Consider the following 55,677-nt stretch of genomic DNA (forward strand, 5'->3'; position numbering starts at 1 on the left):
GGCGCAGGCCGGGGTCCAGGTCTGCGCGCGGAATCTGGACCCCGGCCTGCGCCGGGGAACATGCATTGCCGCTAAGATAAGTTGTCCGATCATGCTTCCTCCCACGCCCTTGCTCGTCACCTCCATCGGTCCCGTGCTCGAAACATTGAGCATCGTGGGCACGTTCGTGTTCGCCGCGTCGGGTGCGCTGGCGGCGGCGCGGCTGCGGCAGACTTTGGTGACCTTCTCTTTCTTCGCACTGGTGACGGGCGTGGGCGGGGGCACGGTGCGCGACCTGCTGATCGGGGCGCCGGTCTTCTGGGTGGTGGATGCGGTGCCGGCGATCGCCTGCATGGGCGCGGCTTTGGTTGTGTGGTTCACGCCGCGCCGCTGGTGGAGCGACCGGGCGCTGGATTGGCTCGATGCGATTGGCCTCGCCGCCTTCGCCGTGTTCGGCGCGGCCAAGGCGATGAGTTTCGGCGTACCGCCCTTCGTCGCGGGGATGATGGGGGTCGTCACCGGCTGCGTCGGCGGCATCATGCGCGATTTGCTGGCGGGGGAGCCGTCCATCCTGTTGCGGCCGGAACTTTATGTGACGGCGGCGGCATTTGCGTCGGGGTTGTTCGTGGCGCTGCGCTGGGTCGGGCTGGACGTGCCGGTCGCGGGGGTCATCGCAGCGCTGCTGGGGTTCGGGCTGCGCGCGATGGCAATCTGGCGCGGGTTGGGGCTGCCAGTGTATCGGGGAGAGGGGGATTAGGGTTGAATTGGGTGGAAGCGGACGGATAGCTTCTTACCCCTCTCCCGTCTTCACGGGAGAGGGCAGCCGCTAAACGCCCGATCTTGCCTAATGCGCGTGATAGCCTAGAGCGCCGATAACGAATGAAAGGGACAATCATGGCCGCGCCAATTTCGACCGACGAGCGAAGCGAACATTTTGCTTTTTGCGTTCAGCTTTTCGGTGGCACCACCGCTTTTTCGCGGCGCCTTGGGATAGATGAGCGGGCCATCCGCCGCTTTATCAATGGGGAGCGCCCGATCAGCGATGGGCTTCTGGAAGATACGGCAAAGGCCTTGCGCCTGCTGATCGCCGAAGCGACCACGGCTGAGGCACAGATTGCCGCATCGTTGCGCGCGGGCTCACCCTTCATAGAGTGACGCAGCGCGCGTAACGCTGCCCCTCCGATGAACGTGAGGGCAGCGTCTGTTTCTAGTTTAGCGCCACAGGCCCGCCAGCATCGCCAGCATGCCGCGTTCTTCCGCAGCGCTCCGCGGTTTGGGTGCGCCATAGCCGCGACATTCGAGGCAATCGGCCCGCACGCCCGCGCCCATCACCAGCGCCTTGACGTCGGACACCGCCTGCATCGCCCAGCCGCGTTGCAGCCATGCCTGTCGCGCCAGCATGTCGCGGGGCGCGGTGGCGCTGCCCTGTTCGCGGTCGGCGAGCGACTGGACGAATTCGGCGAACTTGTCGGGCTGCTTCTCGATATAATAGGCTTTAGCCTTGGCCGGATCGAGCTTCGCGCGGCGGGCGGCTTCGGCGATGGCGTCTTCCAGACCGCCGAAGCGGTCGACCAGGCCGATCTGGCGGGCGGTGCCGCCGTCCCAGACGCGACCCTGCGCTATTGCGTCGATCGCTTCGGGCGATTTCTTGCGCGATTGGGCGACGAGGCCGACGAAGCGGCGGTATATATCCTCGACCCCCAATTGCATGATCTGGTCGAATTCCGGCGTGGTGCCGCCGGTGACGTCGGGCTGGCCGGACAGTGGCGTGGTGCGCACACCGTCGGTGGTGATGCCCATCTTCGCCAGCGTGCCCTCGAAACTGGGGATGATGCCGAAGACGCCGATCGAGCCGGTGATCGTGTCCGGCTCGGCGAAGATGACATCGCCCGGCGTCGATACCCAATAGCCGCCGCTGGCCGCGACATTGGCCATGGAGACGACCACGGGCAGTCCGGCGGACTTGGCTTGCAGGATGGCGCCGCGAATCTTCTCCGACGCCATGACCGACCCGCCCGGCGAATCGACGCGGACGACGAGAGCCTTGAGGCTCTTCTCGTCCAACGCGGTCAGCAGCAGGTCGGAAATCGTGTCACCAGCTGCCGTGCCGGGACCGGCTTCGCCATCGACGATGTCGCCCGCCACCGTCAGCACGCCGATCTGCCCGTCATTGGCGGGTTTGCGCGCTTTCACATAGGAAGCCAGGTCGATGGTGGCGAAATTGCCCGCCTTGTTGTTATCCGACGCTTCGCCGGCGATCTGCGCGACGCGCGCGCCGAAGGCGGACTGGTCGCCCAGCTTGTCGAGCAGGCCGGCGGCGAGCGCGGCTTTGGCGATGTCGCCATTGGTGGCGCGGGCGGCGGCGGCGGGATCAGCGGCATAGGCCGCGATCTTCGCCTTGGGCCGGGCCTTCGTCACGTCATCCTGCCAGCTTTGCCACAGGGCGCCTGCCAGCGCCTGATTGGCCTGCTTGGCTTCGGGCGATTGTTCGGTGCGGGTGAAGGGTTCGACGAAGCTCTTGTAGGTGCCGACGCGGTAGACATGGGTGTTGACGCCCAATTTGTCGATCAGCCCCTTATAATAGAGATTGGAGCCGCCCCGGCCGAGGATGGCGACGCCGCCCAGCGGGTCGCTCCACACTTCGCTGGCATGGGCGGCCAGTTGATAGCCGTCGTCGCTATACAGGGTGGCATAGGCCAGCACCGGCTTTTTCGCGGCGCGCACGGCGTCCAGCGCCTTGCCGACGCGGCTCATCGCCACCTGACCGCCGCCGACGAAACCGTCGAGGTTGAGGACCACGGCCTTGACCTTGGCATCGCTCTTTGCCGCGTCGAGTGCGGCGACGATGTCGGACAGGCGATATTCCTTCGCTTCCGAACCGGAGCCGCTGAGCAGGGCCATGGTGCTGGTTTCGGCGGGTTGCTCCACGATGCTGCCATCGAGGTCGAGCAGCAGCGCACCCGACGACACGGCCTTGCCCGGCTTGGGCGAGAAGGAGAGGGCGGCATAGAGCGCGCCGAAGAAGAGCAGCAGGAAGAGGAGGACGAGGCCGTCCTTGATCGCGACCAATATGCGCCAGGCGCCCTTCACAAATGCCAAGTTGCTGCTTCCTTTTCGTTGGTCCGTCCGTGGCTATCGCATCGGCGGATCGACTGCAATGTGGGCGTCGCGCGACCGCTCGCAAGGCTTGCGCGCATGATTTAGGGCGTTATGGGAAACGCATCATTCGCCGTTATCGTGCAGGAGACGCGCCCTATGCCCACTCTCGTCCTTATCCGCCATGGCCAGTCGACCTGGAATCTGGAAAACCGCTTCACCGGATGGTGGGACGTCGATGTGACCGAAAAGGGTGTCGAGGAAGCGCGCGCGGCCGGGCGCCTGCTGAAGGAAAAGGGGCTGGATTTCGACCAGTGCTATACGTCGGTCCAGAGTCGCGCGATCAAGACGCTGAATTTGGTGCTGGAAGAAATGGGCCGTCTGTGGCTGCCGGTCGAGAAGGACTGGCGCCTGAACGAGCGTCATTATGGCGGCCTGACGGGCCTCAACAAGGCGGAGACGGCGGCCAAGCATGGCGACGCGCAGGTCAAGATCTGGCGCCGCAGCTTCGACATTCCGCCGCCGGTGCTGGAAGCGGGCAGCGAATTCGATCTGGCGGCCGACCGCCGCTATGCCGGCATCCCCATCCCGTCGACCGAGTCCCTGAAGGACACCATCGCGCGCGTGCTGCCCTATTGGGAATCGACCATCGCGCCCGACCTGAAGGCCGGCAAGCGCGTCGTCATTTCCGCCCATGGCAATTCGCTGCGCGCGCTGGTGAAGCATCTGTCGAACATTCCCGACGATGAAATCACCGAACTGGAAATCCCGACCGGTCAGCCGATCGTCTATGAGTTGGCGGACGATCTGAGTGCGATCGAGCGCTATTATCTGTCGGAGCGCTAGAGACAGCGCCGTTCGGTTCGAGCAGTTTCGCGCTTGGTCGAGAAGCCTACGCTGAGAACATTGTTTCAGCCATGGTTCTCGACACGCTCGAACTGAACGGTGGATGTGCATTTATACGCAATGCGTGATTGCCCCCTGGCGGCCCGGCCGCTAAGGGGCTTGGCTTTCCGGGCGGGTGCCAAGGCCGCCCTGTCAGGGGAATAGGCTATGAGCGGGGCAGTGACAGTCGGCATCATCATGGGGTCGCGGTCCGATTGGGACACGATGCGCCATGCCGCCGAGACGCTCGAAGCGCTGGGCGTCGCCCATGAATGCAAGGTCGTGTCGGCCCATCGCACGCCGCAGCGCCTCTATGATTATGCCACCGGCGCGGTGGATCGCGGACTGAAAGTCATCATCGCCGGTGCCGGCGGCGCGGCGCATCTGCCGGGCATGGCGGCGTCCATGACCCGCCTGCCGGTGCTGGGCGTGCCGGTCGAATCCAAGGCGCTGAAGGGCATGGATTCGCTGCTGTCCATCGTCCAGATGCCGGGCGGTATTCCCGTCGCCACGCTGGCGATCGGCAAGCCCGGCGCGATCAATGCGGGCCTGCTGGCCGCCGCGATCCTGGCCACCAACGATCCTGAACTGGCCGACCGGTTGGACGCCTGGCGCAAGCGCCAGACCGATGCCGTCGCCGAAACCGTCGAAGACTGATAGAATTAGAGAGACATGACGACCATCGCGCCCGGTTCGACCATCGGTATTCTCGGCGGCGGCCAGCTTGGCCGGATGATCGCCATGGCGGCGGCGCAGCTGGGCTATCGCACCAGCATCTTCGCGCCGGAAGACAGCGGCCCGGCCGCCGACGTGTCGCCGCTCTGGACGCGGGGCGCCTATGAAGATGCGGTTGCGCTGGCCGCCTTTGCCGATGGCGTCGATGTCGTTACCTATGAATTCGAGAATATCGACCCGTCCGCTGTCGAGGTACTGGCCTCCCACGGGCTGGTGCGCCCGGGCGCACAGGCGCTGCGTGTGGCGCAGGATCGGCTGGCGGAGAAGCGTTTCGTCTGCGATCTGGGCGGCCTGACCGCGCCGTTCGCGCCGGTGGAAAGCCTGGACGATCTGGAAAGCGCGATCGAGCAGGTGGGCAGCCGCGCCATCCTGAAGACCAACCGCATGGGCTATGACGGCAAGGGGCAGGCGCGCCTGTCGGAGCCGGGCGACGCGGTGGGGGCGTGGAACGCCATCGGCCGGCAGAGCGCGATCCTGGAAGGGTTCGTGACGTTCGATCAGGAATTTTCCGTGATCCTGGTGCGCGGGGCTGACGGCGAAGTGCGCTTTTGGGATTCGGCGGCAAATGTGCATGTCGATGGCATATTGGCGACGTCGACCGTGCCGGCGGGGGCGCTGATCGAGGGGCAGGTGGGGCAGGCGCGCGCCATGGCCAAGCAGATCGCCGATGCGCTGGACTATGTCGGCGTGTTGACCTGCGAATTTTTCGCCAGTGCCGATGGGCCAGTGTTCAACGAAATGGCGCCGCGCGTGCATAATAGCGGCCACTGGACGATCGAGGGCGCGGTGACGAGCCAGTTCGAAAACCATGTCCGCGCCATTTGCGGCCTGCCGCTGGGCGACACGGCGCTGGCGGCGAGGGGCGTGGAGATGCGCAACCTGATCGGCGACGACGCGCATGAATGGCCGGCGATCTTGAGCGATCCGGCGAACCATCTGCATCTATATGGCAAGCATGAAGCGCGGCCCGGTCGCAAGATGGGGCATGTGACGCGGTTGAGCCTGTGAGTACTGCCTTTTCTGCACCTTTTGTCATTCCCGCCTTCGCGGAGATGACGAAGGGTTGGGAAGAATGAGCCGCGCCAAAATAACCCTGGTTCTTGCCCGCGCCGATAATGGCGTAATCGGCAAGGATGGTGACCTGCCCTGGCGCTTGCCGGCGGATTTGAAGCATTTCAAGGCGGTGACGCTGGGTCATCCGATGCTGATGGGGCGCAAGACGTTCGACAGCCTGCCGGGCTTGCTGCCCGATCGCCGCCATATCGTGCTGACCCGCGACCGGAACTGGCGCGCGGCAGGGGCGGAGGTGGCGCATGATGTCGATGCGGCGATCGCGCTGGCCGATGGGCCGACCATGATGGTGATCGGGGGGGCGGAGATATATCGGCTGTTTCTGAATCGCGCGGATCGGATCGAATTGACCGAGGTGCATATGGACGCGGAGGGGGATGCGAGCATCGCCTATCCCGATCCGGCGGACTGGCGGGAAAGCGCGCGGGTGGACCATCCGGCGGTGGATGGGCGACCGGCCTATAGTTTCGTGACGTTCGTGCGGCGATGACGATGGGGCTAGGGCATCGCATCCATTGCCACGCCCTGTCCGCCCCCCTATAGGCCGCGCCATGGAGCGGCTTTCTAGCAGCGCCCCGATCCCCGCGCATTTGCGTGGGAGCGTCATGGCGCTCGGTAATTTCGATGGCTTTCATGCCGGTCATCAGGCGGTGGTCGGACGCGCCATCGCGCGTGCGCGGGCCGAGGGACGGCCGGCGATCGTCGCGACCTTCGATCCGCATCCGATGCGGCTGTTCGAGCCCGATACGCCCAGTTTCCGTCTGACCACGCTGGACCAGCGGGAGGCGCTGTTCGCCCGCGCGGGGGCGGACGCGATGCTGGTGTTCGATTTTACCGCGGCATTGGCCGCGCTCGATCCCGCTGCCTATGTCCGGTTGCTGACCGATCAACTGGGCGTCAGCGCAGTGGTGACGGGTGAGGATTTCACCTTCGGCCGGGCGCGCAGCGGCACCATCGCCAGCTTTGCCGAACTGGGCCTGTCGGCCGAAGCGGTCGCGCCGGTGACGGACGCGGAGGGCGTGATTTCGTCCAGCCGTATCCGCACCGCCTTGCAAGAAGGCGATTGCGCCACCGCGACGCGGCTGCTCACCCGGCCTTTCGCGGTGAAGGGCATCGTCCAGCATGGCGACAAGCTGGGGCGGACGATCGGATTTCCAACGGCCAATATCGACATGGGCCCTTATTTGCGGCCCGCCTATGGCATTTATGCGGTGCGCGGGTTGCTGCCCGACGGGCGGGTGCTGGACGGCGCGGCCAATCTGGGCATCCGGCCCAGCTTCGATCCGCCCAAGGAATTGCTGGAGCCGCATTTCTTCGATTTTGCCGAAAGCCTGTATGAATTGGCGATCGAGGTGCAGCTGATCCACTATCTGCGGCCGGAGGCGAAATATGACGGGCTGGATCCGTTGATCGCACAGATTGCGGTGGACTGTGCCGACGCGCGGCAAATCCTTGCGGGAACGCCCCGGCTCGCTTAAGGCACGGCCCTGATTGATCCAACATCCGTTCGGTTCGAGCTTGTCGAGAACTGATCTTGAAGCCCCGTTCTCGACGGACGCTTCTCGGCTTCGCTCGAAGCTGCTCGAACCGAACGGATCTAGTATAAGCGCGCCCATGACCGACCAGCCCGATTACAAGTCCACCGTCTTCCTGCCCGTCACCGACTTTCCGATGAAGGCGGGCCTTGCGCAGAAGGAACCGGCGATCGCCGCGAAGTGGGCCGCGATGGACCTCTACGGCAAGCTGCGCGAAAAGCGCGCCGGGCGCGAACGCTTCATCCTGCATGACGGCCCGCCCTATGCCAATGGCGACATCCATATGGGCCATGCGATGAACAAGGTCTTGAAGGACATCATCGTCCGCAGCCAGTCGCTGCTGGGCAAGGATGCGCCTTATGTGCCCGGCTGGGATTGCCACGGCCTGCCGATCGAATGGAAGATCGAAGAGGAATATCGCAAGAAGAAGCTGAACAAGGATGAGGTGCCCGCCGCCGAATTCCGCGCCCAGTGCCGCGCCTATGCCGATAAATGGGTGGACGTGCAGAAGGAGCAGTTCAAGCGTCTGGGCGTGATGGGCGATTGGGCCGATCCGTACCTGACCATGAAGTTCGATGCCGAAGCGACGATCGTGGGCGAATTGCTGAAGTTCGCGGAAAGCGGCCAGCTCTATCGCGGCGCCAAGCCAGTGATGTGGTCCCCGGTGGAAAAGACCGCGCTGGCCGAAGCCGAGGTCGAATATGAGGATGTGACGTCGACGCAGATCGACGTGGCGTTCGAGATCGTCGAAGCGCCGAACGCGCCCGAACTGGTCGGCGCGCATGCGGTAATCTGGACCACGACGCCCTGGACGATCCCTGTTAACCAGGCGATCGCTTATGGGGAGGGCATCGAATATTTGCTCGTGACTGATGGGCAACGCAATTATGTTATTGCCGCGCTTTTGTTCACCGCATTTGCAACCCGGTTTGAAGTGGCGGCTGAAGCTGGCCTCAAATTGTGGCAGGTCACTAGTGCCAATGGCGATCCTGTAGTGATTGGTGGCACTGATCTGGCCGGCGCCATCGCCCGTCATCCGATGCACGCGCTGGGCGGCTTCTTTGCCAAGCCGCGTCCACTGCTGCCGGCCGATCATGTTACCACCGATGCGGGTACCGGCCTCGTCCATATGGCGCCCGACCATGGCGAGGAGGATTTCATCGCCTGCAAGAAGCTGGGCATCGACCCGGTCTTTGCCGTGAACGATGCGGGCTTCTATCGCGACGATTGGGACTGGCTGCCGGGGCAGGGCAGCGTAATCAACACCAAGTTCAACGGCGCCGAAGGCCCGATCTGCACCGACCTGCGCGCAGTCGGCGCGTTGCTGTCGGCCAGCGACTTCCGCCACAGCTATCCGCATAGCTGGCGGTCGAAGGCGCGGATCATCTATCGCTGCACCCCGCAATGGTTCATCCCGATGGACAAGCCGCAGGAAGGCGGCGTCGCGGACGTCGATGGCGGCGTGATGCCGACTGCTGTTGTCAGCGGCAATGGCCCCACGCTGCGCGAAATCGCTGTCGATGCGATCGAACATACCCGCTGGGTGCCGGAGCGCTCGACCAACCGCATTCGCTCGATGGTGGAAGGGCGCCCGGACTGGGTCATCAGCCGCCAGCGCGCCTGGGGCGTGCCGATCGCCCTCTATGTCCATCGCAAGAGCGGCCAATATCTGGTCGATCCGGCGGTCAATGCCCGCATCATCGACGCGTTCAAGGGCGCGGGTGCGGACGCATGGTTCGGCGCCGATCATCAGGCGCTGCTCGGCCCCGATTATGATCTCAACGACTATGAGGTCGTGAACGACATTCTGGACGTATGGTTCGACAGCGGCTCGACGCACAGCTTCGTGGTCGAAGGGCGTTATGGCGAGGGGACGCGCGCCGACCTCTATATCGAGGGGTCGGATCAGCATCGCGGCTGGTTCCAGTCCTCGCTGCTGGAAAGCTGCGGCACCCGCGGTCAGGCGCCCTATAAGGCGGTGCTGACCCATGGCTTCGCGCTGGACGGCACGGGCAAGAAAATGTCCAAGAGCCTCGGCAATGTCGTCGATCCGCTCAAGATCATGGCGGAGAGCGGCGCGGACATCTTGCGCGTCTGGGTCGCAAGCACCGACTATTTCGACGACGTGCGCATCGGCAAGGAAGTGCTGGCCGGTTCGTCCGACGCCTATCGCAAATTGCGTAATACGTTCCGCTACATGCTGGGCGCTCTTTCCGACTATGATGAGGAAAGCGAAGCGGTCAGCTATGCCGACATGCCGGAGCTGGAGCGCTATATGCTCCATCGTCTGGCGCAGCTGGACGCAGAGCTGCGCGCCGTCGTGGACAAGGCGACGAAGAGCGAGAATTGGCTGGAGTTCAGCCGCTATACCCGCGCGATCTTCGATTTCGCCAATAGCGACCTTAGCGCCTTCTTCTTCGATATTCGCAAGGATTGCCTCTATTGCGATGCGAAGTCGGACCCCAAGCGGCGGGCCTATCGCACGCTGCTGGACACGCTGTTCCATGCGCTGGTGCGCTATGTGGCGCCGATCATCCCCTTCACGGCGGAAGAAGTGTGGCAGAGCCGCTTCCCCAATGAGGAAGAGAGCGTCCATTTCCTGGAATGGCCGGAGATCGACACGCACTGGATCAACGGCGGTCTGGACGACAAATGGACGGAGCTGCGCAACCAGCGCGAGCAGGTAAACGAGGCGATCGAGCCGCTGCGCCGTGAGAAGATCGTGCGGTCCAGCCTGGACGCGGACGTCACCATGGGCGAATTGCTGCCGGTGGGCGACGTCGATTTTGCCGAAGTGGCGATCGTAGCGCGCGTGACCATGGGCGAAGGCGACGGCATCGTCGTGACGCCGAGCGAATGGCATAAATGCGGTCGCTGCTGGCGCAAGCTGCCCGAAGTGACCGAGGACGGTACGCTGTGCGACCGGTGTGACGAGGTGTTGAAGGCATGAGTGCCGTCAATCATCGTCCGCTGGGCCTGACCGTCGCGATCGTGACGCTGGCGCTGGATCAGTTGGTCAAATATAGCGTGACCTATCCACTGGCTCTGCAAAGCCGGTTGGAGGGCATTGATATATTGCCTTTCTTCCGTTTGCGCTGGCTGGAAAATCGCGGCGTTTCCATGGGCTTCTTTCACGCAGACACGGACGTGATGCGCTGGGCGCTGGTGGGCATGACCATCCTGATCGCCGGGTTCGTGGGCGTGTGGATGTGGCGTGAAAAGGCGCGGCAGGATGTCGCGGCGCTCGGCCTGGTGCTGGGTGGGGCGATCGGCAATATCGTGGACCGGATGCGGCTGGGCTATGTCGTCGATTATGCGGACCTGCATTTCGGCGAGTGGCGGCCTTTCCTGATTTTCAACCTGGCGGACGCCGCTATCACCATCGGCGTGTTGATCCTGCTTGCGCGGGCGTTGCTGCTGCGCGACAAGGGCGCAAAGACGGAGACTTTGAAGTAATGCGTAAACTGATCCTCGCCGCTGGTCTGGTATCCACCCTGTCCGCATGCGGCGGCGGCGGCGGGCTGTTCAATCGCCAGCGCCCCGACGAATTCGCCGTCTCGCGCCAGGCTCCGCTGGTGATCCCGCCCGACTTCGCGCTGGTGCCGCCGGCGCCGGGTACGCCGGCCGCCGCATCGGTCGATTCGAGCAAGGCCGCGATGGACGCCATGTTCGGCGGCCCCGCCGCGCGTAGCGCGAGCGAAAGCGCCACGCTGAACGCGGCCGGCCGTGGCAATGCCGCCGCCGGCATCCGTTCGTCGGCTGGCGATCCGGGCACCGAAGTGGTGGACAAGGGCGCCACCACCCGCGACATCATCGCCGCGCCGGAAGGCGACGGTCAGGATGCGCGCGCCGCGACGCCGCAGCAGTAATCATAGCGGCCGATAACTGATCTGTGCCTTGCCCGTCGCACGGACGGGCAGGTGCAGACCCTGACCATAGGCATGGATCTGGCCGATGTCGAACCGGTCGGCATGGGCGTGGATGACGAAGTCGCCTTCCCGTTTCTCGGCGATCGCGCGGCCGATCTTGCCTTTCAGTTCCTCTATATCCCTGGCGAAATTCTGGCCCAGCGCGCTGGCGATCAGGTTGGAGAAGCCGGGACTTTGCCCGATCGCCAACAATATCTCGCCGCTCAGCCCATCGCTATTGCCGGTGATGACCGGATCGACGAAGCCCACGCGGGCGGAGTTGGCCGCATTGACCGGGCGCGCCGCCAGCCAGATGCGGCCATGAACCTCCTTCTGTGAATCGACGGGCCGCGCGGCGATATCGACGCCCACGGCAATGCGTCCACCGGTCCCCCCATAACAGGTCACATTGGAAAAGCGCGCCGACACCGGGCCGATCCCCGGCAGGGCGAAGGGCCGAGACGCGCGTTTCGACAAGGCGCGCTGAATGACGGGTTGCAACTGACGATAATCGGCCGTCACCGGCAGGTAGAAGGACAGGCGGTTGCGCGCCGGCGCCTGCTCGAGCGGGGGCAGGGCCGTCGGCTTGGGCGCGGCCGGGCGATCGCCGACGAAAGTTTCCGTAATCGCTTCCATGCCCAGATCCAGCCGGATGGTGCGGCCGCGCATCGTATAGCCATTGTAGAAGATCTTCTGCGGGCTGACGCGCATCCAGACCGGCGGGTTCTCCTTGTTCAGCGCCAGCGTGGCGAAGGCCTGACGCCATAGTTTTTCCGCCTCGCCGCGCAGGTTCATCTTGCTCAGTTCGCGTGGGAGGTCGCGTTCCAGCTTGGCGACGATGGGGCGCAACTTCTGATCGGCTTCGTCGGTGAAGCGGATGCGCTGGCCCAGGAAATCGATGCCCGGCGGCGTGGTCCAGTCATAATGGAGCCGCACCCGTCCCTTGGGCGTCCAGTCGCGCGCCAGATCGACGGTGATGCGGGCCTGTACCATGGCCGATCCGGTGGCGGTTTCCCCTTTCAGCACGCCGCCCACGTCGCGCGCGCTGATGCTGGCATGGATGGGGAGGTCGGCGATAATATCCCGCCCTTCGCCGCGCAGGCTGACCGCGCCGCGCGTGACGGTGCCGACGATGGTGCAGCCGATGGGCGGCGTGACCTTCACCGCGCTGCCGAATATCCTGACCTTTTGCGGGGCGACGCAGCGCGGCTCGCGGCGGTTGATGGTCCACAATATGCGCGGCACCGCCTGCTCGATCGCTTCGCGCAGGGCGCTGGCGTCGGCATCGACCGGCACCGCGATCAGAGATTTTTCCTGCGGCGCCGGCACCGGATCGGTTGCGCGGGGCGGCGCGACGTCAGCGGGTTTTTGCTGGCATGCGGCGCAGAGAATGAGCGTAAGAAGGACAGGCGTGGTTTTATGCAAAGCCCGCAATGTCGCCTGATGATGCGCCGCCAACCGCTCCCTCCGCTCCTAATGGTCCGTGCCGTTCAACCTGATGACGGCACGGTTGATCCATTACGCTTGCGAAGGGAATTTGGTTCCTGAACGGTGCCAAGGCCCCGTCAGGCCCGCGCTTACGTGCCGACACTGTTGTGACGAAGCGCGGTCAGGACCGTGTCGACGATGGCGTCGGCGTCCAGCCGGGCATCGGCATATTGTTTTTCGGGCTTGTCCTGATCCTGGAAAATGTCGGGCAGGCGCATGGTGCGCAGCTTCAGGCCGTTGTCGATCAGGCCGAGGTCGCTGGCCAGCGTCAGCACATGAGCGCCAAGGCCGCCGATCGCGCCTTCCTCGATCGTGACGGCGACGTCGTGGCTGGTCAGCAGCTTGCGGATCAACGCTTCGTCCAGCGGCTTGGCGAAGCGCAGGTCGGCGACGGTGGTGGTAAGGCCCTTGGCCTCCAGCACTTCGGCGGCCTTGAGCGCTTCTTCAAGGCGGGTGCCGAGCGAGAGGATGGCGACCTGACGCCCTTCGCGCAACGTGCGGCCCTTGCCGATCGGTAGCGCTTCGGGGACGGTCGGCATGTCGACGCCGGTGCCGTTGCCGCGCGGGTAGCGCACGGCGATCGGGCCGCTGTCATGCACGGCGCAGGTGTGGACCATATGGACCAGTTCCGCTTCGTCCGCCGCCGCCATCACCACCATGTTAGGCAGGGTGGCGAGATAGGTTACGTCGAAGCTGCCGGCATGGGTGGACCCATCGGCGCCGACCAGGCCGGCGCGATCGATGGCGAAGCGGACGGGCAGATTCTGGATCGCGACATCATGCACGACCTGATCATAGGCGCGTTGCAGGAAGGTCGAGTAGATGGCGCAGAAGGGACGCATCCCCTCCGCCGCTAGGCCGGCCGCGAAGGTGACGGCATGCTGTTCCGCGATGCCGACGTCGAAGGTGCGGTCCGGGAAGGCGAGTTCGAACTTGTCGAGGCCGGTGCCCGACGGCATGGCGGCCGTGATGGCGCATACCTTGGGGTCGCGCTGCGCCTCTGCGATCAGCGCCTGGGCGAAGACATTGGTGTAGCTGGGCGGTCCGGGCGGGGCCTTTGCCTGCGTACCGGTGATGACGTCGAATTTCTGGACGCCATGATATTTGTCGGCGGCCGCTTCGGCCGGACCATAGCCCTTGCCCTTTTGCGTGACGACATGGACGAGGCACGGCCCTTCGGCGGCATCGCGGACATTTTCGAGGACCGGGATCAATTGGTCCAGATTATGACCGTCGACCGGGCCGACATAATAGAAGCCCAGTTCCTCGAACAGGGTGCCGCCCATGGCCATGCCGCGCGCGAATTCGTCCGTCTTGCGGGCGGCATTGTGGAGCGGGCGGGGCAGTTTGCGGGCGAGGCGCTTTGCAAGGTCGCGCAGGCCGAGAAATTCGCGGCTGGAGACGAGGCGGGCGAGATAGGCGGACAGGCCACCAACCGGCGGCGCGATCGACATGTCATTGTCGTTCAGGATCACGACCAGGCGATTGCCGGCCGCGCGGGCATTGTTCATCGCCTCATAGGCCATGCCCGCCGACATGGCACCGTCACCTATGACGGCGATGCCCTTGCCCGGACGATCCTGCATCTTGTTGGCGACGGCAAAGCCCAGCGCCGCACTGATGGAGGTGGAGCTGTGCGCCGCGCCGAACGGGTCGTACTCGCTCTCGGCCCGCTTGGTGAAGCCGGACAGGCCGCCACCCATGCGCAGCGTGCGGATGCGGTCGCGCCGCCCGGTCAATATCTTGTGCGGATAGCATTGATGGCCGACGTCCCACACCAGCTTGTCCTGCGGCGTGTCGAACACATAATGGATGGCCGTGGTCAGTTCGACCACGCCCAGACCCGAACCCAGATGGCCGCCGGTCACGCCGACGGCGGCGATCACTTCCTGCCGCAGCTCGTCCGCCAGCTGGCGCAGCTGTTCGGGCTTCAGGGTGCGCAGGTCCGACGGCCATATGACCTGGTCGAGGAGCGGGGTTTGCGGGCGATCATTCATGAAAGACATAGACTCCCGAGGCCCTAGCGCCGTTCCGGATCAAAGCAAAGGCCGCTAGGCCGTTCGATGGGTAGGGGCAATGCCCCATCAGGCTGCGCATTTCGCGCAAAGGCCCAGAATTTCTATCACCGGCCGTTCGGGATTGAAGCCTTCATGCTTCGCGACGGCCCGCACCTGGTTCGTCACCTTGTCGTCATCGACATGGGTGGCCTGCTTGCAGTTGCGGCACACCAGGAAGATGCAGTCATGATGACAGCCCGGATGCGCGTTGGCGATATAGGCGTTGGCGCTTTCGACACGCATGGCGATGTTGTTGGTCACGAACAGGTCGAGGATGCGGTACACGCTGTTGGGCGCGACCCGCTTGCCGCGCGCCTTCGACACGGTATCGGCGATGTCATAGGCCGATGCCGGGCGTTCCTCAGCCGCGAGCGCGTCGAAGATGGCGGCGCGCATCGGCGTCCATTGCTCATCCTGCGCCTCCAATGTGGTGCGGGCGGCGTCGGCGAGGTTGGTGCCGGTCGGTTCGTGATGATGATGATGGTGGTCGGCCATGGCGTCAATCTAGGCTGGAGGGCGCCCAGGAGCAAGGGCAGGGGCGAAGGCGGCGCGCAAAGGCTCAGCGCTGGGCGAAGGTCCAGGCGGCCCAGAGCCAGCCTGCGATCATCAGCGTGCCGCCGATCGGGGTGATAGCGCCCAGCCATTTGGGACCGCCCAGTGCCATGACATAGAGGCTGATCGCGAAGATGGCGGCGCCGGCGAGCAGCAAGGCCGCCGCGCCGCGCGTGACGCCGGTGATCGCCAACGCCGTAACGGCATGGATCAGCTGATAAAGGCCGCCGGTGCGCAGCCATTCGGCCGCTTTGGGATCGGCGACGCCATGGGCGCCAAATGCGCCGGCGCCGATGGCCAGCGCCGCCGACAGGCAAGCCAGTATCGCGATCATGCTTCTTCTCCATCCCCTCTGCTGAGCAGGCGCATGCCCTTGCCCGGCCGATACATCAAGTCCTTGGCCGCGAGCAGATTGCCATGTTCGGTCTGGAGCGCGAGCCGTTGGGCATCATTGGCGCGATATTGACGCTCGACCTCCTCGACCTCTCCGTCGGGGACGCCCAGCGCCTGCATCGCCTGCACGCCCATGCAGATGGCCGATTCATAGACTTCGCGGACGGTGCCGGCGAGGTTCATGTCGTGCAATTCCAGCAATTGCCGCCGGTCGAAGACGCGGACCATGAGCGCCGCCTGTGGGAAGGCCTCCGCGATCGGCTGGAGCGCGCGCGAATCGAGGGCGGGATCGTCGATGCAGAAGGCGATCAGGCGGGCCTCTTCGGCGCCGGCGCGGTGGAGCAGGTCCATGCGGGTGCCGTCGCCATAATAGACCTTCATGTCGAAGCGGCTCGACACCTCGATCTGGGCAGGCTTCTTGTCGATCAGGGTGACGCTGAAGCCATGGCCCATCAACATCTGCGCCACGGTCTGACCGAAACGGCCATAGCCCACGATGATGGCGGAGCCGCGCGGGGCATCCTCCGGCCCCGGTAGGTCGTCATGATCCTTGGGCTTGGCGAATTCGAAGCGGCGGGCGAACAGCATCAGGAAAGGCGTCGTCGCCATGGAGAAGGTGACGATGGCGCTGAACAGGCTGGCGGCCTGCGGCGCGATCAGCAGGGCGTTCTGCGCCTGGGCGAAAAGGACGAAGCCGAATTCGCCGCCCTGGCTGAGCAGCAGGCCCGCGCCAAGCGCCTGTTGCCAGGCCATGCCGAACAGGCGGGCAAGGCCTGTGATGATCGCCGCCTTGGTCGCGACGAGGATCGCGGCCATGGACAGGACGAACAGGGGATTGGCGGCGACCGTACGCAGGTCCAGCACCATGCCCACGGCCAGGAAGAAGAGGCCGAGCAGGATCGAGCGGAAAGGCTCGACGTCGGCTTCGATCTCATGCCGGTAGGGCGAATCGGCGAGCATGACGCCCGCAACGAAGGCGCCGAGCGCGGTCGAGAGGTGCAGGCTGTGCATCAGCGCGGCGGCGGCCAGCACGGTGAAGAGGCCGACGGCGACGAACAATTCACGCTCGCCCATGCGGCCGACGAGGCCGAGCAGTGGGCGTAGGATGAAGCGGCCGGCCAGGACGAGGCCGGCGATGGCGGCGACGGTATAGGCGGCCATCATCCATCCGGGCGGGCCGCCGGCATCGGCGGGATTGCGCGAAAGAGCGGCGACGATGGTGATGAGCGGGACGATCGAGAGATCCTGGAACAACAGGATCGAAAAGACCTTCTCACCAAAGGGCGAGTTGATGCGGCCGCTGGATTTGAGGCCCGGCAACACCTGCGCGGTGGAGGAGAGGGCCAGTGGCAGGCCGAGCGCGATCGCCGCGCCCCAGCTGAAGCCGGTCGAATAGAAGATGACGGCGGTCAGGACGCAGCCGCACAGCACCACCTGCGCCAGGCCGAGCGCGAAAATGTCGCGCTTCAGGCGCCAGAGGCGCGAAGGGTGGAGTTCCAGGCCGACGAGGAACAGCAGCAGGACGATGCCGATTTCGGCGATGGCGAGCTTCGATTCCGCGCCGCCGACAAGGCCAAGGCCCTGCGGCCCGACCAGCGCGCCGGCGACGAGATAGCCAAGGACCGCGCCCAGGCCGAAACGGCGGAAGAGCATGACGAAGAGGACGGCGGCGCCAAGCAGGATGACGCCTTCGGAGAGCAGCACGTCGGTGGCGCTGATGGGAGCATGGGCCTCCATCAGGCGTCTGCCTGCCGGGCGGCGTCGGCAATGGCTTCGAAGCCGAGGCGGATCGAGGCGTGACGGGCGGGATAGCCGCGCGCCGGGGCCAGCACGGCAAGGCCGGGCCAGAAGTCGAGATCTTCGCTCGTCCCCGCCAGATAGGCGGCGAGCTTGTCGCGGGCGTCGGCCAGTTCGTCTGCTGTCAGGCCGATCGCATGGCCGGCCATCAGGGCCGCCGATGCTTGTCCGAGCGCGCAGGCCTTTACGTCCAGCCCCATGTCGGACAGGCGGCCGCCTGTCATCTGCACATCCGCCGTCACCCGCGATCCGCAGGTGGGGGATCGCTTCTCCACGCTGGCCTGCGGGTCGGGCAGACGCTGGTGATGCGGGATGCTGGCCGCGAGCCGCAATATGTCCTTGTTATAGAGGGGGGCGTTCATGCCGACCATGTAGGGCAGGATGGAGGCGGGGTGAAGGCGGCGAATGACGATGTGAGAAAATAGACGGCATCGGTCCACTTTCTGGCCTGTAATAGCGCGGACCGATATAGGCGTTCCCCGGCGAAGGCCGGGGTCCAGCGCAGGGACCTGGAACTGGACCCCGGCCTTCGCCGGGGAACGCACCGTCGGTTCGGGCGGGGCATTATCCTTTTGCGATTAGCAGCCGAGCCATTGTCTCAACCTGCCACCCGGCCTATCGCCCACCCCATGAAGATATTGGTCGATGCCGATGCCTGCCCCGTGAAGGAGGAGATCTACAAGGTCGCCTGGCGGCATGAAATTCCTGTGACGATCGTGAGCAACAGCCCGATCCGCATTCCCGCGCACCCGCTGCTGGACCGGGTGGTGGTGAGCGACGGCTTCGATGCGGCGGACGATTGGATCGCCGAGCGGGCGGATGGCGGGTCGGTGTGCATCACTGCCGATATCTTGCTGGCGGACCGGTGCCTGAAGGCCGGCGCGGTGGTGATCGCGCCCAATGGCAAGCCGTTCACCCTGAGTTCGATCGGCGCGGCGGTGGCGACGCGGGCGATCATGGCGGACCTGCGCGCAGGGGCCGTGGGTGATCCGATCGGCGGGCCGCCGCCATTCGGCAAGGTCGATCGATCGCGCTTTCTTCAGGCGCTGGACGAGGCGCTGGTGCGTCTGAAGCGGGGGCGGTGATGGCCGAATATGATGCAATAATTCTTGGCGCAGGCGCCGCCGGGATGATGTGCGCAGCGACCGCCGGGCAGCGGGGCAAGCGCGTGCTGCTGGTCGATCATGCCGAAGCGGTGGGCAAGAAGATCCTGATTTCCGGTGGTGGGCGGTGCAATTTCACCAATGTCCACACCGCTGCCGATCGTTACCTTTCGGCCAATCCGCATTTCGCCAAGTCGGCGCTGGGACGCTACACGGCCCAGGATTTCATCGGGCTGGTCGATCGCTATGGCATCGCCTGGCATGAAAAGACGCTGGGGCAGCTATTTTGCGACGGGTCGGCAAAGCAGATCGTCGCGATGCTTTCGGAGGAATGCACCAAGGGCGACGTGACGCTGGCCTTGGGGCAGGCGGTTGCCGATGTCGACCATGGCGATGGCCTCTATCGGGTGACGATCGGCGGCACGGTGCATCGCGCGCCGGCGATGGTGCTGGCGACCGGCGGGCCGTCCATCCCCAAGATGGGGGCGACCGGCTTTGCCTATGATGTGGCGCGGCATTTCGGCCTCTCCATCGTGCAGCCCCGCCCGGCGCTGGTGCCCTTCACTTTGGGGCCGGAGGAGCAGTTGTTCCAGTCGCTCTCGGGCGTGTCGGCCGATGTCGAGGTGCGGTGGAACAAGACGCGCTTTCGCGAGGCGGCCTTGTTCACGCATCGCGGGCTGTCCGGGCCGGCGATGTTACAGATATCTTCCTATTGGCTGCATCGCACGGCCATTCAGGTGAATTTCCTGCCGGATCGGGCGGCGGACTGGTTGCTGGCCGAAAAGGCGGAGCGGCCGCGCACTAGTCTGCGTCGGGTGCTGGCGCAGGCGCTGACCGAGCGGTTGGCCGATGCGCTGCTGGAGCGGATCGAGGTGCAGGGGGAAATGGGTGCGCTGACCGACAAGGCGCTGCGGCAGGTGGGGACGCGGCTCAGCGATTGGGCGTTCGCGCCGTCGGGTACGGAAGGCTATGCCAAGGCCGAGGTGACGGTGGGCGGGATCGCCACCGCCGGCCTTTCGTCGCGCACGATGGAGGCGGCCAAGGTGCCGGGGCTCTATGCGATCGGCGAGGCGGTGGACGTCACCGGATGGCTGGGCGGCTATAATTTCCAATGGGCCTGGGCCAGTGGCGTAGCGGCCGGGCAGGCGGTTTGAAATTCAGCCCATGCGGGCCTGCAAAGCGAGCTTTTCTGCGCTCCGTGCTCACGTACTTGAAGTACGCTGCGCTCCGGTGCTCAAAAATCACGCTTTTAGCTAACGCTGGCCGTCGGCTCGGCTCCACCTGAACTGAATTTCAAAACCGCCCGGCCTTTGTTGTTTACCGCCCCGTCATGGCCCGTGCGTTGGCCAGGAAGGTGCGGCCGATGCGGATTTCGCCGCCGTCGGTGAGGGCCGCGAACCACACGCCGCTGCCGTCGTGGCGCAGGCGGGCGATATGGTCGCGGCGCACGATATGGCTGCGGTGCAGGCGGACGAATTGCTGCGGGTCCAGCCGTTCCTCCAGGCTGCTAATCGTCTGGTGCAGCAGATAGCTGTGGGCGCCGACATGCAGGCGCATATAGTCGCGTTCCGCTTCGATCCGGTCGATCTGGTCGGTGGCGATGCGGATCAGTTCGGACCGGTGCGGCACCCAGAATTCCTCCGCCCATTCAGGGCTGGGTTCGCTGGTGATGGCGGGCGCGTCGCTGTTGGACTGGTTGCGCAGCGCGGCTTCGACCCGGTCGACCGCGCGGGTCAGCCGGTCGTGGGCGACGGGCTTTAACATATAGTCGACGGCGGCCAGGTCGAACGCCTCGACCGCGAACCCCTCGAACGCGGTGACGAAGATGACGGCGGGGCGGATGCCCATGCGGCCGACGGCGCGGGCGACGCCGATCCCGTCGAGCAAGGGCATGGCGATATCGAGCAGCACGAGGTCGGGCTTCAACCCCTCTATCAGGCGGAGCGCGGCTTCGCCATCGGTGGCGGTGCCGACCAGCGCGATGCGTGGTTCGCGGGCGCAGAGCATCTGGAGCCGTTCGACGGCGAGCGGTTCGTCATCGACGATCATGGTGCGTATAGACATGCGCGTCAGCAACCCCGGCGGATGATGGGCAAGGTGAGTAGGACGGAGAAACCGTCCCCTTCGCGCGGACCATAAACGATGCGGCCCTGATCGCCAAAGCGGGCGGTCAGCCGGTCGCGCACATTGACCAGGCCGATGCCGCTGCCGGCGTCCGCGTCGCTGGGCGGATTGTCGCCATCGTCGGTCACGGCGATGTGGATGAGGTCGCCATCCTCCCGCGCGGTGATGGTGATGGTCACGGGACTAGAGGTGCGGGATACCCCATATTTGATCGCATTTTCGACCAGGGGCTGCAGGATGAGGCCGGGGACGCAGGCATTCATCAGCGCGGGTGGAATGTCGATCACCGTGCTCAGCCGGTCGGGGAAACGGACCGCCTCGATGTCCAGATAGAGTTTCTGGAGATGGACTTCCTCCTCCAGCGGGACGTCGTCGAGCGGGTCGCCGGTCAGGCTGGTGCGGTAGAAGTTGGAGAGCGACATGATCATCTGCTCGGCATCGTCCGGCTTATTGCGCATGACCAGGGTGGAAAGCGAGTTCAACGTGTTGAACAGGAAATGCGGGTTCACCTGATAGCGCAGGGATCGCAGCTCGGCCTGCTGCGCGGCGCGTTCCAGCCGGGCGGCGCGGCGTTCGGTGCGGTGCGCTTCGCTGGCGTAGGAGAGGGCGAGATAGAGGCCGGCCCAGGCGGCGAGGAAGAAATAGCGCGTCATCGCATCTTCGACGATGGAGATCAGCACATAGCCTTCCTCGATCGCCTTCTTCTTCATTTCCGCGTCGGGAAAGAGGCTGATCGGATCATAGACGTTGAAGATATAATAGTTGGCCGCCGCCATGGCGAGCGCGAAGGGCGCGGCGAGCGAGAAGGCGGCGACGAAGCGGACCGCCAGCGGCTTATAGTCGAACCGGCGCAGCGCCAGATAGAGGATCCAGGTGACGATGATGCCGATCACCGCCACGACCATGCGGCGGGCCGCCATTTCCCACTGCGCGTCGAAGCCGACGACGATGGCGCGCAGGGTCACGATGATGGTGTAGAAGAACCAGAAGCCCAGAATCGAATAGAGCGCGATCGACGGCGCAACGCCGCGATCGTCTTCGGGAAGATCAGTCATGATGCCTGTCTACGCCGGGGGGCGGCGAAAGTCTTTAGGCGCCCGTGTTGCTGGTCGAACTGGCGGCGGTGTTGGTCGAAGGGGCGGCGGGCGGAACCGCGCTGCCGGGCCGTCCGTTGATCCTGCGAAACCAGAGGAGAGAGACGATGACGGACAAGCAGAAGGATGTGCGTCCGAACAGCCGCGAAGAGGCGGGCGACGAGCGGGCAAGCGACGCGCAGGACCATGTGCTGCACCCCGATGAGAAGCGCGACGAGAGTCTGAAGGATTCGATGGACGCGTCCGACCCGCCATCGACCGCCAAGCCCGGTGACAAGGGCGATCCGGTGCCGTCTTCGGGCTTCAGCGCGGGCGAGGACCGATAGCTCCCTCCGAAACGATATGCTATCCTGACAGGCGGAAGAGCGACAAAGCGCCGCCCCCTTTTTTTGAGAGGAGTATGCCATCCATGCCGACATCCACCACCCCCGCCATCGAACGTATCGCCCGTGTGCTGGCCGGTCGTCAGTTGAGCCTGAACGGGGGCGGGCATGATCTGCATGCGGCCGGCGCGGTGGACGCCGCCTGGCCGGACCATGTGGACGATGCCTATGCCATTCTCCATACGTTGCGGGAACCGGACGCGCAGATGGCGCAGGCCGGCGATGTGGCCGTGTGGCGCGCGATGATCGGCGCCGTACTGGAGCGGCGGGCGGGCGCCTGAACCCGACGGGGTGGCTGGTCTTGGCTGCCCCTAACCGCTAAAGCGCGGCGGGCCGATGCTGAAGATCAAGATCCAGATTTATTGCGGCGACCAGATCGCCATGGGGCCGGGCAAGGCCGACCTGCTCGACGCAATTGCGGCCGAAGGGTCGATATCGGCAGCCGGGCGGAAGCTGGGCATGAGTTATCGGCGCTGCTGGCTGCTGGTCGATGTGATGAACCGTTGTTGGGCCGAACCGCTGGTCGCGACGTCGAGCGAGGGCGCGCAGTTGACCGAGAGTGGCGTTGCAATCCTGACGGCCTATCGCGGGTTGCAGGCGAACATGGACGGGATCAGCACGCAGGGTGCAGTAGCGCTGGAACGGCAGTTGCGAGACGTGCCGCTGGAGGCGCAAGTCGCTCCGTCGCATAGATAATCTTTCGGTAATGCCTGTTCGGCATGGAGAGCGGCGGAGGCTTTCCCATGTACGACATCCGATTCCGCCACGACATCAATCTGCTCGACATCGCCTGGCACGGCCAGTTCACCAGCGAGGGCGTCGCCGCCTATGCCCGTGAGGTGAAGGCGCGATTCGTGGCCGAAGGGTTCGTGCCCGGCTATCTGCTGCGGATGGACATGAGCGGCAGCGCAGTGCAGCCACAGGATGCGGTCGCGGCATTCCGCGAGCATCTGGGCGATGGGCTGTTCCCGCGCGCATCGCGGATCGCCATCGTCACCCCCAGCATCATCGCCACCATGCAGGTGCGGCGGGAAATGACGCAGGATTATATGCGGATCTTCGCGAACGCCGACGAGGCGCTGGCGTGGTTGCTGGGGCAAGGGTAGGCGCGCGCGAGCGCGAGTGATGCCGGGACGTGATGAACCGATCCATTGGCAGCGTTCCCCGGCGCAGGCCGGGGTCCAGTTGAGAGCTTGGAACTGGGCCCCGGCCTACGCCGGGGAACGGATTGTCTTCTCACATCAATGTTTTTTGATATGAGACAGCGAGTTGGGCAACGTAGAAGCAGGACATGTGTGATATTAGTTGGCTAACTAACCATATTGATGATCATGATATTCATGCCTTTCAACGGCCTGTCGCAGTCACGAAAGTTTCATGTTGCGCCGCAAAAAGAAATCTGGTCCGTTGTGAACAGCGGTGGAACAGGCGCTTAAGCCTTCGGTAACCATAGAGGGCGCATGTTCCATCCTACGACTTCAAGTCGGAGGGCATGAACATGGGTACGAGTGCAAGACCGGCGGATGGGGCGATCACCCTGGCGGAACTGCGTGAATTCGCGAGCTTCCCGTCTGCCACGCAACGCTATATTCGCCGATCGCTGGATATCGGGCTGCATCGCCGCGACGCGATGAAGCTGTGGTCCCGCGACATGGTGGAGGAAGCGTCGATCCGCGCGCAGGCGCGCATCTACGGGCGGCTGGACGAGATCAAGGCGCGCGTGCCCGATGACAGCGGCCTGGAACAGGTGGAGCCGTTCATGGCGCCGCTGGTGACCATTTCCGCCTTCGACCTGGGGCAGGATCGATTGAGCAGCTTTTCCGCCTATCGCTTCCTGTACGAACGGCTGCTGGGCGCGGGGTCGCGGCCCTGGTTGCCCGGCGCCTTCTGTGCCGCCGCCAGCCTGCCGCATCTGCATCCCGAAAAGCGGCGCGCGCTGCTTCAGTCGATCAGCGAAGCGGCGGCAACGGCGGTGGGCTGGTCCAACCGCGAACCGACCTTCTACCCCGAATGGGTGGAAAAGGTGGATCTGTCCAAGGCGAATTGAGCCGGACCATCATGGCTGAAAAGGCCGCGCGAAGTGGGGGCTTCGCGTGGCCTTTTTCATGGAGGGGTGGCGGTTAGTGGTTGGGGCGAGAGCGCCGGCCGATTGCGGATGCGGATTGCGGCGCCATCATCGTCGCGCAGGCGGCGGAAGCCGAGCGCCGCGATCAGGCCCATGATGCCGAGCAGCGCGAGGGCGGTGCGGATGTCGGTGGCGCCGGCCTGACCATCCTGGCGCAACAGCATGGCCAGTTGGACCAACAGCGTGGCGATGCTGACGCCCAGGCTTTGCGCCAGTTCCTGCGACATGCTGGCAAAGCCGCTGGCCCGCGCCATGGCGGCGTCCGGTATGTCAGCAAAGGCGAGCGTGCCGAGGCTGGTATATTGGAGCGAGCGCGAGACGCCGCCCAGGAACAGCGCGGCGACCAGCAGCCAGAGCGGCGATCCGGCATCGAACAGCGCGTAGCTGCCGGCGAAAAAGGCCGAGACGACGGCATTGGCGATCATCACCCGGCGAAAGCCGTAGCGGTGGAGCAGCGTGCCGGCGACTGCCTTCATCGCGAGTGCACCAGCCGCGCTGGTGAAGAGGATGAGGCCGCTGGCAAGCGGGCCGAGGCCGAGCGAGAGTTGCAGCAGCAGCGCGAGCAGCACCGGCAGGCCCGCGACGGTCGAACGCCAGATGGTGCCATGCTGCATCACGATCCGGAAGCTGCGGATGCGCAGCAGGCCGAGGTCGAGCAGCGGATGCGCCGCGCGGCGGGCGTGCAGGACGGCAAGGGGGAGGGCGGCGAGGCTGGCGGCGGCGAGCAGGATGACGATGCGCGGCGGGATCGACCCGCCGATCCCGGCGAGCGCCAGCGTGCCGCAGGACAGGCCGATGCCCAGCAGGAGGAAGCCGCGCAGGTCGAACGGGCCGGGCGGCGAGGCGGGCAGCGCCGGGATATGGCGCAGCGTGGCGGCGATGCCGATCAGGCCGAGCGGCAGGTTGATGAAGAAGATCCAGTGCCAGGAGGCGATTTCGACGATCAGCCCGCCGAGCGGCGCGCCCAGCACCGGGCCGATCAGGGCCGGCGCGGTGTAGAGGGATATGGCGCGGACATAATCGTGGCGCGGCACGGCGCGCAGCAGGACGACGCGCCCCACCGGCGCCATCAGCGCGCCGCCCATGCCCTGAAGGATGCGCGCCGCGACCAGTTGCGGCAGGGAGGTGGCAAGGCCGCAGAGCAGCGAGGCGAGCATGAACAGGGCGATGGCCCAGCAGAAGGTGGTGCGGGCGCCGAAGCGATCGCCGATCCAGCCGCTGGCGGGAATGAACACCGCGATGCTGAGCAGATAGGCGCTGACCGCCAGGTTCATGCGCAGCACGTCGGTGCCGAGCGAATGGGCCATTGCGGGCAGGGCGACGGTGATCGCGGTGCCGTCTATCCCCTGCATCAGAAGCGCGGAACCGATGATGAGCGGCGCGGCGGGGGACAGGCGTGGAAGAGGCGCGGCGATCGTACCGCTGCTGAGCATGTCCAAAGGCTTTTTCCCGAAAGAGACAGGTCCGCCTGTCGCTGCCGGAGGGCGGTTCTGGCAAGGCGATGCTTATTGAAATTTCTGGACGATGGATGGCCCGCGCAAATAGGCGGCACGAGTCGCGGGGCTCTCGGCCGCGATCGTTGAGCGCGGCGCATATAAGCTATGAAAAATTCTCATTGGTCGGCCGACGCGCCGCATTTACACTGCGATCCCATGGTGTGACCGGTCGGAAATATAGGGCGGCCCGCCGGTAATATGCCCTGCGCCTCTTGGCAAAAGGGTGCGCGACATGGACCATCATCGCCCGACAACCGATCATCATGGAGGCCAGTTCATGACCATCGAAACTAGGCTCAATGCCCTGAAGTCGCGGATTTCCGCGATATTGAACGACGATCTTCGCTATGCCCTGGCGGAACGTATCCGCGAATTGGGCTATATCGACCTGCGCGACTTCTTCCAGGCGCGGCCGGTGCTGGCGCATGTGCACGCGCTGGAACGGATGCTGCTGGTGGCGCGCGCCTGAACGGAAGGGGCTGCCGGTCATGCCGGCAGCCCCGCCCATCAGTTCAAATATCCTGATTTCCTATCGCGCATCGTCATCCTGAACCAAGTTCAGCATGACGCGCTCCTGTAGACCGGCGGGGTCAAAAGGCCGGTAGCACCGCGCCCTTGTAGCGGTCCGCGATGAAGGCCTTTACGTCGTCGCTGTGCAGCGCGGCGATCAGCTTCTGGACGCGGGCGTCCTTTTCGCTGCCGGGCTTGCCGACCACGAAATTGACATAGGGCGACTGGCCATCCTCGATCGCCAGCGCGTCGCGGGTGGGGTTGAGCTTCGCGTCCAGCGCATAATTGGTGTTGATGAGCGCCAGGTCGACCTCCCCCAAAGTGCGGGGCAGGGTGGCCGCTTCCAGTTCGCGCAGGACGATCTTCTTTGGATTGGCGGTGATGTCGCGGACCGAGGCGAGCGGATTGGCCGGCTCTTTCAGCTGAATGAGGCCCGTCTTCTGAAGCAGCAGCAGGGCGCGGCCGCCATTGCTGGCGTCATTGGGGATGGCGACGGTGGCGCCGGCGGGCAGCTGGTCCAGGCTCTTCCACTTGCGCGAATAGGCGCCCAGCGGTTCGATATGGATGCCGGCGATCTTTTGCAGGTCGGCATGCTGTGCCTTGTTGAATTCGTCCAGATAGGGGCCGGTCTGGAAATAATTGACCAGGATCTGCCCCTGCGCAACCTGCTGATTGGGCTGCACATAATCGTTGAAGACGCGGACATCGAGCTTCACGCCCTGCTTTTCCAGCGCGGGGCGGACATGGTCCAGGATTTCCGCATGGGGCACGGCGGTGGCGGCGACGGTCAGCGTGTCGCCATCGGCGGTGCCGGTCTTGCCGCCACACGCCGCAAGCAGCAGGGCGGGGGCGAGGAGGAGGAGCGAGCGACGGTTCATGGGATATCCCCCTTAACGATGGTCGACCCGGCGGGCGAGCCAGTCGCCGGACCATTGGATCAGTTGTACGAGCAGGACGAGCAGGGCGACGGTGACGAGCATGACGTCGGCCTGAAAGCGTTGATAGCCGTAGCGGATGGCCAGATCGCCCAGGCCACCCGCGCCCACGACGCCCGCCATGGCGGTGAAGGAGACGAGGGCGATGGCGGTGACGGTGGCGCCGGATATGAGGCCGGGCAGCGCTTCGGGCAGCAAGACTTTGCCGATGATCTGAAGCCGCGTGGCGCCCATGGCCTGCGCCGCCTCGATCGTGCTGCGCGGAATGTCGCGCAGCGCTGTTTCGACGAGGCGCGCGTAGAAAGGCGCGGCGCCCGCGACCAGCGGCGGGATGGCGCCGGCAACGCCCAGCGACGTGCCCATCATCGCCAGGGTCAGCGGGATCATGACGATGAGCAGGATGACGAAGGGGATGGAGCGCAGGATATTGACGATGACGCCGAGCAGGCGGTTGGCGATCAGGCTTCGCCCGATCTGGCCGCGCGCGGTGAGGAAGAGCAGCACGCCGAGCGGAATGCCCAGGATGAGCGTCAGCAGCAGCGATCCGCCCAGCATCAGCAGCGTGTCGAACGTCGCCTGACCGATATCGGGCCAGGAGATATTCTGGAAGAAACCGTCCTGCATCAGCGATCCTCCCCCAGCAAGGCGAGGGTCGCCTGTTCACGCGAGGCGGCGAAGACGGTATCGACCGGCCCGAATTCGACCAGGCGGCCATGGTCGAGTACGGCGACATGGTCGCAGATGGCGCGGACGACCTCCATCTCATGGGTGATCAGGATGATGGTCAGGCCCATGTCGCGGTTGAGATCGGCCAGCAGCGCCAGCACGGATCGGGTGGTTTCCGGGTCGAGCGCGCTGGTCGCTTCGTCGCAGAGCAATATGTCGGGGCGGGTGGCGAGCGCGCGGGCGATGCCGACACGCTGACGCTGGCCGCCCGATAGGCTGGCGGGATAAGCCTGCGCCTTGGCCGCGATGCCGACATGGTCGAGCAGCTGCGCCACGCGGGCGTCGCGATCGGCCCTGGGCATGCCGGCCAGTTCCAGCGGTAGGGCGACATTGCCGGCGATGGTGCGGTTGGCGAGCAGGCCGAAAGATTGGAAGATCATCCCGATCCGCTGCCGCAGCGCGCGCAGGCCCGCCGGTTTCAGCGTGGCGATGGACGTGCCGTCGATCAGCACTTCGCCGGACGTCGGCCGCTCCAGCCCGTTGATGAGGCGCAGCAGGGTCGATTTGCCCGCGCCCGACCGGCCGATGATGCCGAACACCGACCCGCGCGGAATGACGAGGTCGATGTCGCTGAGCGCTGCGGTTCCGTCCGGGAAGCGCTTCGATATGGATTTGAGTTCGATCATGGAGAGGGGCTTGAGTTCAGCTCGGCTGGCGGATGATGGGGTGGGGGGCTTCGACGATGCTGCCGGCCGGCACGTCGCTGCGCAGCCACAGATTGCCGCCGATACGCGATCCCGCGCCAATCGTCACCCGTCCAATGATGCTGGCATTGGCATGGACGATCACATCGTCGCCCAGGATGGGATGGCGCGGCACGTCGTGGCGGCCCTCTACATCGGGATCGCCGCCCAGCGTCACGCCCTGATAGAGACGTACCCGGTCGCCGATGATGGTTGTTTCGCCGATGACGACGCCGGTGCCATGGTCGATGAAGAAGCTGCGGCCGATGGTCGCGCCGGGATGAATGTCGATGCCGGTGCGTTCATGCGCGATTTCCGCGATCACCCGCGCGACGATCGGCGCGCCGAGGCGATAGAGGAGATGGGCGATGCGGTGATGGATGACGGCGGTGAGGGAAGGGTAGGCGAGCAGCACTTCATCGACGCTGCGTGCGGCCGGATCGGCGGCATAGCCTGCCTCCACATCGCTATCGAGCAGGCGGCGGATATCGGGCAGGCGCGCCGCGAAGATGCCGATCGCCCGCTCGACATTCAGCGCGATCGCTTTCTGGTCGCTGTCGGGCGCGTCATAGCCCAGTTCCAGCCGGATCTGCGCGGCCAGTTGCGACAAGGTCGATTCGAGCGAGGCGCCGACATAATTATTTTCATTCTGCGCGGTGAGTTCGGGCGGGCCGAAGCGCAGGGGGAAGAGGGCGATGGCCAGTTCGTTGCTGATCCGCTTCAACGATTGGCGCGAGGGGAAATAGACGCCCTGTTCGGCATGACGGGCATGGCCCGCGCGCCAGTCCAGCCGCGCCTGATGCAGCGCGTCGACCACCAGGTCGATCTGTTGCGGAAACTGGATGCCGTCGGCGGGCAGGGAAGAGCTGGTCATGAAACGTCTCGGATGATGATGCACTGCGGCCGGTTATATCAATTGAAATGGTAGTGAATGGAGCGCTTTTATCCATGGGGCCGGAAAGCTGGGGTTTCAGGCGGGGCATGTTTCAGGTGGAGGGTTGGGGCGGGAAGCGGACCGAGATGCGGGTGCCGGGCGCGGCGTTGGATATGCTGACATGCGCGCCCATGCGCTGGGCGGCCGACTGCACGATGGCAAGGCCAAGGCCGGTGCCGTCCGGTCCGGTCTGCCCCGCCGCGCGGAAGAAGCGTTCGAACACGCGGGATCGGTTTTCCGGCGCGATGCCGGGGCCGTCATCCTGCACCGACAGCGTGATGTCGCTATCGCTGCGCGCCAGTGCGACCGTGACCGCGCCGCCGCGCCGATTGTAGCGGATGCCATTGTCGATCAGGTTGGCGAGGATTTCGAAGATCAGCGTCCGGTGCGCCTGAACGGGGTAGCTGGCGCCATCCTGCGCGTCGAGATTGAGTTCGACATCGGCCGCGATCGCCTGGTTGATGAGGCGGCCGATCACGGCCTGGCTCACTTCCTTGAGGTCGACCGCTTCGAGCGGGGGCGACACGCCGCCTTCCTCCGCGCGGGCGAGGGCGAGCAATTGCGTCACCAGCCGTTCCAGGCGCTGCACTGCATCGGCAATCTCGTCCAGCGCCTCATGCGAGCCGCGCCGCGCGAGTTCCACCTGCACCCGCAGCACGGACAAGGGCGTGCGCATCTGGTGTGAGGCGTCGGCGGTGAAGCGGCGCATGCCGCCGGTCGCGGTGTCGAGCTGCGCCAGCATATGGTCGAAGGCGATGGCGAGCGGTTGCAGCTCGTTGGGCAGCGGCCCGGCGTCGAGCGGGGAGAAATCCGCGCGGACGTTGCCGTCGCGCGCCTCCACGGTGCGGCGCAGCCGGGCGAGCGGGCGCAGGCTCCAGCCCAGCGCCGGGCGCAACAGCAGCACGGCGACGCCGACCAGCGCGACTTCGCCCAGCAGCAGGGCGATGGTCAGTTGCCCGGCCAGCGTCTTGCGATTGTCCAATGTTTCGGCGACCTGGATGACGACCGGCTGGGCGATGCGGGGGAGCATCCGCTTCACCTCCGCGATGCGGATGCCCTGATCGCGATAGCGGGCGAAGCGGAAGCGGGGCTGGTCGACGGTCATGGTCGCCGGATCGGGCGCGGGCAGATCGGCATAGCCGGTCAGCAATGCGCCGCCCACCGCGATGCGGTAATAGACATTGTCGCGTTCGCTATTTTCCAACATGCCAAAGGCGGCGGGCGGCAGGTCCAGCGTCACTTCGCCCCGTTCCACCTGTACCGTTTCGGCGATGGCGCCCAGCGCGCCGCCCAGCACGCGGTCGTTGGTGCGGCGCACGACGTCGGAAATCAGCGTTGCGCCACCCACGCCGATGATCGCCGCCGCGCCGAGCAACGGCCCCAGCATCGCGGCGAGCAGCCGGGTGCGCAGCGCGATCGCCTGAGACTTACCCGGCATCGAGCATGTAACCCACGCCGCGCACGGTGCGGATGCCGGGGCCATCGGGCGCCAGCTTGCCGCGCAGGCGCGTCACATGCACTTCGATGGCGTTGCCGCCGACCGGCTCGTCGAAGCCGAAGACTTCGCCGATCAGCAGTTCGCGCGGCACCACCTGCCCGGCACGGGTGGCCAGCGCCTCCAGCACGGCCAGTTCGCGGCGGCGCAGGTCGAGGGCGCGGCCCGCCACCTCCACGGTGCCGGTGGAGCGATTGATGGTGAGGGTGCCGACGACCAGTTCCGGAGTCGGATCGCCGCCGCGCCGCCGCCCCAGCGCACGCACCCGTGCCTCCAATTCCTCCGGGTCGAAGGGTTTGCGCAGATAATCGTCGGCGCCCAGGTCCAGCCCGCGCACCCGATCGTCCAGCGCGTCGCGCGCGGTCAGCATCAGGACCGCGACCTTCTCCCCCCGGCGGCGCAGTTCGGCCAGGACGGCAAAACCGTCCATGTCGGGCAGGCCGACGTCCAGGATGACCAGCGCATAGGGTTCGCTGCCCACGACGGACAGCGCATCTTCCCCGGTCGCGACATGATCCACGGCATGGCCCCCCGCACGGAGCAGGGCGGAAATGCTGCGCGCCAGTGCGGCGTCGTCCTCGATCATCAAAATCCGAATGGGGCACCCGATGCTGAAAGGTTGATGACAGCTTGGCTTCGTAACTGAGCCTCACATCTTATCCGGCGATAGAAACGGAAGGCGAGGAGCAGGGTTCGTGCGACGGGTTATTCAGATTGTTTCCCTCTTGGCAAGTCTGGCGGTGCCGACGGCCGTAGCGGTGGCGGAACGGCCGGCAGGCTATCCGCGATCCTATGACCAGTTGATCGCCGACGCGCAGGCGGAACGGCAGGTCGTCGTCTACGCCAATGCCGATACGTCGGAAATGGCGCCGGTCATCCTGGGGTTTCAGCGCCGCTATCCGGGCGTGACGGTGCGCTATGCCGACCTTGGCTCCAACGAGATGTATCGCCGTTTCGTTACGGAATCGCGGGGGCGCAAGCCATCGGCCGATCTGGTCTGGTCGTCGGCGATGGACCAGCAGGTCAAGCTGATCAACGACGGGTTCGCGCAAAGCTATACCAGTCCCGAAAAGCCCGCTCTGCCCGCATCGGCGGTGTGGAAGAATATGGGGTTCGGCGTCACCGCCGAACCGATCGCCTATGTCTACAACAAGAAGGCGATCCCCAATCCGCCGCGCACCCGCGCCGCGCTGGAAGCGATGCTGCGCAAGGATCGCCGCGCGCTGACGGGCAAGGTCGCGACCTTCGATCCCGCGCGCTCGAACACCGGCTATCTGTATCTGACGCAGGATTTCGCGATCACCGGCGATACACGATCGCTGGTGGAAGCCATGGCGGCAACGCGGCCGGTGCTGTCGATCACCACCGAGCCGATGTTGCGCGGCGTGGCGGAGGGCAAGCTGTCCATCGCCTATAATGTCATCGGCTCCTATGCGGTGGAGCGGGCGCGACGCGACCCGCGCATCGGTGTCATCTTCCCGCAGGATTATACGATCGTGATGTCGCGCATCGCCTTCATCGCGCGGGAGGCGCGGCATCCCGCCGCCGCCAAATTGTTCCTCGATTTCTTGCTGTCGCGCCAGGGCCAGTCCCTGCTCGCGCAGCATAGCCTCTGGCCGGTCCGCACCGACATACGCGGTCGCCGCCTTCCTGCGGCTCATGCGCGTCCGGTGCGCGTCGGCCCGCAGCTTCTCGCCAATCTCGATCGCCTGAAACAGCAGCGCTTCCTGCGCGACTGGAACGCGATCCTCGCTTCTGGAGCCCAATAATGACGTCCCTGATGTTGCGCGGCAGTTGCGCCGCGCTGGCGCTGATCGCCGCCACCCCTGCGCTGGCCCAGACGCCGAGTGCCGAAGAACTGGCCGCGCTGGTCAAGGCGCAGGCCGCCGAAATCGCGTCGCTCAAGGCGCGGCTCGACAAGATCGAAGGGCAGGCGGTCGCGCAGGCGGCAGCGCCCGGACCCGCACCGCAAGTCGCGCAGCAGCAGGCCACGCCGCCGCTGGTCGTCACGCCCTTCGCGCCGCAGATCGTGCCGCCCGGTCCCGCCGATATCGACGTCGGCCAGGCCCGCGCCATCGCGCGGGAAGTCGGCGTCAAGACCGAGTGGGGGGCGGGCCTGCCCGTGTTCCGATCGGCCGACGGCGTCTTCACCTACAAGCCGCGCGGCCGCATCCTGGTCGACGTCAGCTCGACCATGGGGTCCGATTATAAGGGCCGCAACACGACCACGACGGGCATGCGCGCGCTGCGCCTGGGCCTGGAAGGCGGGGTCGGGCCGCATTTCTTCTACCAGTTCGAGAGCGATTTTTCGGAAAATGAAGTCGATATCGTCACCGCCTTTCTGGGCTGGCGCAATCGGCTGAGCGGCAAGGTCGATTATGACATTCGCGTCGGCCATCTGTTCAATGACCGCGCGTTCGAAGGCAGCACCGGGTCCGATTCCACGCCCTTCCTGGAACGCAGCACGGTATCGACCGCGATCATCCCGCAGCGCGGCTTCTACGGCATCGGCATCATGGGCCGCATGTTCGGTCCCAACTGGCATGCGTCGGTCAGCGTGACCGGCGACCGGATCGATGGGCAGCAGGCGACGAACGACAGCCGCACCGCTTCCTTCCGCGCGCATTGGAACCCGATCAAGACCGACCGAGCGCTGCTGCATGTCGGCGCATGGGGCTTTGACGAGGCGCTGTCGGCCGCCGCGACGTCGCTGACGCGCAGCACGGTGATCGGCGGGCGCTTCAACGGCGCGGTGCGGGTGTCGACCGGCGAATTGCTGGGCGGGCGTTCCACCACCGGCTATGGCGCGGAACTGGGCGGCTATAGCGGCAGCCTGTGGGTCATGGGCGAAGCGGGCCGCCGCGTCGCGCGCCTGACCGGCGACCGCCCGAATTTCGAGAGCAAGGCGTGGAGCGTATCGACCGGCTTCTTCCTGACCGGTGAATTGCCGCCTTACAACCCGCGCCTCGGCAGCTTTGGCCAGCCCAATGTGCTGCGCCCCACCTTCGACGGTGGACCGGGCGCGATCGAACTGACCGCGCGTTACGAAAATCTGGATTATACCGATCTGGTTCTGGGCGGCGACGGCTGGGCCGCGACGGTCGGCGTGAACTGGTATCTCAACAGCTTCACCCGGCTTCAGCTGAACGGCATCCACTGGCGCACCGACAATCGTGCCGGCGCCTTCACCGGCAGCGACGACGGCCAGACCGTCAGCGCGCGTGTCGGCGTGACTTTCTGATCCTTCTTCTCCTCGCCTCTTCAAGGATGCAGCGATGAATCTTGCCCTGCTCGGCTTCCTGATGGTCGCCACCTTCATGACGCTGATCATGACCAAAAAGATGACGCCGCTGGTGGCGTTGATCGTCATCCCGTCCCTGTTCGGCGTCATCGCCGGGCAGGCCGCGGGCCTGGGCGACATGATGATCGACGGCATCAAGAATCTGGCGCCGACCGGCGTGATGCTGCTGTTCGCCATCCTGTTCTTTTCGACCATGACGGACACGGGATTGTTCGATCCGCTGGTCGGCCGGCTGGTGAAGCTGGTCCATGGCGATCCGCTGCTGATCCTGCTGGGATCGGTGGTGCTGTGTGCGGTCGTCAGCCTGGATGGCGATGGATCGACCACCTACATCATCACCTGTGCCGCGCTGCTGCCGCTATACAAGCGCTTCGACATGAAGCGCATCTACCTGGTCTGCCTGTTGATGGTGACGAGCGGGATCATGAACCTGACGCCATGGGGCGGCCCGACCGCGCGCGCGGCCAGTGCGCTCAAGCTCGATCCCGCCACCCTGTTCCTGCCGCTTATCCCCGGCATGATCGCGGGCCTCGCCTTCCTGCTGGGGCTGGCCTTCTGGTTCGGGATCAAGGAGCGTCGGCGGCTGGGCCATGTCCACCTGCCGCAGCGTGAAGCGGTGGATGTCGCCGACCTTGGCGTGTCGCAATATCCCGAGGCGCGTCGTCCACATCTGCGTCTGTTCAACGCCGCGCTGGTGATAGTGCTGCTGGGCCTGCTGGTGTGGGGAATTCTGCCCCTGTCGGTCCTGATGATGATCGCCTTCGCCATTGCGATGATCGTCAACTATCCGGGCGTCGCCCAGCAGAAGGAGCGGATTGCCGCCCATGCCGGCAATGTCCTGTCGGTCGTGTCGCTGATCTTCGCCGCGGGTATCTTCACCGGCATATTGGGCGGCACCGGCATGGTGGAGGCGATGAGCAAGGAAGTGGTGGGCTTCATCCCGCCCGCATTGGGGCCGTATATGGCGCCGATCACGGCTTTGCTGTCGATGCCCTTCACCTTCTTCATTTCCAACGACGCCTTTTACTTCGGCATGTTGCCGATCCTGGCGGAGGCCGGGGCCCATTATGGCGTCGATCCGATGGCGATCGCCCGTGCGTCGCTGATGGGCCAGCCGGTCCATCTGCTCAGCCCGCTGGTGCCGTCCACCTATCTGCTCGTCAGCCTGGCAGGGATCGACCTGGCCGATCATCAGCGCTTCACCTTGCTGCCGGCGGCCGCCGTCTGCATCGTCATGACGCTGGTCGGCATGATCGCGCTGGCTTTCCCCTTCGTTGCCTGACGGGTCGCAACCGGTCAAACACCGGGCAACGCAGGCCGCCCTCCGCTTCCTGGCAGCGATCGCTGTCGGGGCAGCGGGGGGCGCACTGTTTCTGGAGATCGGCGCGCCTTTGCCTTGGGTGCTGGGGTCCATGGCCGCCTGTGCCATTGCCAGCGTCATCGGCTTGCCGATACAGGCCTCATCCGCCACGCGCCGGCCTATGGCGGCGGTGATCGGCGTGGTGCTGGGCAGCAGTTTCGGCCCGCATCTGTTGCCGCAGGCGCGCGAGTGGATCATTCCGCTTGTCGCGCTGCCCTTCTTCCTTGCGACGGCCGCGCTGCTGTGCGTGACCTATTTCCGCAAGGTCGCCAAATTCGATCCCGCCACCGCCTATTTCGCCGGCATGCCCGGCGGCATCGCCGAAATGGTGGTGATGGGGGCGGAGCGCGGCGCCGACGAGCGGACCATCGGCCTGATCCATGGTGCGCGCATCTTTCTGGTCGTCTTCATCCTGCCATTCCTGATCCGGCTGGATCATGCGCCGGTCGCCATTGCGCCAGCCGCGGAGGTGACGGGCGGGGTGGCGGACTGGTCGCTGCTATTATGGGCGGTCGGCTGCGTGGTTGTGGGTCTGTTGATCGGCAGGCTGCTGCGCCTGCCGGCCTGGCATCTGGTCGGGCCGCTGGCGGTGAGCGCGGCCGTGCATATGAGCGGGCTGGCCGATTTCCGCATTCCTGGCTGGGCGCTGGCGGCCGCGCAGGTGGGGTTGGGCGCCACTATCGGTTGCCGCTTCGTCGGACTGACGCTGAAGACTTTGCTGCGCACCGTGGCGCTGGCGGCGGGATCGACGCTGATCCTGCTGGCGGTGACATTTGCCTGGGCGGCGGGGATCGGCGCGCTGACCGGGCTGGACCCGGTGTTGCTGACGCTGGCCTATTCGCCCGGTGGCCTGGCCGAAATGAGCATGGTGGCGCTCAGTCTGGCGTTGGAGCCGGGCGTGGTCATCGTCCATCACCTGACCCGTGTGGTGCTGGTCCTGATCGGGGCGCCACTCGGGTTCAGGTCTATGGATATTAGAACAAAGTCATGAGGCCCGTCGCCGGGTCGATCACGCCTTCGTAGATCATCTTGCCAGCGACATAGAGGATCACCACCAGGCCAAAATAGGCGATGGCACGATAGCGTTCGATCACGCGGGCCAGCAGGTTCGCCGCCACGCCCATCAGCGCGACTGACAGGATCAGGCCGACGACCAGGATGCCCGGATGCTCGCGCGCGGCGCCGGCGACGGCCAGCACATTGTCCAGGCTCATGGACACGTCGGCGATGGCCACGGCCCAGGCGGCTTGCGCGAAGCCCTTGGGTGCGGCCTTGCCGGCGATATCGTCGGCATCTTCGGCTTCGCCGCCCGAACGCAGTTCGCGCCACATCTTCCACGCGACCCAGACCAGCAGCAGGCCACCGGCAAAGACGAGGCCGACCAGCTGCATCAGCTGCGTGACGAGCAGGGCGAAGGCGATGCGCAGCACCAAGGCGGCGATCACGCCGATCGCGATCACCTTGCGGCGCGAGGCGGGGGGCAGGCCGGCGGCCAGCGCGCCGACGACGATCGCATTGTCCGCCGCCAGCATGATGTCGATCAGCACGACCTGACCGAAGGCGGCCAGAGCGGCGGGGGAACCGATATTGGAAAAATCGGCCACGATATGGGTCCAGATGTCGTTCATAAATCCTCTCACGGGCGACGGCCGGGGGCGTCGGTTTGACGACTGCTTTCAAGCGAAACAGCGTGGATCGCCACAGGAGGGCGACCGGCGGCGCATAGGATAGGAAGCTGTCACCCACCTTTCAGCCCGAACGACACGGATAAGACAGTTATTTGATAGTGACTTGCAATAGCTAATCTGTATAGGAGGCGCCCTTCAACAGGGAGGTCCAATTGAACCGTATAAATCCGTCCGCCACCAGCCTGTCCATATTGGCTTTTGCGACCCTGACTATGTCGAGCGCCGCCATGGCGGCCGATGCCGCCTATGACGATAGCGGCGATCGCGCCGACATCATCGTGCTGGGCAAAAGCTATGGGCAGGAAGTCGGCAAGACGGTCACGCCGCTGAAGGATGTGCCCAACACCGTCGCCGTCATCGACCGCGAGCAGATCGAGGCGCAGAATCTCTTCACGCTGGAAGATGCGCTGACCGCGACCAACGGCATCACCGTCAACGGGGTCGGCAGCGAAGGCGCGACCTTCTATTCGCGCGGCTTTGCCATCAACAATTATCTGGTCGATGGCACGCCGACGCGGGCCTATGATTCCCCCGCCGTCATTCCGGACCTGTTCTTCTACGAACGGCTGGAAGTGTTGCGCGGCCCGGCGGGCCTGTTCAGCGGATCGGGCAATCCGGCCGGCAGCATCAATCTGGTGCGCAAGCGGCCGTTGGACACGTTCAAATTGCAGGGGTCGGTCGGGTACGGCAGCTACAAGAACAAGCGCGGCGAAATCGACGTGTCCGCGCCGCTGGCCCAGGGCGTCGCCGTCCGCTTCGGCGCGATGGTGCAGGATCAGGATCAGTTTTACGACATCGCCCATCGCAACCGCGTCGGCGCGTTCGGCGTGGGCAAGATCGACATTGGTGATCGCACCACCTTCACCGTGGGCGGCACGTGGGAGCGGTTCAAGCCGTCGATCCAGACCGGCCTGCCCGGCCTGATCGGCGGGGCGGACGGCAGCGACGGGCAGTTGCTGGACGTGCCGCGCTCCACCTATGTCGGCGCGGACTGGAACCGCTTCCGGTCGGAAAGCTGGTCGGCCTTTGCCGAGTTGACCCACAAGATCAGCGACCGATGGACGCTGCGGGCGACGGGGCTTTACACCGAAGTCGATCGTATCGACGTCTACAGCTATATCGGCAGCGCGCCGGTGACGGAAACGAACGGGGTGACGTCGCACATCGCCTATCGCGGCGACAATACTTATAGCACCCGGTCCTTCGACTTTAACGGCGTGGGCAGCTTCCCGCTGTTCGGGCGCGACCAGACGCTGATTTTGGGCATGGATTATCAGGCCAGTTCCGCGCGGACCTATTACACGCGCCTCAGCCGCTATGCGCAGATCGACGTCTATAATCCCGTCTCGCCGGCCGAGCCGCCGCTCGACCCCTATGGCGATTTGCCGGCCTATAATGGTCCCTATGGTCCGGTGAAGCAGGTCTATGGCGCCAGCGATACGCAGGTGGAGCAATATGGCATGTATGGCCAGATGCGGATCAGCCCGATCGCGGGCCTTTCGCTGGTCGGCGGCGGTCGCATGACATGGTGGTCGACGGATTCGCAGACGCTGTTGCCCAACAGGCTGGCGCCGACCGGATACAGTATGGACGCCCAGTTCACGCCCTATGGCGGCATCGTGTGGGATGTGACGTCCAACTGGAACATCTATGGCAGCTATGCCGACAGCTTCACGCCGCAGACTTCGACCATGCCGCGTTCCGACGGCGGGCGGATCGAGCCGCTGATCGGCGATCAATATGAGGGCGGCACGAAGCTGTCGCTGTTCCAGGACAAGCTGCTGCTGTCGCTGGCAGCCTATCAGATCACCCAGTCGAACCGGCTGTTCAACGACCCTGACCTGCCCGACGTGGTGCTTCAGATCGGCAAGGTGCGCTCGCGCGGGATCGAGTTCGATGCGGGCGGGGAAATCACGCCCGGCTGGCGGATCAATGGCGGATACAGTTATAATAAGAACCAATATCTGCGCGATACCAATGCGCTGTATGAAGGGATTTCGGTCGTGCCGGTCATCCCGAAACATTCGGCCAAGGTCTTTACCAACTATGCGCCGACGGGCGGCCTGCTGGACGGGTTCAGCATCGGTGGCGGCCTGACCTGGCTCAGCTCCACTTTCGGCGGCAATGCGGCGATATGGAATGCGGACGGAACGCTGCGCACCCGATCGACCATCGTGCGGCAGGGCGCCTATGTCATCGCGGACCTGCGCGCCGGCTATAAGGTGAACGAACGGCTGTCTCTTTCGCTGAACGTCAACAATCTGTTCGACCGTAGCTATTATGCGCGGATATCATCGACCGGGCGCGGCAATTTCTATGGCAGCCCGCGCACCATATTCGCGACGCTGCGCTTCGCCTACCCATAAAGACGGGCGGTCGGTCGGGCCGGCTTTTCCGGCTGAGCGTCGGCATGGCGGCAAATGTCGTCAGTTTGTAAAACTCGCGGCCTACTCGCGCGCTCTCTATACCGGAGTGTGCGTTGAGTTGGCTGCGTGACATAGATCGTTGGTTCATGGCCGAAGTGCTGCCCCATGCGGCGGCCTATCGTGCCAGGGCTGCGCATTTCTGCGGCCGGGCGGATGCGGACGATCTGGTGCAGGAAGCCTATGCGCGCGTGCTGGGCACGGCCGATTATCGGGCGATCGCCGCACCGCGCAGCTTCGTGCTGACGATCGTGCACAATCTTGCGCTGGAGCGTTTGCGGCGGGCGAATGTGGTGCGGATCGACTTCCTGGCGTCCATGGAGGTGCTGGACGTGGCCGACGGCGCGCCGGATGCCTTTGCGGTGGCGGCTGGCCGGTCCGACCTGCAACAGATGTTGCAGTTGATGAACAGCTTGCCACCCCAATGCGCCCGCGTCCTGCACATGCGGAAAATCCAGGGGATGCCGCCTGCCGCCATATCGGAAGCGCTTTCAATATCCATCTCGACCGTGGAAAAACATGTCGCTAAGGGTCTTGCCCTCATCACAAAGGCCCGGCGCGACAATGAAGCCCAGGTGGAGGATTTTTGTCCGGCAGTCATGACATCTCTCAGCCATGCGCTGACCTGACCGACGTGGCCGCCGGCTGGCTGGCCGCGCTCGATGCAGGATCGGCCGACATGGCCGCGTTCGAGGCATGGCGGGATGCGGATGTTCGGCATGCGATCGCCTTTGCCGAAGTGGCGGCGAGTTGGCGCGACATGGACAGCCTGCGTCTGGTGCAAGGCGACATGGCCGCGCCCGAAAAAGCGCCCGAACCGGCACGACCCGACCGGCGGCATGTCATCCGCGCTGCGGCCGGCGTGGCCGCGGTGATGGCGGCCGGCGGTGGCTTTGCCTATCGCGCCTATGCGCGCGACACGGCCAGTACGGACCTGGGCGAACGACGCACGGTCGCGGTGCGCGATGGCCTGGCGGTAGACCTCAACACCGACAGTCGCATCCATTGGAAGACGGGGGAAACGACCCGCATCTGGCTGGAACGCGGGGAAGTGGCGATCCGTCTGGCGTCCGCGCAGAAGGTCGATTTGCAGACGCCGGGCGGCGCGTTCCAGTTGATGCCCGGTATCTACAATGCGCGGCTGCGTGATGCGAGTTGCGAACTGGCGGTCGTGAAGGGCAGCATAACCGGGATCGGCGCAACCCCGATCGGCGCGGGCGCGATCGTGCTGGCAACGGCCGGCCGGATCGCGTCGCGCGCGGGCGAGGATGCGGATCTGGATCGGGTGACGGCGTGGCAGCGGGACATATTGGTGCTGAACGGCGAAAGCCTGGACTATGCCCTGTCGGAGATAAACCGCTATCTGCCCAACAAGATCGTGATCGGCGATCCGGCGCTGTCGCGCATCCGGTTGGGCGGCACCTTTGCCACGACGAACCCGGATGAATTTCTTCAGGCGCTGCATACATCCTTCGGCGTTCGCGCCACGCCCAATGCCGGCGGCGGTATCATTTTGACCCGCACCTGATTTTTTTGCAGCGGCAATGGCGGATCGTCGCCGCTCATCCATCCATGCCCCGACACCTTATCCAAGCGGGGACATTCATGCTGAAGTTACTGACGACGACCGCCATCGTGGCGGCCGCGATGCCGGCTGCCGCCTATGCCCAGGGGCAGCAGGCGCGCGTGAATTTCGAGATCAAGGCCGGCGATACCGCCACCGCCCTCAACCAGTTCGCCGATCAGGCGCATGTCCATGTCGTCTTTCCCTATGACGCGATCGCCAATCGCCGGGTAGCCGGATTGCGTGGGAGCTTCACCCGTAGCGAGGGGCTGCGCCGCCTGATCGCGGGACAGGGGCTGGTGATCGCCAGCGAGACGGCCGGCATGATTTCGCTCAAGGCCGCGCCGGTCGCGCCGGATGCCCCGGCCAAGGCCATCGCGGACAACAGCCCGCAAACCGACATCGTGGTCCTGGGGCAGGGCGAATCCCGCCAGGTCCAGACCGTCGCGCCCAAGGCGATGGGCAAGGCGACCGCCGGTTCGTCGCCGCTGCGGGCGCTCAGCCGCCTGCCGGGCGTGAATTTCGATTCTTCCGATGCGCATGGCACCTATGAGGCCGCGACCCAGTTGTCGATCCGCGGCTTTCTGTCCGATCAGATGGGCTATACGCTGGACGGCGTGCCGCTCGGCAACATGCAGTATCGCAACAATAACGGCCTTTCGATCAACCGCGCGCTGCTGACCGAGAATAACGGCCCCGCCACCCTGTCGCAGGGCAGCGGCGCGCTGGGCACCGCGTCCACCAGCAATATCGGCGGCACGGTCGACTTTTCCTCCATCGATCCGACCAGAGAGTTCGGCATCGACCTGGAGCAAAGCTACGGTAGCGAGGATAGCTGGCGCAGTTTCGTGCGGGTGAACAGCGGCGAACTGCCCTGGGGCGGGCGGCTGGCATTATCCTATGCGCATGACCGACAGGGTAAATGGCGTGGATGGGGCAAGCAGGAGCAGGACCAGATCAACGCCAAATATGTGCAGCCGATCGGCGACAGCGTGACATCGACCAGCTTCCTCAACCTGATCGACCGGCGCGAGGATGACTATAACGACGTCTCGCTCGCCAAGCTGAAGGCCTATGGCTGGGACTTCGACAATGTCCCGACATTCCCGCTGGCCGAACAACTGGCGCTGATCGTGCAGAATGGCGGCACCCCGCCGGCCCCCTATGTGAATGCCGACGACAGCGTCTATCAGGGTGGCGGCGTACGGCGCGACCTTCTGGCCTATGAGAAGCTGGAATATCGCATCTCGCCGCGCCTGTCGGGCTTCACCACCGGCTATATGCACCTCGACAAGGGCATCGGTACCTGGGCCGATCCCTATGATCCGACCCCGGCTGCTTTCGGGGGATCGCCGGTGTCCGTGTCGGCGCTGCGCTATGACATCGATCGCAAGGGCGTGGTGTCGCGACTGACATTCGAAGCGGGCGATCACAAGATCGAAGGCGGGATCTGGTACGAACGCAATGTCTTCAATCAAGGCTCCTATCTCTACGGGCTGAAGGCCGGCGTCACGCCCGAACAGTTTCAGCAATTTTACGACGATCCGTTCAAGACGACCTTCCGCAACCGCTATGTCACCAACACGCTTCAGCTGGATATTGGCGACACATGGCAGGCGACCAGCCATCTGCGCCTGAACGCCGGGGTCAAGGGCGTCGTATCCACGAACAAGGCGCACAGCATCGTCAGCACAAAGCCGATCGACGGTTCGATCCAGGCGAAGAACTGGTTCCTGCCGACGGCCGGCATCCTCTACACGCTGGACGGCGGCAGCGAATTTTTCGCCGGCTACACGCGCAACATGGCCGCGTTCGTGGCGTCCACGTCGAGCGGCCCTTTCTCCAGCAGTTCGCAGGCCGGGTTCGATTATATCCGCGACGACCTGAAGCCGGAAATGACCAATACGTTCGAGGCAGGCTATCGCTTCCACACCCGCAACCTGCAACTGTCGCTGGCCGGCTATTATGTGAAGTTCACCAATCGACTGCTGGCTTCGTCGATCAGCGCCACGGTCGTCGGCAACCAGAATGTGTTGCAGAATGTCGGCAGCGTGTCGTCGCGCGGCGTGGAAGCGGCGGCGAACTGGAAGTTTGCGCCCTTCTGGTCGCTCTATGGCAGTTGGGCCTTTAATGACGCGACCTATGACGATGACGTGCAGCCGCTGGGCGGCGCGATCATCGCGACCAAGGGCAAGCAGGTCGTCGCGTCGCCCAAACATGTCGGCAATGTCGAAATCAATTATGACGACGGCAAGCTGTGGGGGCAGGCGACGGCGCATTATCGCAGCAAGCGCTATTACAGCTATCTGAACGACGCGCCCTTGCCGGGCGCCGTCAACGTCAATCTTTCGGGTGGCTATCGGTTCAGCGAGAGGCTGGACGTCCAGCTCAACGTGATGAACCTGTTCGACAAGCGCTATATCGCCTCGACAGGTACGGCCGGGTTCGTGACGTCCGACCCGAACGGCACCTACACGACATTGCAGTCGGCCGCGCCCCGGCAGGTGTTCGGCACCGTGCGCGTGCATTTCTGAAATCGGTAGAACCCTGGTCCCGGCGCGCGTCGGGACCAGGGTTCGCCATAAGCGAGACAGGGCCTGTCATGGATCGTCGCACTTTACTCAAGGCCGCCATCGGCGCGCCGTTTGTCGCCTCCGCCGTAACGGCGGCCGCCGTCGACAGACCATTGGACAGAGACGGGTTCAGCTTCGCCTTCATCAGCGACTGCCATATCCGGCCGGAGCTGAATGCGGACAAGGGATGCGCCGCCTGTTTCGAGCAGATTTCGGCATCCGACCATGATTTCGTCATCAATGGCGGCGATCATATCGAAGATGCGCTGGAAGCCAGCCGTGCGCGGGCGACGATGCTGATGGACTTGTATCAGCGCACCGAACGCCGTCATCTGCGCAAGCCCGTGCATCATGTGCTGGGCAATCATGATTGTCTGGGCTTGTTCGCCAAGAGCGGGATCGATCCGTCAGCGCCCGATTATGGCAAGCAATTCTACATGGATCGGTTCGGGCCGCGCTATTATGCGTTCGATCACAAGGGGGTGCACTTCGTCGTCCTCGATTCCGTCGGGCTGACGGACGATCGCAATTATGAAGGTCGGGTCGATGCCGCGCAGCTGGCATGGCTGAAGGCCGACCTTTCCGCCCAGCCCAAGGGTGTGCGCATCATCGTCGTGACCCACATTCCGCTGATCACGGCGATGCAATGTTATGAACCGGAATCCTGGCTGAATACGCTGCACAACTGGACCTTCGTGGCCAATGGCCGGGACGTGCTGCGCATCCTGCGCGAGCATGACGTGCTGGCCGTGCTTCAGGGGCATAGCCATGTGTTCGAGCAGATCGAGCTGAACGGCATCCGCTTCATCAGCACCGGGGCCGTCGCCGGCGCGGACTGGCGCGGCAGCTTCCTGGGCACGCTGGAAGGCTATAGCGAAATCTTCATATCCGGCCGGAGCGTGGAGGCGCGATACCGCACCTATGGCTTTGCCGCCGTAGACAGGGAAGACGTGCCGATATGAGCATTTCTGGCGCGAGGCCGGCTGCACGCCGGGCCGTCATCTATTTGCGCCGGTAGCGGAAATACCAGACTTCGTGGCCGATGCGGCGGGCCTTGGCTTCGTAGCGGGTTTCGGGCCAGCCGCCGGGGCGGGTCTGGAAATCCTTGGCTTCGCTGGCCAGCCAGTCGAAATCGGGATGGCCGTTCATCACCATCAGCGCCCAGCGCAGATAGACCGGATGGTCGGTGCCGAAGCGGAATTCGCCGCCGGGCTTGAGTTTGCGCGCGATCATCGCGACCGGGCCGGGGTTCATCATCCGGCGCTTGGCATGGCGCGCCTTGGGCCATGGGTCGGGATGGAGGAGATAGACGAAGCTCAAGGAGCCGTCGGGGATGCGGGCAAGCACGTCGAGCGCATCGCCCATGTGGAGGCGGACGTTGCCGAGCGCGCCATCGCGAATATGGCCGAGCGCCTGTACTACGCCGTTGAGGAAAGGTTCGCAGCCGATAAAGCCATGATCGGGCAGCATGTCGGCGCGATAGGCCATATGCTCGCCGCCGCCGAAGCCGATTTCGAAATGGAGGGGGCGGTCGTATCCGAACAGGTCTGCGGCGGTCACTTCGCCTTCCGCCGGGACCGACACGGCGGGCAGGAGGGTGTCGACCAGTTCCTGCTGGCCCTTGCGGAGTTTTGGTCCCGACTGCCGGCCGTAGAGGCGGTTGAGGGTCGTGGGATCGCCGGATTTATGCGCTGTCATGGGCAGCGCCGATAGCGGGGCGGAGCCGTGGGGGCAAGCGGGCAGCGGGTCCTAGTTCGTCTTCATGGCGTCGGGCGATATGTTGATGCGGCTACCACCCTTGCCATCGAGGATGGTTGAGGAAAGGGGCGCTTCATTTTGAACAATCTCGATCGCCTGGTCGGGCGGCGGAATGATGGCGTAGCTGGGATATTGTACCCACCGGTCGAGCTTCTTCACGGTGACGGACCATGGCGCAGGCGTGGCGGCCTTGTCCTTTTCAGTCGCCAGCAGGCCGATCAGGGCATCCTGCGCGACGTCCAGTAGCACGCCGGAATCGCCAAGCGGGATGATGTAGCCGACATTGTCGCCTTCGCCCTGATAGATGGGCAGGCGCCCGCCGATCCGATCGGGATGGACGCATAGGGCGGGAGCCGTTGGTGCCTTGCCCTCCTTGCGGGCCTTTTGCCGGCTTTCGGTCGCCATACTGCCCATCATCGCACCAAGGAGCGTGGCGGCGTTGTCCTGCATGATCTTGCTGGCGCGGGGGCCAAAGCGGCTTGGCTGAGCGCAGGGTAACAGCGTGGTGGCGGCTGACAGAGGCGGAAGTGTCCTGGGCCAGCCGATCTGCTGGATAAGCCGATCCATCGCGGCGTCGAGTTGGACAACGTCATGGACAGGGGAGGTCATGCGCAGCTTCACCACCCAGTCGCCCAGTGCGATCAGGGCGACGCCGCTGCTGCGACCGATCTGGGTGATGGTGAAACTCTGGCGCAGGCCGGCGGCAACGCTGGCGCCGGGGATGGTGAAGGCCGTAGGATCGCCCTGCGGCGTGACCGTGCCGAACTTGTCGTTGGTGGCGATCATGGTCGCCGCGACATCGAACCAGAGCCCAGTCGAAGGCTCTGCGGCATGATAGATGTAGATATTGACGTGGGTGTGGCCGATCGGGTCGTCATAGGCGACCGAGACGTCGAGCAGGCCGCCTTCGCTGAGATCCTGCACCTCGCTGCGGGCAAAGCCGTCGATCGCGCTGGGGAAGGCAATGGCGCTGGGCTTATGGGTCCAGGGCTTATTCGCCTTGGTCGCGATCCCGATCGGCGCGGCAGGTTGCGCTGCGGCGGGCCTGGCGAGGACGAATGCTGTCAGTGCGAGGGCCAGAGCCAATGATGTGATACGCATGAACTGCCCCCTCCCGAAACCCTACGGTGCAGCAGGGTAACGGGAAGGGGCGGAATGACAAGAGGTTGGCGACGATGTTTGAGGAGAAGCATCGCCGGATTTCGACGGGCATTGGCTGGAAGCCGCCCACCGCCGCATCCTTCGTCAGGTCATTTGCACTTGATGAAACGACCCTTCGCATCCTTGCAGGGCGCCTTTTTGACGGGCGGCTTGGGTGCGCATTTGACGAATTTGCCCTTCGCGTCCTTGCATGGCGCGGCAGATGCAGGAGCAACATTGCCGACCATCAGGGAAAGGCCGAGGAGAGCTATGGCAACCGTCTTTGTCATGATGTGCCTCTTTGGGGAGAGGAGGGTGTCGGGTTTGACAGGGGTTGCAAACCCGACTTGGCTTTTATGCGCCCGACAGGAGCGGTTGCCTAATGAACTTTTCGTCATTTTCCGGACAGGTGGGCATGAGAAAGGGCGCCGAAGGCTGATGCGCTGGCGCCCTTTAATGATGGTGCGATGTGCCCACCCCGCTGCGACTAACGCGCTGCGCGCATAAGTCTCGCTACCCCTCCCGTAAACGGGAGGGGAGCAGGTCAAGCCAGCGCGGCCTTGAGCTGATCGACCAGATCGGTCTTTTCCCAGGGGAAATAATCGCCGTCGGGGGTGCGGCCGAAATGGCCGTAGGCGGCGGTCTTCTGGTAGATCGGCTTGTTGAGGCCCAGATGCGTGCGGATGCCCTTGGGCGTCAGGCGCACGAGGGTCGGCAGGACGGCTTCGATCGCCGAAGCCTCGACGGTGCCGGTGCCGTGCAGATCGACATAGAGCGAGAGCGGCTCGGCGACGCCGATGGCGTAGCTCAGCTGGATCGTGCAGCGGCGGGCGAGGCCGGCGGCGACGATGTTCTTCGCCAGATAGCGGGTGATGTAGGCCGCCGAGCGATCGACCTTCGTGGGATCCTTGCCCGAGAAGGCGCCGCCGCCATGGGGCGATGCGCCGCCATAGGTGTCGACGATGATCTTGCGGCCGGTGAGGCCGGCGTCGCCGTCAGGGCCGCCGATTTCGAACAGGCCGGTCGGGTTGACGTAGATGCTTTCGTCGCCGGGCAGCCAGCCTTCGGGCAGGATGTCGGCCATCACGCCCTTGACATAGGCGCGCAGTTCGGCGCGGCTGTCGTCATTGTCCATGCCGGCGGCATGCTGGGTCGAAACGACGAGGGCGGTCGCGCGGACCGGCTTTTCATCGATATATTCGAGCGTCACCTGGCTCTTGGCGTCAGGCTCCAGGAAGGGCACGACCTTGTTGTGGCGGTCGTCCGCCATGCGTTCCAGGATCTTGTGGCTGTAATAGAGGGTGGCGGGCATGAGGTCGGGGGTTTCGTCCGACGCATAGCCGAACATGATGCCCTGATCGCCGGCGCCTTCATCCTTGTTGCCGCTTTCATCGACGCCTTGGGCGATGTGGGCGGACTGGCCGTGCAGGTTGTTTTCGAAGCGGAAGGTTTCCCAATGGAAGCCGTCCTGCTCATAGCCGATACGCTTGACCGTTTCGCGGACGGTGGCTTCGATTTCTTCCTGCGCGCCCGGTGCCCAGGCGCCGTTTTCGTAGACGCCCTTGCAGCGGATTTCGCCGGCGAGGACGACGAGCTGGGTCGTGGTCAGCGTTTCGCAGGCGATGCGGGCTTCGGGGTCTTTCGACAGGAAGAGATCGACGATCGAGTCGGAAATCTGGTCAGCGACCTTGTCGGGATGGCCTTCGGATACGGATTCCGAGGTGAAGAGAAATTGATTGCGCATATGACTCCCGTAAGGTGCTTGGGCAGGTTGCGATATAAAGAAATGTTTATGTGGCTATTAGCTTTTGGCTCTGCGGAGCGCAAGAGCCGCGCCCAAGAGCATAAGCATCAGCAGGCCGGGCGCCCAATTGCCCAGCCGCGCGAAGAGCGTGGGGGGGAGCGCGGGGGGCAGGCCGGCATCCAGGAAACCGGCGCGATTGAGGCCGAGCGCGTGGACCACATGGCCGCGCGCATCGACGATCGCGGAGACGCCGGTGGGGGTGGAACGGATGATGGGCACGCCTTCCTCCAGCGCGCGCAGGCGGGCCTGGGCCAGATGCTGGACCGGGCCCCAACTGCCGAACCAGGCGTCGTTGGAGGGATTGAAGAGGAAGTCGGGGCGGTTCGCCGGGTCGATCACATGGCCGGAGAAGATGATTTCATAACAGATCTGGATGCCCATTTTGAGCGCGGGACGGCCGGGATTGGCGGGCAGGGTCAGACTTTGCGGGCCGGGGCCGGGCCAGAAATCAGCGTCGCCGGGCACGAGACGGGACAGGCCGATGGGTTCGAGAATGTTCCGCATCGGCAGATATTCGCCATAGGGGACCAGATGCGCCTTGGAATAGCGGCCCGCGATGGTGGCGGCGGGGGTGACGATCCAGACGCTGTTGTTGGCGCCGGAGAGTTTGTTCACCAGTGCGCCGTTTTCCTCGACGGGTTTGAAATAGACCTTGTCCCCGCCGGTCATCAGCAGGTCGTTGGGGCCGAGCAGATGGGCGAGCCGGGCGCGCCAGTCGGGCTCCATGTCGAGATAGGCGGGGATCGCGGCTTCGGGCCAGAAGATGAGGCGCGGGGCCGGGCGGGGCTGGCCCGACAGGGTCGAGAGCTTGCGGAAATTGCGATATTCCGCCTCGACCGAATATTTTTCGTCCTGGCCGATATTGGGCTGGACCACGCGGATGCGGGGCGCGCCAACAGGGGTGGCAGGCGCCGGGGAGAGCAGGCCCCAGAGGGCGAGCAGGGCGAGGGGGGCGGCGAGGATGGCGGCAGGGCGGAACCGGCGTCGGACGGCGAGCAGGAAAGCGCCGGCGGCAAGGATGGTGAGCGCGCCAAGGCCGTAGGTGCCGATAAGGGTTGCGCCGATAGCTGCGCCAGTCGGCAGCAAGGTGACGCCGAGCGGGTTCCAGGCGAAGCCGGTGAAGAGGGTGGAGCGCAGAAATTCGGTGGCGAGCCACAGGGCGGCGAAGAGGAGGGGGAAGGATAGAGGCTCGCTTCGCTCGCCTACCCACCCCCGGGCCCTCCCTGAAAGGGAGGGGAGTTTGGTACGGGAGAGCCACCATGCGCCAAGGGTCGCGAGGCCCGGATAGACGGCGAGATAGAGCGAGAGCAGGACGACCGCGCCATAGCCGAACCAGTGCGGCATGCTGTCCTGAAAGGTGAAGGCGTGGGCGATCCAGTTGAGGCCGAGGGTGAAGTGACCAAGGCCGAATAGCCAGCCGCGCGAGAAGGCGGCGCGGCGGTCGGGCGCGCGTTCGATCAGGGCCATTAGCAGCGCGAGGCAGGCGAGCGTCACCGGCCAGAGGTTGAGCGGGGCGAAGCCGGTGGCCGAGGCGAAGCCGGCCAGCAGCGCCGCGATTTTCGGGTGGCGAGCGAAGGCTTGCTTCAGCACGTCAGCGGATCGATTCCAGCGTGGCGCCGGAGCATTTGTCGCTCTTGTGCCCGCCGCCGGTCAGCATCGAGGCGGCGAGGAAACCGCCGACTAGAAGCAAGAGGAAGAAAGCGGACAGGAGGGCCAGATATTTTTCGATGAAGGCTTTGATCGGGCGGCCGAATTTCCAGAAGAGGAAGCCCACCAGCATGAACTGGAAAGCGCGGCTGACGATGCTGGCCCACAGGAAGGTGAAGAGCGGCAGGCCGATAAAGCCCGCCGTGATGGTGATGAGCTTGAACGGGATGGGCGTCGCGCCCTTGATCAGGATGATTTCCGCGCCGTAATCGCGCAGATAACAGGCCGCGACCGGGAATTTGGCGGCGAGGCCGAGCGCGGTCAGGATCTGTTGCCCGACGGTTTCATAGAGGAAATGGCCGATGGCGTAGCCGAACAGGCCGCCCAGCACCGAGGCGAGGGTGCAGATGAAGCCGAAGCGGATCGCGCGTTCCGGGCGGGCAAGGCACATGAGGCCGAGCAGCGGATGCGGCGGGATCGGGAAAAAGCTCGATTCCATGAAGCTGATGGCGAAGAGCCACCGTTCGGCGTGGCGGTGCGCGGCCTTTGCCAGCGTCCATTGGTAGAGCCTATTGAGCATCGCGGCGGGCCTAGCCGAGATCGTTTCGGGTCGCCAGCGCTTTTGCGTGACGGTGATGCGACAGGGAGCGGGCGGACGGGGTTGATTGTTTGGCGCCGTCTGGGCATGACCCCATCCCAATAGCCCTGTCCGGTCGCCCTGTTTTGAATATTCCCCCTATCCCATGGTCGAAGGTGCGGCAGCGCGCGGGCGGTATCGTCTTTGCGCTGGTGCTGAACCTGTTGCTGTTGCTGGCCCTGTTCACCCTGTCGCCCCGGTTCGAGCCGCCCAAAGTGGACGACCGCCTGCCGGTGACGTTCGATGTGGAGACGGGCCAGAAGACCGACCAGCAACAGGCCAAGGCGGAGAAGACGGAGAAGCGGGAGACGCAATCTTCGCCGCAGAAGCAGGCCGACCCGGTGGTGCGGCCGCCGGTCCCCGTCGAGAAGCCCGCCGAGCAGCCGCCATCGCCCTTCCCCTTTCTGACGCTCAATCGCGAGCAGATGGCGTCGGCCGATATCGGCAACCTGCCCAAGGGGACGCAGGGCGTGGGTGAAGGCAAGGGCAATAGTTCTGCGGTGCAGGGACCGGGCGAAGGGCCGGGCGGGGTGCAATTGTACGAGGCGGAATGGTATCGGCGGCCGACCCATGCGGAGCTGTCCACCTATTTGCCGGCCAATGCGCCGGCGCGGGGCTATGGCCTGGTGGCGTGCAAGACGATCGACCATTATCATGTCGAAAATTGCCAGATATTGGGGGAATATCCGCTGGGGTCGGGCTTTGCCAAAGCGGTGCGACTGGCGGCCTGGCAGTTTCTGGTGATGCCGCCGCGGGTCGATGGCAAGAAGATGGTGGGAAGCTGGGTGCGGATCCGCATCGATTATACCCGGACGATGGTGCCGGGTGGTCCGGGGGCGGGGTCTGATCCTGGACCGGGCGATGAGGCTGGATCGCCATCGCGGCCGGCGCCCAAGCCGCTGGCGCCGGGGGTTTCCGGACCGCAATTCTGAAAAGACGCCAATTCGTTGCGAGCGGATCGGGCGGATGGTTGCTGCTGCCTATAAAGCCATCGTCATTGCGAGCGCTTGTGTGTGGAGGCGATGATGCGGGTGGCGGTGGTTTCGTTCGATGGATTCAACGAGTTGGACAGTTTCGTGGCGCTGGCGCTGCTGAACCGGGTGCCGGGCTGGCGGGCCGAGATTTGCGGGCCGGGCGAGACGGTGACGTCGATGAATGGCGTGCAGGTCGCGGTGCAGCAACCGCTTGAATATGCTGGTGAAGCCGATGTCGTTCTGATCGGGAGCGGGGTGCGGACGCGCGAAGTCGTTTCGGATGTGAAACTGATGGCGCGGTTGCGGCTGAACCCGGCGCGGCAGATTATCGGGGCGCAATGTTCGGGTGCGCTGGTGCTGGCGAAGTTGGGGCTGCTGGAGGGCGTGCCGGTCTGTACCGATGTGACCAGCAAGCCCTGGGTCGTGGCGACCGGCGCGCAGGTGATCGAGGCGCCGTTCCATGCGACCGGCAATGTGGCGAGCGCGGGCGGGTGCATGGCGGCGCACTATTTAAGCGCTTGGGCGATCGCGCGCGGGGCGGGCGAAGAGGCCGCGCGGGACGTGATCGACTATGTCGCGCCGGTGGGGGAGAAAGCGGAGACGGTCGCGCGGGTGATGGGCGTGGTGGCGCCGTTTCTGGTGGTTGAGGAACTTCACTCCGCTTAGCCTGAACGGTTCAATTTGAAAGCGGGATATTTTGCATCATATTCGATGCCCGGACGCAATGATGTGAGCCTTTGGTCTTGCGTTCCCCGGCATAGGCCGGGGTCCAGTCCAAAGCTCTGAACTGGACCCCGGCCTACGCCGGGGAACGCGTAACAGCAGTCGGCCTTATCGCGGTCGCATAAATAGATTGGATATTGCTACTGGATTGGCAGAGTGCCGCCACCCGACCTGACGACAGAAGGAGAGAAATATGATCATCCATGGGGCGCGGCCGTCGCCATTCGTGCGCAAGGTCATTGTGTTTGCGGCGGAAAAGGGGATCGATGTCGACGTGCAGACGGCCGGTTTCGGGCGTGGGGGCGAAGGCTATCTGAAGGGGTCGCCCTTCGGCAAGATCCCGGCGCTGGAGGATGGCGATTTCCTGCTGTGCGATTCGACCGCGATCATCACCTATATGGATGCCCTGCACCCTGGCACACAGATGATCCCGGCCGAACCCAGAGCGCGCGCCCGGACTATATGGTTTGAGGAATTCGGCGATACGGTGGTGCAGGCGGCGGGGCAGAAGATCTTCTTCAACCGGGCGGTGGCGAAGCGATTGAAGCGCGAGCCGGACCTGGCGGCGGCGGACGCGGCCGAGGCCGAGGAAATGCCGAAAATCTACGATTATCTGGAGGATGTGCTGCCGGAAAGTGGCTGGCTGGTGGAGGATCGCTTCACGCTGGCGGATCTGGCGGCGGCTTGCCCGATCATCAATGTGGCCTATGTGTCGGATGGGCTGAGTGCCGATCGCTGGCCCAAGGTGGCGGCGTGGACCGCGCGGGTGAAGGCGCGGCCCAGTGTGGCGGCGGCTTTGGCGGAAGAAGCGCCGATGATCCAGGCGATGGTTGAAAAATAACCAATATGGAACATTTATATTGACATCGTCACGCTGATCTGACAGAGGTTGGCACAGTGGAAAAATGTGAGTCGCCAACGCGCTGATGCAGGTGACGGCAAAAAGGGCTGGTCCGAAAGGGCCGGCCCTTTTTGTTTGCGCGGTTTTTGGGGGCGGATTTCGGGCCGAATTTTCAGGGCGGGGGAGGCAGGGATGGCGGGCGGGAGAGCGCAGGACGGGGCGGCCGGGAACGGGGGCATGGTGGAGAAGGCTGTAGAGGACGGGGCCGTGAAGAGCGGGGCGCGATTGGTGCCGGGGCGGCAGCGGGCGGGCGGCAAGGCCAAGGGGCAGATGCGCAACGGGCGAAGCGATAGCTGGACGGCGAAGAAGGAAGGCATCTTCTTCGCGACGCTGGCGCAGACCTGCAATGCGAGCGAGGCGGCGCGCGAGGCAGGCGTGTGCCGGGCGAGCGCCTATCGGCGCAAGGCGATCGATCCTGCCTTTGCGGAACGTTGGGAGGATGCGTTGGCGGAAGGCTATGGCGAAATCGAATTGATGCTGATGCGCGCGGCGTTGTTTGGCCATGAGAGCGAGGAGACGGTGCGCGACGGCGAGGGCGTGGTGAAGACGCACAAGGTGACGCGCAAGCAGGATGTGGGCGTCGCGGTGCGCCTGTTGATGGCCCATCGGGATACGGTGGCGGCGATCCGCAAGGCGCGGATGGACCGCGCGGCGGCGGGCGTGGTCGAGGATGACGGCGCGGTGCGGCAACGCGTGCATGCGGCGCTGGATGTCGCGCATGCGCGGTTGCGGGGTGGGGGGGGAGGTTGGATTGGAGGCAAGTTTCATCTCCCACCTGCCGCTAAGGTCCATCGATTTCGCTAAGGGCGAACGGCGCTGGGGAACATCAGGACGAGTAAGGGGGCATATCAAGACGGCCCATGGGTCGCGTTCCCCGGCGGAGGCCGGGGTCCAGGTGCACGCTGTGAACTGGGCCCCGGCCTACGCCGGGGAACGGGTAGCTTTAGGTTCGCATCTTCGCTTGTTCGATAATTTGTCTCGCGCGGACCATGGCAAAGTCTTTCGGGACTGATGCAGCATGCACCCAATAGAGAGGGAGGACAAATATGGCGCTTTCCGAATTTGAGCGGCTGGCGCTGGAGCCGGGGGATGTGCGGGACGCGGTGTTGCGGCAGCTGGACCGGCAGGCATTGATGGCGCTGGAGCAGGACTGGGCATTTCTGGCGCGGCCGGGACAGTTGGCGCCGGCGGGCGACTGGCGCATCTGGTTGATGATGGCGGGACGTGGTTATGGCAAGACGCGGGCCGGGGCCGAATGGGTGCGCGCCATCGCGCAAGGTGATCCCACGGCGCGGATCGCGTTGGTGGGCGCGACGCTGGGCGAGGCGCGCAGCGTGATGGTGGAAGGGGCGAGCGGGCTGCTGGCGATCGCGCCCTGGTGGGATCGGCCGGCTTATGCGCCGGCGCTGCGGACGTTGCGCTGGCCCAATGGGGCGATGGCGACGCTCTATGGGGCGGCGGAGCCGGAGAGTTTGCGCGGGCCGCAGTTCAGCCATGGCTGGGCCGACGAGATCGCCAAATGGGCGGGGGGGCAGGCGGCCTGGGACAATCTGATGATGGGATTGCGGCTGGGACGGCAGCCGCGCGTGCTGGCGACGACGACGCCGCGACCGGTGCCGCTGGTGCGTGGGCTGGTGGCGCGGGATGGCGCCGACGTCGTGGTGACGCGGGGGCGAACGGCGGAGAATGCGGCGCATCTGGCCGAAGGCTTCGTTGCGGCGATGGCGGAACGCTATGGCGGCACGCGGCTGGGGCGGCAGGAGCTGGACGGCGAACTGATGGAGGAGGTGGAGGGCGCTTTGTGGTCGCGTGCGCTGGTCGAGCGGTGCCGGGTGGCGCATGTGCCCGGCGTGCTGGTGCGGGTCGTGGTGGCGGTCGATCCGCCGGCGTCGGTGGGTGGCGACGCCTGCGGGATCGTGGTGGCGGGGCTGGGCGACGACGGGCGGGCCTATGTGATTGCGGACGCGAGCGTGGCGGGGCAGTCGCCCGAGGGCTGGGCACGGGCCGTGGCGGCGGCGGCTTTGGTTCATGGCGCCGACCGGGTGGTGGCCGAAGCGAATAATGGCGGGGCGATGGTGGA

Annotated in this window: 55 protein-coding genes (1 of these 55 only partly in view); 33 read left to right on the forward strand and 22 right to left on the reverse strand. The window is 65.0% G+C overall.

What is annotated here, in order from left to right:
- The first annotated feature begins 91 nt into the window (after nt 1–91).
- Entirely contained in the window at nt 92–736 is a 645-nt protein-coding gene (locus F4U94_RS06265) for a trimeric intracellular cation channel family protein (RefSeq protein WP_120250427.1), read from the forward strand.
- Between the two features lie 137 nt (nt 737–873).
- The gene (locus F4U94_RS06270) at nt 874–1,134 is read left to right on the forward strand and encodes a helix-turn-helix domain-containing protein (RefSeq protein ID WP_120250426.1); all 261 of its coding nucleotides are present in this window, start codon (nt 874–876) and stop codon (nt 1,132–1,134) included.
- A 57-nt stretch (nt 1,135–1,191) separates the two neighbouring features.
- Here F4U94_RS06270 and sppA read toward each other — a convergent pair whose 3' ends face one another.
- Complete coding sequence (sppA, locus tag F4U94_RS06275) at nt 1,192–3,078, reverse strand: signal peptide peptidase SppA (RefSeq protein WP_120250425.1); 1,887 nt, start codon at nt 3,076–3,078, stop codon at nt 1,192–1,194.
- Between the two features lie 156 nt (nt 3,079–3,234).
- On the opposite strand from sppA, the gene gpmA reads away from it, so the two are divergent.
- From gpmA to F4U94_RS06315, 8 genes are all read left to right on the forward strand, one after another.
- A complete protein-coding gene (gpmA, locus tag F4U94_RS06280) occupies nt 3,235–3,921 on the forward strand; it encodes a 2,3-diphosphoglycerate-dependent phosphoglycerate mutase (RefSeq protein ID WP_120250424.1) in 687 nt (228 codons plus the stop codon).
- A 207-nt stretch (nt 3,922–4,128) separates the two neighbouring features.
- Nucleotides 4,129–4,617 carry a 5-(carboxyamino)imidazole ribonucleotide mutase gene (gene purE / locus F4U94_RS06285; protein ID WP_120250423.1) on the forward strand — a complete coding sequence of 163 codons (489 nt, stop codon included), beginning with the start codon at nt 4,129–4,131 and terminating at the stop codon, nt 4,615–4,617.
- A 15-nt stretch (nt 4,618–4,632) separates the two neighbouring features.
- Complete coding sequence (locus tag F4U94_RS06290) at nt 4,633–5,703, forward strand: 5-(carboxyamino)imidazole ribonucleotide synthase (protein ID WP_120250422.1); 1,071 nt, start codon at nt 4,633–4,635, stop codon at nt 5,701–5,703.
- A gap of 64 nt (nt 5,704–5,767) precedes the next feature.
- A complete protein-coding gene (locus F4U94_RS06295) occupies nt 5,768–6,256 on the forward strand; it encodes a dihydrofolate reductase (protein WP_120250421.1) in 489 nt (162 codons plus the stop codon).
- 61 nt (nt 6,257–6,317) lie between these two features.
- Nucleotides 6,318–7,244, forward strand: a complete 927-nt coding sequence (locus F4U94_RS06300; RefSeq protein WP_120250420.1) for a bifunctional riboflavin kinase/FAD synthetase — start codon at nt 6,318–6,320, stop codon at nt 7,242–7,244.
- A 136-nt stretch (nt 7,245–7,380) separates the two neighbouring features.
- Complete coding sequence (ileS, locus tag F4U94_RS06305; protein WP_120250419.1) at nt 7,381–10,251, forward strand: isoleucine--tRNA ligase; 2,871 nt, start codon at nt 7,381–7,383, stop codon at nt 10,249–10,251.
- A complete protein-coding gene (gene lspA / locus F4U94_RS06310) occupies nt 10,248–10,757 on the forward strand; it encodes a signal peptidase II (RefSeq protein WP_120250418.1) in 510 nt (169 codons plus the stop codon). The genes ileS and lspA overlap by 4 nt, the downstream gene beginning before the upstream one ends.
- On the forward strand, nt 10,757–11,170 hold the full coding sequence (locus F4U94_RS06315; RefSeq protein WP_120250417.1) for a DUF3035 domain-containing protein: 414 nt from the start codon (nt 10,757–10,759) through the stop codon (nt 11,168–11,170). Before lspA ends, F4U94_RS06315 begins: the two co-directional genes overlap by 1 nt.
- Here the strand turns inward: F4U94_RS06315 and F4U94_RS06320 are convergent, their stop codons facing one another.
- The 6 genes from F4U94_RS06320 to F4U94_RS06345 form a co-directional block, all read right to left on the reverse strand.
- Complete coding sequence (locus tag F4U94_RS06320) at nt 11,171–12,667, reverse strand: DUF4403 family protein (protein ID WP_232015998.1); 1,497 nt, start codon at nt 12,665–12,667, stop codon at nt 11,171–11,173.
- Between the two features lie 119 nt (nt 12,668–12,786).
- Nucleotides 12,787–14,703: a 1-deoxy-D-xylulose-5-phosphate synthase gene (dxs, locus tag F4U94_RS06325; RefSeq protein ID WP_197716442.1), complete on the reverse strand. Its 1,917-nt coding sequence runs from the start codon at nt 14,701–14,703 to the stop codon at nt 12,787–12,789.
- 78 nt (nt 14,704–14,781) lie between these two features.
- The gene (locus F4U94_RS06330; RefSeq protein ID WP_120250415.1) at nt 14,782–15,249 is read right to left on the reverse strand and encodes a Fur family transcriptional regulator; all 468 of its coding nucleotides are present in this window, start codon (nt 15,247–15,249) and stop codon (nt 14,782–14,784) included.
- A gap of 64 nt (nt 15,250–15,313) precedes the next feature.
- Nucleotides 15,314–15,640: a DUF423 domain-containing protein gene (locus F4U94_RS06335; RefSeq protein ID WP_120250414.1), complete on the reverse strand. Its 327-nt coding sequence runs from the start codon at nt 15,638–15,640 to the stop codon at nt 15,314–15,316.
- Nucleotides 15,637–17,436, reverse strand: a complete 1,800-nt coding sequence (locus F4U94_RS06340) for a cation:proton antiporter domain-containing protein (RefSeq protein ID WP_120250413.1) — start codon at nt 17,434–17,436, stop codon at nt 15,637–15,639. Before F4U94_RS06340 ends, F4U94_RS06335 begins: the two co-directional genes overlap by 4 nt.
- Complete coding sequence (locus F4U94_RS06345) at nt 17,436–17,858, reverse strand: iron-sulfur cluster assembly scaffold protein (RefSeq protein ID WP_120252092.1); 423 nt, start codon at nt 17,856–17,858, stop codon at nt 17,436–17,438. Before F4U94_RS06345 ends, F4U94_RS06340 begins: the two co-directional genes overlap by 1 nt.
- A 267-nt stretch (nt 17,859–18,125) precedes the next feature.
- On the opposite strand from F4U94_RS06345, the gene F4U94_RS06350 reads away from it, so the two are divergent.
- Nucleotides 18,126–18,581 carry a YaiI/YqxD family protein gene (locus tag F4U94_RS06350; protein ID WP_120250412.1) on the forward strand — a complete coding sequence of 152 codons (456 nt, stop codon included), beginning with the start codon at nt 18,126–18,128 and terminating at the stop codon, nt 18,579–18,581.
- Nucleotides 18,581–19,753: a BaiN/RdsA family NAD(P)/FAD-dependent oxidoreductase gene (locus tag F4U94_RS06355; protein ID WP_120250411.1), complete on the forward strand. Its 1,173-nt coding sequence runs from the start codon at nt 18,581–18,583 to the stop codon at nt 19,751–19,753. Before F4U94_RS06350 ends, F4U94_RS06355 begins: the two co-directional genes overlap by 1 nt.
- A gap of 163 nt (nt 19,754–19,916) precedes the next feature.
- On the opposite strand, the gene F4U94_RS06360 is transcribed toward F4U94_RS06355, so the two are convergent.
- Together F4U94_RS06360 and F4U94_RS06365 are read right to left on the reverse strand one after the other, a co-directional pair.
- Entirely contained in the window at nt 19,917–20,663 is a 747-nt protein-coding gene (locus tag F4U94_RS06360; RefSeq protein ID WP_120252091.1) for a LytR/AlgR family response regulator transcription factor, read from the reverse strand.
- 5 nt (nt 20,664–20,668) lie between these two features.
- Complete coding sequence (locus F4U94_RS06365) at nt 20,669–21,778, reverse strand: sensor histidine kinase (protein ID WP_120250410.1); 1,110 nt, start codon at nt 21,776–21,778, stop codon at nt 20,669–20,671.
- A gap of 44 nt (nt 21,779–21,822) precedes the next feature.
- Here F4U94_RS06365 and F4U94_RS06370 point away from each other — a divergent pair, with 44 nt between their 5' ends.
- From F4U94_RS06370 to F4U94_RS06390, 5 genes are all read left to right on the forward strand, one after another.
- A complete protein-coding gene (locus F4U94_RS06370) occupies nt 21,823–22,143 on the forward strand; it encodes a hypothetical protein (RefSeq protein WP_232015992.1) in 321 nt (106 codons plus the stop codon).
- Between the two features lie 83 nt (nt 22,144–22,226).
- Entirely contained in the window at nt 22,227–22,481 is a 255-nt protein-coding gene (locus tag F4U94_RS06375) for a hypothetical protein (protein WP_120250409.1), read from the forward strand.
- A 55-nt stretch (nt 22,482–22,536) separates the two neighbouring features.
- The gene (locus tag F4U94_RS06380) at nt 22,537–22,896 is read left to right on the forward strand and encodes a winged helix-turn-helix domain-containing protein (RefSeq protein WP_120250408.1); all 360 of its coding nucleotides are present in this window, start codon (nt 22,537–22,539) and stop codon (nt 22,894–22,896) included.
- Nucleotides 22,897–22,943: 47 nt separating this feature from the next.
- The gene (locus F4U94_RS06385) at nt 22,944–23,306 is read left to right on the forward strand and encodes a SpoIIAA family protein (RefSeq protein ID WP_120250407.1); all 363 of its coding nucleotides are present in this window, start codon (nt 22,944–22,946) and stop codon (nt 23,304–23,306) included.
- A 392-nt stretch (nt 23,307–23,698) separates the two neighbouring features.
- Nucleotides 23,699–24,247 (forward strand): hypothetical protein, encoded by a 549-nt coding sequence (locus tag F4U94_RS06390; protein ID WP_120252089.1) that lies wholly within the window; start codon nt 23,699–23,701, stop codon nt 24,245–24,247.
- Between the two features lie 56 nt (nt 24,248–24,303).
- Here F4U94_RS06390 and F4U94_RS06395 read toward each other — a convergent pair whose 3' ends face one another.
- The gene (locus F4U94_RS06395) at nt 24,304–25,758 is read right to left on the reverse strand and encodes an MFS transporter (RefSeq protein ID WP_120250406.1); all 1,455 of its coding nucleotides are present in this window, start codon (nt 25,756–25,758) and stop codon (nt 24,304–24,306) included.
- Between the two features lie 340 nt (nt 25,759–26,098).
- Here F4U94_RS06395 and F4U94_RS06400 point away from each other — a divergent pair, with 340 nt between their 5' ends.
- Nucleotides 26,099–26,290 carry a hypothetical protein gene (locus F4U94_RS06400; RefSeq protein ID WP_145986212.1) on the forward strand — a complete coding sequence of 64 codons (192 nt, stop codon included), beginning with the start codon at nt 26,099–26,101 and terminating at the stop codon, nt 26,288–26,290.
- A 121-nt stretch (nt 26,291–26,411) separates the two neighbouring features.
- Here the strand turns inward: F4U94_RS06400 and F4U94_RS06405 are convergent, their stop codons facing one another.
- From F4U94_RS06405 to F4U94_RS06430, 6 genes are all read right to left on the reverse strand, one after another.
- Nucleotides 26,412–27,209: a MetQ/NlpA family ABC transporter substrate-binding protein gene (locus tag F4U94_RS06405; protein ID WP_120250404.1), complete on the reverse strand. Its 798-nt coding sequence runs from the start codon at nt 27,207–27,209 to the stop codon at nt 26,412–26,414.
- A gap of 12 nt (nt 27,210–27,221) precedes the next feature.
- On the reverse strand, nt 27,222–27,890 hold the full coding sequence (locus tag F4U94_RS06410; protein ID WP_120250403.1) for a methionine ABC transporter permease: 669 nt from the start codon (nt 27,888–27,890) through the stop codon (nt 27,222–27,224).
- On the reverse strand, nt 27,890–28,618 hold the full coding sequence (locus F4U94_RS06415) for a methionine ABC transporter ATP-binding protein (RefSeq protein ID WP_120250402.1): 729 nt from the start codon (nt 28,616–28,618) through the stop codon (nt 27,890–27,892). The genes F4U94_RS06410 and F4U94_RS06415 overlap by 1 nt, the downstream gene beginning before the upstream one ends.
- Before the next feature lie 16 nt (nt 28,619–28,634).
- The gene (epsC, locus tag F4U94_RS06420) at nt 28,635–29,549 is read right to left on the reverse strand and encodes a serine O-acetyltransferase EpsC (protein WP_120250401.1); all 915 of its coding nucleotides are present in this window, start codon (nt 29,547–29,549) and stop codon (nt 28,635–28,637) included.
- A 112-nt stretch (nt 29,550–29,661) separates the two neighbouring features.
- Nucleotides 29,662–31,047 carry a sensor histidine kinase gene (locus F4U94_RS06425; RefSeq protein WP_120250400.1) on the reverse strand — a complete coding sequence of 462 codons (1,386 nt, stop codon included), beginning with the start codon at nt 31,045–31,047 and terminating at the stop codon, nt 29,662–29,664.
- Nucleotides 31,037–31,690, reverse strand: a complete 654-nt coding sequence (locus tag F4U94_RS06430; RefSeq protein ID WP_120250399.1) for a response regulator — start codon at nt 31,688–31,690, stop codon at nt 31,037–31,039. The genes F4U94_RS06425 and F4U94_RS06430 overlap by 11 nt, the downstream gene beginning before the upstream one ends.
- Before the next feature lie 109 nt (nt 31,691–31,799).
- Here F4U94_RS06430 and F4U94_RS06435 point away from each other — a divergent pair, with 109 nt between their 5' ends.
- From F4U94_RS06435 to F4U94_RS06450, 4 genes are read left to right on the forward strand one after another with little or no spacing between them, the layout of a single operon-like run.
- Nucleotides 31,800–32,873, forward strand: coding sequence for an ABC transporter substrate-binding protein (locus F4U94_RS06435; protein WP_120250398.1), 1,074 nt, complete (start codon nt 31,800–31,802; stop codon nt 32,871–32,873).
- Nucleotides 32,873–34,345 (forward strand): OprO/OprP family phosphate-selective porin, encoded by a 1,473-nt coding sequence (locus F4U94_RS06440; protein ID WP_120250397.1) that lies wholly within the window; start codon nt 32,873–32,875, stop codon nt 34,343–34,345. Before F4U94_RS06435 ends, F4U94_RS06440 begins: the two co-directional genes overlap by 1 nt.
- A gap of 34 nt (nt 34,346–34,379) precedes the next feature.
- The gene (locus F4U94_RS06445) at nt 34,380–35,687 is read left to right on the forward strand and encodes a CitMHS family transporter (RefSeq protein WP_120250396.1); all 1,308 of its coding nucleotides are present in this window, start codon (nt 34,380–34,382) and stop codon (nt 35,685–35,687) included.
- Nucleotides 35,680–36,756, forward strand: a complete 1,077-nt coding sequence (locus F4U94_RS06450) for an AbrB family transcriptional regulator (RefSeq protein WP_120250395.1) — start codon at nt 35,680–35,682, stop codon at nt 36,754–36,756. Before F4U94_RS06445 ends, F4U94_RS06450 begins: the two co-directional genes overlap by 8 nt.
- Here the strand turns inward: F4U94_RS06450 and F4U94_RS06455 are convergent.
- Nucleotides 36,740–37,393 (reverse strand): YjbE family putative metal transport protein, encoded by a 654-nt coding sequence (locus tag F4U94_RS06455; protein WP_120250394.1) that lies wholly within the window; start codon nt 37,391–37,393, stop codon nt 36,740–36,742. The genes F4U94_RS06450 and F4U94_RS06455 overlap by 17 nt on opposite strands.
- 212 nt (nt 37,394–37,605) lie before the next feature.
- On the opposite strand from F4U94_RS06455, the gene F4U94_RS06460 reads away from it, so the two are divergent.
- From F4U94_RS06460 to F4U94_RS06480, 5 genes are all read left to right on the forward strand, one after another.
- On the forward strand, nt 37,606–39,819 hold the full coding sequence (locus tag F4U94_RS06460; protein WP_232015990.1) for a TonB-dependent siderophore receptor: 2,214 nt from the start codon (nt 37,606–37,608) through the stop codon (nt 39,817–39,819).
- 113 nt (nt 39,820–39,932) lie between these two features.
- Nucleotides 39,933–40,505: an RNA polymerase sigma factor gene (locus F4U94_RS06465; RefSeq protein ID WP_120250392.1), complete on the forward strand. Its 573-nt coding sequence runs from the start codon at nt 39,933–39,935 to the stop codon at nt 40,503–40,505.
- Complete coding sequence (locus F4U94_RS06470; protein WP_120250391.1) at nt 40,463–41,404, forward strand: FecR family protein; 942 nt, start codon at nt 40,463–40,465, stop codon at nt 41,402–41,404. Before F4U94_RS06465 ends, F4U94_RS06470 begins: the two co-directional genes overlap by 43 nt.
- 77 nt (nt 41,405–41,481) lie before the next feature.
- Nucleotides 41,482–43,974: a TonB-dependent receptor gene (locus F4U94_RS06475; RefSeq protein WP_120250390.1), complete on the forward strand. Its 2,493-nt coding sequence runs from the start codon at nt 41,482–41,484 to the stop codon at nt 43,972–43,974.
- A 68-nt stretch (nt 43,975–44,042) separates the two neighbouring features.
- Nucleotides 44,043–44,975, forward strand: coding sequence for a metallophosphoesterase family protein (locus F4U94_RS06480; RefSeq protein ID WP_120250389.1), 933 nt, complete (start codon nt 44,043–44,045; stop codon nt 44,973–44,975).
- A 40-nt stretch (nt 44,976–45,015) separates the two neighbouring features.
- Here F4U94_RS06480 and trmB read toward each other — a convergent pair whose 3' ends face one another.
- Complete coding sequence (gene trmB, locus F4U94_RS06485) at nt 45,016–45,711, reverse strand: tRNA (guanine(46)-N(7))-methyltransferase TrmB (RefSeq protein ID WP_120250388.1); 696 nt, start codon at nt 45,709–45,711, stop codon at nt 45,016–45,018.
- A gap of 51 nt (nt 45,712–45,762) precedes the next feature.
- Entirely contained in the window at nt 45,763–46,872 is a 1,110-nt protein-coding gene (locus F4U94_RS06490) for a hypothetical protein (protein WP_120250387.1), read from the reverse strand.
- 65 nt (nt 46,873–46,937) lie between these two features.
- On the opposite strand from F4U94_RS06490, the gene F4U94_RS24745 reads away from it, so the two are divergent.
- On the forward strand, nt 46,938–47,294 hold the full coding sequence (locus F4U94_RS24745) for a hypothetical protein (RefSeq protein ID WP_172598767.1): 357 nt from the start codon (nt 46,938–46,940) through the stop codon (nt 47,292–47,294).
- A 161-nt stretch (nt 47,295–47,455) separates the two neighbouring features.
- Here F4U94_RS24745 and metK read toward each other — a convergent pair whose 3' ends face one another.
- The 3 genes from metK to F4U94_RS06510 are packed head-to-tail and all read right to left on the reverse strand — an operon-like array spanning nt 47,456 to nt 50,942.
- Nucleotides 47,456–48,655, reverse strand: coding sequence for a methionine adenosyltransferase (gene metK, locus F4U94_RS06500; RefSeq protein WP_150411875.1), 1,200 nt, complete (start codon nt 48,653–48,655; stop codon nt 47,456–47,458).
- 57 nt (nt 48,656–48,712) lie between these two features.
- On the reverse strand, nt 48,713–50,305 hold the full coding sequence (gene lnt, locus F4U94_RS06505; RefSeq protein WP_172598766.1) for an apolipoprotein N-acyltransferase: 1,593 nt from the start codon (nt 50,303–50,305) through the stop codon (nt 48,713–48,715).
- Nucleotide 50,306: 1 nt separating this feature from the next.
- Complete coding sequence (locus F4U94_RS06510; RefSeq protein ID WP_120250385.1) at nt 50,307–50,942, reverse strand: YqaA family protein; 636 nt, start codon at nt 50,940–50,942, stop codon at nt 50,307–50,309.
- Between the two features lie 194 nt (nt 50,943–51,136).
- On the opposite strand from F4U94_RS06510, the gene F4U94_RS06515 reads away from it, so the two are divergent.
- From F4U94_RS06515 to F4U94_RS06535, 5 genes are all read left to right on the forward strand, one after another.
- A complete protein-coding gene (locus tag F4U94_RS06515) occupies nt 51,137–51,931 on the forward strand; it encodes a hypothetical protein (protein WP_427771444.1) in 795 nt (264 codons plus the stop codon).
- Between the two features lie 93 nt (nt 51,932–52,024).
- The gene (locus F4U94_RS06520) at nt 52,025–52,639 is read left to right on the forward strand and encodes a DJ-1/PfpI family protein (protein ID WP_120252087.1); all 615 of its coding nucleotides are present in this window, start codon (nt 52,025–52,027) and stop codon (nt 52,637–52,639) included.
- Nucleotides 52,640–52,889: 250 nt separating this feature from the next.
- Nucleotides 52,890–53,537 carry a glutathione S-transferase family protein gene (locus F4U94_RS06525; RefSeq protein WP_120250384.1) on the forward strand — a complete coding sequence of 216 codons (648 nt, stop codon included), beginning with the start codon at nt 52,890–52,892 and terminating at the stop codon, nt 53,535–53,537.
- Between the two features lie 192 nt (nt 53,538–53,729).
- Nucleotides 53,730–54,401: a hypothetical protein gene (locus F4U94_RS06530; protein ID WP_120250383.1), complete on the forward strand. Its 672-nt coding sequence runs from the start codon at nt 53,730–53,732 to the stop codon at nt 54,399–54,401.
- Nucleotides 54,402–54,643: 242 nt separating this feature from the next.
- Nucleotides 54,644–55,677 carry the 5' portion of a DNA-packaging protein gene (locus F4U94_RS06535; protein ID WP_120250382.1) on the forward strand. 280 nt of this gene lie beyond the right edge of the window, so the window shows 1,034 of its 1,314 coding nt (coding positions 1–1,034); it begins with the start codon at nt 54,644–54,646; its stop codon lies beyond the right edge, outside the window.

Source organism: Sphingobium limneticum (assembly GCF_008710155.1).
Classification (GTDB): Bacteria; Pseudomonadota; Alphaproteobacteria; order Sphingomonadales; family Sphingomonadaceae; genus Sphingobium; species Sphingobium limneticum.

What these genes read in the sequence shown, in the direction of transcription:
- F4U94_RS06265 (WP_120250427.1), top strand. Translation starts at nt 92, where the DNA reads ATGCTTCCTCCCACGCCCTTGCTCGTCACCTCCATCGGTCCCGTGCTC.
- F4U94_RS06270 (WP_120250426.1), top strand. Translation starts at nt 874, where the DNA reads ATGGCCGCGCCAATTTCGACCGACGAGCGAAGCGAACATTTTGCTTTT.
- gpmA (WP_120250424.1), top strand. Translation starts at nt 3,235, where the DNA reads ATGCCCACTCTCGTCCTTATCCGCCATGGCCAGTCGACCTGGAATCTG.
- purE (WP_120250423.1), top strand. Translation starts at nt 4,129, where the DNA reads ATGAGCGGGGCAGTGACAGTCGGCATCATCATGGGGTCGCGGTCCGAT.
- F4U94_RS06290 (WP_120250422.1), top strand. Translation starts at nt 4,633, where the DNA reads ATGACGACCATCGCGCCCGGTTCGACCATCGGTATTCTCGGCGGCGGC.
- F4U94_RS06295 (WP_120250421.1), top strand. Translation starts at nt 5,768, where the DNA reads ATGAGCCGCGCCAAAATAACCCTGGTTCTTGCCCGCGCCGATAATGGC.
- F4U94_RS06300 (WP_120250420.1), top strand. Translation starts at nt 6,318, where the DNA reads ATGGAGCGGCTTTCTAGCAGCGCCCCGATCCCCGCGCATTTGCGTGGG.
- ileS (WP_120250419.1), top strand. Translation starts at nt 7,381, where the DNA reads ATGACCGACCAGCCCGATTACAAGTCCACCGTCTTCCTGCCCGTCACC.
- lspA (WP_120250418.1), top strand. Translation starts at nt 10,248, where the DNA reads ATGAGTGCCGTCAATCATCGTCCGCTGGGCCTGACCGTCGCGATCGTG.
- F4U94_RS06315 (WP_120250417.1), top strand. Translation starts at nt 10,757, where the DNA reads ATGCGTAAACTGATCCTCGCCGCTGGTCTGGTATCCACCCTGTCCGCA.
- dxs (WP_197716442.1), bottom strand. Translation starts at nt 14,703, where the DNA reads ATGTCTTTCATGAATGATCGCCCGCAAACCCCGCTCCTCGACCAGGTC.
- F4U94_RS06330 (WP_120250415.1), bottom strand. Translation starts at nt 15,249, where the DNA reads ATGGCCGACCACCATCATCATCATCACGAACCGACCGGCACCAACCTC.
- F4U94_RS06335 (WP_120250414.1), bottom strand. Translation starts at nt 15,640, where the DNA reads ATGATCGCGATACTGGCTTGCCTGTCGGCGGCGCTGGCCATCGGCGCC.
- F4U94_RS06340 (WP_120250413.1), bottom strand. Translation starts at nt 17,436, where the DNA reads ATGGAGGCCCATGCTCCCATCAGCGCCACCGACGTGCTGCTCTCCGAA.
- F4U94_RS06345 (WP_120252092.1), bottom strand. Translation starts at nt 17,858, where the DNA reads ATGAACGCCCCCCTCTATAACAAGGACATATTGCGGCTCGCGGCCAGC.
- F4U94_RS06350 (WP_120250412.1), top strand. Translation starts at nt 18,126, where the DNA reads ATGAAGATATTGGTCGATGCCGATGCCTGCCCCGTGAAGGAGGAGATC.
- F4U94_RS06355 (WP_120250411.1), top strand. Translation starts at nt 18,581, where the DNA reads ATGGCCGAATATGATGCAATAATTCTTGGCGCAGGCGCCGCCGGGATG.
- F4U94_RS06360 (WP_120252091.1), bottom strand. Translation starts at nt 20,663, where the DNA reads ATGTCTATACGCACCATGATCGTCGATGACGAACCGCTCGCCGTCGAA.
- F4U94_RS06365 (WP_120250410.1), bottom strand. Translation starts at nt 21,778, where the DNA reads ATGACTGATCTTCCCGAAGACGATCGCGGCGTTGCGCCGTCGATCGCG.
- F4U94_RS06375 (WP_120250409.1), top strand. Translation starts at nt 22,227, where the DNA reads ATGCCGACATCCACCACCCCCGCCATCGAACGTATCGCCCGTGTGCTG.
- F4U94_RS06380 (WP_120250408.1), top strand. Translation starts at nt 22,537, where the DNA reads ATGCTGAAGATCAAGATCCAGATTTATTGCGGCGACCAGATCGCCATG.
- F4U94_RS06385 (WP_120250407.1), top strand. Translation starts at nt 22,944, where the DNA reads ATGTACGACATCCGATTCCGCCACGACATCAATCTGCTCGACATCGCC.
- F4U94_RS06390 (WP_120252089.1), top strand. Translation starts at nt 23,699, where the DNA reads ATGGGTACGAGTGCAAGACCGGCGGATGGGGCGATCACCCTGGCGGAA.
- F4U94_RS06395 (WP_120250406.1), bottom strand. Translation starts at nt 25,758, where the DNA reads ATGCTCAGCAGCGGTACGATCGCCGCGCCTCTTCCACGCCTGTCCCCC.
- F4U94_RS06400 (WP_145986212.1), top strand. Translation starts at nt 26,099, where the DNA reads ATGACCATCGAAACTAGGCTCAATGCCCTGAAGTCGCGGATTTCCGCG.
- F4U94_RS06405 (WP_120250404.1), bottom strand. Translation starts at nt 27,209, where the DNA reads ATGAACCGTCGCTCGCTCCTCCTCCTCGCCCCCGCCCTGCTGCTTGCG.
- F4U94_RS06410 (WP_120250403.1), bottom strand. Translation starts at nt 27,890, where the DNA reads ATGCAGGACGGTTTCTTCCAGAATATCTCCTGGCCCGATATCGGTCAG.
- F4U94_RS06415 (WP_120250402.1), bottom strand. Translation starts at nt 28,618, where the DNA reads ATGATCGAACTCAAATCCATATCGAAGCGCTTCCCGGACGGAACCGCA.
- epsC (WP_120250401.1), bottom strand. Translation starts at nt 29,549, where the DNA reads ATGACCAGCTCTTCCCTGCCCGCCGACGGCATCCAGTTTCCGCAACAG.
- F4U94_RS06425 (WP_120250400.1), bottom strand. Translation starts at nt 31,047, where the DNA reads ATGCCGGGTAAGTCTCAGGCGATCGCGCTGCGCACCCGGCTGCTCGCC.
- F4U94_RS06430 (WP_120250399.1), bottom strand. Translation starts at nt 31,690, where the DNA reads ATGATCGAGGACGACGCCGCACTGGCGCGCAGCATTTCCGCCCTGCTC.
- F4U94_RS06440 (WP_120250397.1), top strand. Translation starts at nt 32,873, where the DNA reads ATGACGTCCCTGATGTTGCGCGGCAGTTGCGCCGCGCTGGCGCTGATC.
- F4U94_RS06445 (WP_120250396.1), top strand. Translation starts at nt 34,380, where the DNA reads ATGAATCTTGCCCTGCTCGGCTTCCTGATGGTCGCCACCTTCATGACG.
- F4U94_RS06455 (WP_120250394.1), bottom strand. Translation starts at nt 37,393, where the DNA reads ATGAACGACATCTGGACCCATATCGTGGCCGATTTTTCCAATATCGGT.
- F4U94_RS06475 (WP_120250390.1), top strand. Translation starts at nt 41,482, where the DNA reads ATGCTGAAGTTACTGACGACGACCGCCATCGTGGCGGCCGCGATGCCG.
- F4U94_RS06480 (WP_120250389.1), top strand. Translation starts at nt 44,043, where the DNA reads ATGGATCGTCGCACTTTACTCAAGGCCGCCATCGGCGCGCCGTTTGTC.
- trmB (WP_120250388.1), bottom strand. Translation starts at nt 45,711, where the DNA reads ATGACAGCGCATAAATCCGGCGATCCCACGACCCTCAACCGCCTCTAC.
- F4U94_RS06490 (WP_120250387.1), bottom strand. Translation starts at nt 46,872, where the DNA reads ATGCGTATCACATCATTGGCTCTGGCCCTCGCACTGACAGCATTCGTC.
- metK (WP_150411875.1), bottom strand. Translation starts at nt 48,655, where the DNA reads ATGCGCAATCAATTTCTCTTCACCTCGGAATCCGTATCCGAAGGCCAT.
- F4U94_RS06510 (WP_120250385.1), bottom strand. Translation starts at nt 50,942, where the DNA reads ATGCTCAATAGGCTCTACCAATGGACGCTGGCAAAGGCCGCGCACCGC.
- F4U94_RS06520 (WP_120252087.1), top strand. Translation starts at nt 52,025, where the DNA reads ATGCGGGTGGCGGTGGTTTCGTTCGATGGATTCAACGAGTTGGACAGT.
- F4U94_RS06525 (WP_120250384.1), top strand. Translation starts at nt 52,890, where the DNA reads ATGATCATCCATGGGGCGCGGCCGTCGCCATTCGTGCGCAAGGTCATT.
- F4U94_RS06530 (WP_120250383.1), top strand. Translation starts at nt 53,730, where the DNA reads ATGGCGGGCGGGAGAGCGCAGGACGGGGCGGCCGGGAACGGGGGCATG.